This window comes from Mesorhizobium sp. M1004, assembly GCF_040318795.1.
In the GTDB taxonomy this organism is placed as follows: Bacteria; Pseudomonadota; Alphaproteobacteria; order Rhizobiales; family Rhizobiaceae; genus Mesorhizobium.
The window spans coordinates 1-57,143 of sequence record NZ_JAMYNB010000012.1; the positions used below are offsets into that span (position 1 = coordinate 1).

Below are 57,143 nucleotides of genomic sequence, written 5' to 3' on the forward strand. Positions count from 1 at the left end.
ACTTGTTTCCATGTTAACATGGAAACAAGTCGCCAACGCATCATAGACACATCGCATCAAATCACGATGGGAACATTTCGCCCGCGCCGCTGTCGCTGACAACTGAGGAGAGGCGCGCCCCCGAAATTTTTCATTCCTCTCCCTCTTCTTATTGGCAGGATAGCCTGTTTTGTGATACACACAAAACAGGCGGCGCGGCCCTGGTGGGCCTTAGCGCCCGCAAGCGGGCTTGAGAGATGGATGCAGACGCCCAGAATGCAGCGGTGAAGAGCGCGTCACGACGCTACGGCGAGGTGACCCACATCCGGTTTTCGGCTGACGAGCTGGCCAGCCTCAAAGCCATTGCGGAGCGGGACGACGTGACCGTCAGCGAGGTCGTCCGGCGTCTTGTGCGCGCCGAGGCCGGGCATCTGCCTATCGCGTCAGAGGAGTTGCGGCCGGCGATCGTGGACATGACCGATCAGCTGCGGCGCGTCGGTGTCAATTTCAATCAGGCCGTGCGCGCCATGAACGACGGCCGTATTGCCCATGATGAGGATCTTGAGCAGGCGCTGATCGCCGTGGGCGACCTCGTGCGGCAGTTTCGCGATGAACTGAAAACGATGACCGTCGAGTCTCGCAAGGCGAGGGAAGCCGGGCCATGAGCGGTCGTCTTGCTGGCTACGCGGCCGAAATCGAACGCTATCTGCGGGGCGAGTCCGGCATGAAGCGTGAGGAGCTGGACGACGACAAGTCCGCGACGGGCACCCGACGCGAGGCCAGCGAATTCCAGGCGATGAAGAGTCATGAGCGGACCGGTAGCAGCGGACGCCTCGGGCAAGGACAAGCCGGCTCGACGGCAGGTGGCAGCAGGAACGCCCCTCTTTCGTCGCCGGGAGGATTGCGGGCGGCCGGAAGCTCCGTATCCAGCGGTGCACCGAAGTCCGCTGCGGCGGCGAGTTCGCCCAGGGCCCCTAGCGCGCCGATCATGGTCTATGGCGCCACGCTCGCCGGTTTCCGGCCGGAAGAGGAGGAGGAAGACTGGAAGCGGCGCGGCGGCGGCGGCCGTGGCGCTGGCCGCTCTGGCGCTACAGGACGAGCGGCGCGGGCGGGCTATCAGGCGCGGGCCGTGGCGGCACGGGCAGGCTATGCGGCGGGTGCGCAGCCTGCTGTGTTTAAAGTCATGCCCAATCCTCCGTCGACCAGGGAAGCGGCCGCTCGGCTGCTCAATTACATCGGGAAGCGCGAGGACGAAAAAGGCGAGAAACACGACATCGAGATTTTTGACGAGGATGGACGGGTCCTTGCGACAAGCGGCGCACGAAAAGCGTTCCTGGAAATGTTTTGCGAGACGTTCGAACCGCCCTTGGAAAACACCAATTTTGTCGAAGTTCGTTTCGAGTTCGTCGGCGGGGTCACCGATGCCGCCTTGAGCGAGGCGCTGAACAAGGCCTTTGGAGCAAAACCGTTCATCTATGCGCAGGACGGGCAGACGGTGCACGTTTACGCGCACACCGATGAGCGGGCTGGACCGCTTGCGAGAGTCCTGGCCGGTGGTCGGGATAATTCGCGCAGCAAGGCGCTCGACAAGATCGAGGCGCGGTTGTCTGAAACCATGGGCGCGGCGGGGGTGGTCGCCAAGGCAGAGGTAATGGCGGCCGTCAGCCGTGAACCCAAAGCGAAATACTTTTTGCAAAAGTTCATCCGTACAAACAAAGACGTCCGCAATTCGGACGGCGAGCCAGTTCGCGGCGCGAAGAATTCCGGAAAGGCGGCGGCTTCAATCTACGAACAATGGCGCCCGCAGTTTTCGGGGCGTGAGCGCCGCAATGCCTATCACCTGCTTTTCTCGGCGAGAGCCGGCACCGATGCCAACGCGGTCATGGCCGCGGCGCGTGCCGTGCTTGAGGAGCGCGCGCCAGGATACAAGTTTGTCTTGGCGCATCACGAGGACACCAAGCACGTCCATATTCACGCGATGGTGCAGGCGCGCTCTGCCGACGGCGAGCGCCTGAAATTCTACAAGCCTGATCTCGCAGCCTGGCGCGAGACTTTTGCGGAAAAAGCACGCGAGAACGGCGTTGCGATGGTGGCGACGCGGCGCATGGATCATGCGATGACGCGGCCTTTCACGAAGGAGCATGCTGGAGCCTACAGCCGCGCCCAGAGCGATCCGCGCTATCAGGTCAGCGCCAGGACAATCGAGCGGGTGGAGGCCAAGCGGCAACGCCGCTTGGACGGGCAGTCCCTTGTCGTGAACGGCGATGCAATCGCTGCCGCATGGCAAAAGACTGTGACGACGATGCGGACCGCGGGCATAGTCGGTCCGGCTCTCACGGCAGCGGAGTCGATCGGCAACAATTTTCTGCGGTTCCGTCGCGACCGGACACGGGAGGGGCAGCCAGGTCCTGCTGCGGATCGCGGAGCTGATCAATCGGGGCAGAAGTCTTTCCTGTCCCATCCCGGTATGAGAGAATTGAATGCACTGATAGGAGATTTGGATATGGCGCAAACCCCCTTGGAAATGCGGCGTCAGATGGCCCGCGTTAGTCAGGCTCTCGACAACATGCGCGAGACGCTGCCGCCGGCACATCAAGGACAGTTCGAACAGTATCGTGAAGAGGTGAACGACAAGATGCACGACCGTCTGGCGCGGCTGCAATTCGAGCGGCAGCAGCAGCGTCGTGGTGGTGGCGCTGAGGAGCCAATCCCCGAGCGCGAAGCGCGAGGGCGAGACCTCCCAACGCGGGACGATCCCCGCCAGCCGGAGGAGCCGCGCACCGGCACCGAGCAGGAGAAGGTGAGAGCCAAGCAGAAGGACGCCAACAAACAGAAGGCACGGCAGTCGGAAGAGCAGGACCGTAAGACCCAGCGCTCGAATGATAACGATTACGAGCGCTGAGCAAATTTACGTGCCGGCCCTCTGAAGCGCGGAAGAGTGCAGGGAACCAAAATGTCGCCGAGGCTCGTTCGTGCGTCGGAGGTTCAGGATCAAGAGGCACGCATGTCATTGCGGGGCATGATATTGAAATGTGCTACCTGCCGCATCGCGGGTGGTCAGATGCTGGTCCCCTTTCCGGCGAGTCGAAGCATTGTCTCTCAAGGTCACCCGTTGGGAAATTCAGCACCTGTGCTTTGTCGGACAGTTGCTATTGGGATTTGGCCGCCGCAGCCGCTGCGAGCATCGCCTGTCCCACTTCAACAGCGCCTTGAGCAGTCAGCGTCTCCCCGGCGTTCTGAATGTCGCGCAGCTCTTTATTCTGACTGAGTTTGAATTTTCCAACCAGGCTGGTGATCTCGATCTCCAAGGCCACGATCGCTTTGGCCATCGTGTCAATGAAATCCTTCGGCGCGTCGCCCATCTTCCACGGGTCCGGCTGGTTGGCCTCGTGCATGTGAGTGAGCTTCGCGACGTTGCGGCGCACATAGCGCTCATCATCCCGGACAGTGATGCGACCATGGGCGTGGGCGACGGAATAGTTCCAGGTCGGCACCTGCTTATGGAATTCGTGTTTGCTTGGATACCAGTTCGGCGAGATGTAGGCGTCGGCCGCTCGGAAGACGACGAGGACCTCATCGCCATTGGCAACTTCCTCCCAGACAGGGTTTTTACGGGCGACATGGCAATTGAGGATGCCCTTGTCGCCCTTTGAGCGGTCGAGCTCGAAAGGGATATGGTTGGCGTCGAGGGAGCCATTGCTGTGGGTGATCAGGATACCAAACGGGTGTTTTTCGATAAGATCGAAGAGGGCGTTCTGATCGGGTACGGCGAAATGTGGAGGAACGTACAAAGGTGGATCTCCTATCGTGAAGCAGTTGTCAGTGGTCAGCGAGGTCTTGGCGAAACAGCCAGGGGCGACGTCGCTGCTTGTGAAGAGGGCGCCGTAACCCGCTGTCCACCGCGCTCAAGCACCGCCATCGAGAAGTGGGCGGGCACGTCAGATGCCGCGGCATACGAGTGGGGTTGATCTGTAACGAGGCGCGCACTCTCGCCTGCATTTAGAAGGATCTCTTGGCTGCCCACAGTGACCTTGAGCGAGCCTTGGGTAACCGAGACGAGTTCGCGCGTATCGGGACTGTGCGCATCGGCGGCAAACGCATCACCCGGCATAAGGACCCAGCTCCAGAGTTCGAACATCGTGCGTCCCGAGGTCGATGTGTGAAGCTGTGCCCGGCTGCCTTTGGCGCTCGTCCAAAGCGTCCTGGAAGTACTCCGTTCGATCGGGTGGTCGGGTGCTGTGGAAGGTTCGTCGTTCAGCAGATCGGCAACCGATAGCGAGAACGCCGCCGCCAGGCGGCAAAGGATGCCGATACTCGGGTTTGCCTTACCCTGCTCAAGCGCGACAACCGTCCCTTTCGACAGGCCAGTCAGTTTGGCCAGTCGATCAAGGGTCAGGTTTTGGTCGCGTCTCAGATCCTGGATCCGGATCGCAATCGCTTGGCCCAGCTCCTGCTCGGTCTCTAAAGGTGTGGGGGTGTCGGTCATTATATTGACTTGGCCTCGCGCTTCGCTTACGGTCAATATAATGACCGGCATGAAATTGCAACCGCGCTTTAAATTGAGGAATTGGCCAGTGCGCTTTGAAACGAAGGCAATCCATAGCGGTCGAGCTGTCGATCCGTCCACGGGCGCGGTTTCATTACCGCTTCATACCAGCACGACCTTCGAGCGAGGCGCCGACGGCTCGTTTCCGTTTGGGTTCGAGTACACGCGTGATGCGAATCCAACACGCAATGCATTCGAGTCGGCGATGGCCGCGCTCGAGGGCGGACACGAAGGAATAGCCTTTGCGTCGGGTATGGCTGCAATCGCTTCCGTCTTTGAGAGCCATCCCTCGACGGGACGGATCGTCCTTCCTGATGATATGTATTTTGGCATCCGCTCGCTGATGGACGAAACGGATATCGGCTCTCGCTTCGACTTCGCCGCGGTCGATATGCGGAATCTGGATGCGGTGCGCGATGCGGTCACCTCAAAGCGGACTGGCCTCGTGTGGGTCGAGACGCCGTCTAACCCGATGATCCGCGTTGTCGACATTTCGGCCATCTGCAAAATCGCGCACGAGGCCGGCGCCATCGCGGCGGTGGATAATACGTGGGCAACGCCCGTGCTTCAGCACCCGCTTGAACTTGGGGCGGACGCGGTCATGCACTCGGCAACAAAGTACATTGGCGGCCACTCGGATCTGATGGCGGGCGTCGTTGTTGTGCCGCATTCATCGCCTCTCGGACGGTCGCTACGGATGGTCCAAAAACACAAGGGCAGCGTCGCAGCGCCATTCGACTGTTGGCTGGCATTGCGGGGCCTGCAGACATTGCCGATCCGCATGCGCGCTCATTGTGAAGGCGCCCTGAAGGTTGCCGAGGCCTTGGCGTCTCACCCACGCGTCGAGAAGGTGCTCTTTCCAGGCCTGCAAGATGATCCGGGACACGATCTGGCTACGCGGCAGATGAGCGGTTACGGAGCGATGCTTTCCTTTATCGTCGAAGGTGGAACAGATGCCGCGATGGCGGTGGCTGCCCGCCTCAGCCTTGTTGTCCGTGCGACAAGCCTTGGAGGGACGCACTCTCTGATCGAGCATCGCGCATCCGTCGAGGGTGCGAAGTCCAAAGCGCCAGGCGGATTGCTGCGAATGTCCGTGGGGCTCGAGCACCCTCAGGACATCATTGACGACCTGATGCAGGCCCTGGGCGCAACTGTGTAAGCGAGGCCAGATAGCCCTCGTCTGGCGAAGGATCTGTGATGGGCCATAACCTAGGCCATCTTTGGCGAACACGGGCAGCGACAGCAGAGAATAGGCGGCGAGCCGCGGGGAAGGCCGCTATGAAACGCGCGCAAAGAAGCGGTCGCGGAACTGCAGATTTAGCTGGCTATGGCCCGGATGAGAACTCACACTCCCTTTCGCGCGGCTGGCAAGGTTTTTTGAGAAGGACGGACTCCTGCGCTGATAGGCCGGGCGCACAAGCAGTTTATGGCGTTTGCCTGCGGCGTGCGAGATGCGCAAGAAGGGCCGTCAAACCCATCGCGTTCAGGACCCGCTTCGCAGGGACACCGCCCTTGCGCGCCATCTCGACACCACAATGCATGTGGTCGAGCTCGCGGATCGAATGAGCGTCCGGATTGATGCTGAACATGCAGCCCTGATCGAGTGCCTTTTGATGCCAGCGCCAGTCGAGGTCGAGGCGCCAAGGATGTGCGTTGATTTCGACAGCGACGCCGTGTTTCGCACACGCTTTGAGGACTTTGTCGATGTCGAGATCATAACCGGGCCGGCGCAACAACTGGCGACCGGTCATGTGCCCGATGATTGTCGTCCGAGGATTTCCGATCGCCTCGATGATACGCTCCGTCTGTTCCTTCTTCGGCAACTTGAAGCGGCTGTGCACGCTCGCGACGACGAAATCGAACGTCTCCAAGATATCATTCGGGTAATCGAGCGTGCCATCTGCCAGGATGTCCGCCTCGATGCCCTTCAAAATGCGAAATTTTCCATTGTATGCGTTGTTCAGCCGGTCAGCTTCGCGGTGCTGTTCAGCAATCTCCTGCACCGAAAGGCCGCCGGTGTAGTGAGCGGACTGCGAATGATCGGCGACACCATAGTATTCGAATCCGCGCTTGTGCGTGGCTTCAGCCATTGCCTCAAGCGTTTCGGTTCCATCGGATGCGGTCGTGTGAGAATGCAGGATGCCATGCAGATCTTCATCCCGAACGAGAACGGGTAGCTTCCGCTTTGCGGCTCGCTCAATCTCGTCCCTGCCTTCGCGCAATTCCGGCTCGATAAACTGCAAGTCTAGAGCTTGGTAGATTTCTTCTTCTGTCGCTGACGCGATCAGTTTTCTCCCGCGATGAAGCCCGTCGGCGTTTAGGGTGAACCCCTTATTGGCCGCGAACGTCTTCAGTTGCTCGAGGTGGTCTGCCGAACCGGTTGCTTCGAGCAGGCTCGCCCCAAAGTGCTTCCTGTCAGTGACAACAAGCCTGAGGGTCGTATCCTCGGATCCAGTCGACTTTCTGCCCTGCGCTACCAGGGCGAAGTCGGAAACGAGCTCGCAACCGCGCCGAAAGTCACCTGCAATCTCGACGCGCGAAAACTCTGGATGCTCTTGCTTCACCGATATGACCGCATGTTCGAGAAGCGCGGCGGCCTTGTGCAGGTGAAGTTGTGTTTCGCCGCTTCGCACGATGGCGAGGTTCTGCAGGAGCTTTGTCTGAAGGGCTGCGCCGAGGCCTTTGACCGGGCGTATGCGGTCTTCTCTTGCTGCGGCCTCGAGCTGCGCCAGCGAGTTCACGCCGAGCGCCTGGTGAAGCTTCAGTATCTTATCGGGACGAAGCCCGGGTATGGCAAACAGCTCCATCACGCCCGCTGGAACATCCTCGCGCAGCTTCTCAAGACTTGGGTGCGTGCCGGTTTGGTAAAGCTTGGTCACGATGTCGGCGATCGCGTCACCGATCCCCGGGATCTTGGTGAGGGCGCCAGCCGCGATGATCCGATCAAGCGGCTGCGACAGCGCCGTCAGACTGTCTGCCGCGCGCAAGTAAGCCTTTATGCGATAAGGATTGTCGTCGCGCAGGGATGATCGTTGCGCGTATTCCCTCAAAAGACTGGCGACGGTCCTCGCATCGATTTTTGCCATGGCTTCAGCCAAACGAGGCCGATCTCCGCGGGTTCCAATCAGGCAAGGGCATGAGCGCCGCGTTGCCCTTTGAAACCCCGGCTTTTACTGCCTCTTCTCGGCTCGGACGCTACAGATTGGGCAAGGATTGGTCAGCGCGACCCCATCCCGCCAGAGCTTTGGAGGCTGCGCGTTTCTTTAATTCAGGAGCATCGCCCACATGGAAATGTGAGGGCGCATCTATTGTCTTCATCTCCGCCCACGTAATCGGTGCGGCGACAGGGGCGCCCGGACGTGATCTTGCGCTGTAGGGCATGATCGCGGTCGCCCCGCGCTGATTGCGTAGATAGTCAACAAAGATGCGACCCTTGCGGCGCGCCTTTGACAACACCGCCGTGAAATGGGTCGGATCGCTCTGGGCGACCGCTTGCGCCAGGCGAAACGCGAAGTCCTTCACCTCCGGCCACTCGGCGCCAGGGGTGAGGGGCGCGATGACGTGCACTCCTTTGCCCCCCGTCAGCATCGGGAAAGTCGTAAGCCCGAGCGATTTGAGGATAGCGCGGAACTGAAAGGCAGCGGCGCGGACGGCCTCAAAATCGAGCCCTTCATCGGGGTCGAGGTCGAACACGAGGCGGTCGGCCTTTTCGACATCCTCGATCCGAGCCCCCCATCCATGCAGCTCAATCGTTCCCATCTGGACGCAAGTCATCAGGCCGTCGGCATCGTCGACATAGAGATATGGTTCCTCGTGCCCGTCCTTCTCCGTGATGCCGACGTGGTGGACTTTGTCGCCGAAGCTGCCGGCGTCGTGTTTTTGGAAGAAGCATTTCTTCGCGCGGCCCTGTGGGCATCGAACCAGGCTGATCGGCCGGCTGCCAACCCAAGGGAGCATGATCGCCGCGACCGCTGCATAATAGTCGGCGAGCTGTCCCTTGGTGATGTTGGACTCCGGATAGATTACGCGGTCACGGTTGCTTATCGCGATGGCGGTTGTTGCAGTCGCGGCGAAATCGGCTGCATGGCGTTCCTTCTCGAGCACGACCGCGTCCGGCTTCTTGTCTTCGCGGAGACCAAGATAGCTCGGATGTCGTAACGTCCCTTCATTTGTCATTTCGGTGAAAGCAATCTCAGCGACCAGTTTCGGACGGAGCCAGTGTGCGCCGCGCACTTCGGCGCGTGGTGCGTCGACGGTCGCGGCCTTCTGCTCAAGCGGCGCCATGATCTTCAAGAGACGGAGAAGTTCAGCGGTATCAAAGCCGGTGCCGACTTTCCCGGCGTAACGCAGCTTGCCGCCGTCGTGAACGCCAAGGATCAAGGACCGAAAAGCTCGGACCTTGTCGGACGGCGTCCAGCCGACAATCACAAACTCCTGCCGCCTGATGCATTTGATCTTCAGCCAGCTTGCGCCGCGGGCTCCCACATAACTCGAGTCCGCGAGCTTTGAAATGACGCCCTCAAGACCGGCTGCGCAGAAGCGATCGAGCAACTCTTCTCCGCGACCGAGGATATGGTCGGAGTAGCGAAGGACGGGATTTTTCGCAGGCAAGGTCGCCTCCAGCTTCGCCTTGCGCTCAAGAAGAGGAAGCCTTGTCAGATCTTCGCCGTCGAGATGGAGCAGATCGAACGCATAAAAATCAATAGTCGCCGGGGCGCCCTTCAATGCAGTCTGAAGCGCCTGGAAGTTAGATCTTCCTTCCGCATCGATAACCACGGCCTCACCGTCAATCAGTGCTGAGCGCACCTTGAGCTTGCGAGCCTCGGAGAGGATCGAGGGAAAACGGCTTGACCAGTCCAGACCAGATCGTGTGTAGGCTCGCGCCTCGCCACCGCCGACGGCAACGAGAATACGATAGCCGTCGTATTTCATCTCATGGATCCAACGATCGCCGGCAGGGACCCTGTCCACGAGCGTTGCGAGCTGGAGCGGCCAGAAAGCAGGCGGCGCTAAAGTGACCTCGTCACGAGCGAGCGACTTCGCTGGACTAGCGCTCGACCCATTGATTGCCTTGCGCGACGTTGGCTTGACCACCCTGACCTAAACCATATCAGAGACGAATAGCGTTCCGCGTCCAACGCGCGACTACTTCTTTGGTTTCGTTGCCGGCCGTATTGACCTTTCGCGATCATTTGCCGACCCGCCTGCTTAGCGCCTCGGCCTGAGGCCCTGCTTCCTGGGTCCGGCCCTTCCACCTTCCCAATCTGGGCACACAGCTCACTGGCAATAATTAAGAGCAGGAACGTGCCCTCGAATGCCGCCGCAGCGTATCCGCTTTCTGCCATCGGCCTTAAAAGCCCGGTTGGGCCTCCACCGAGGGAGCCGACTTTCCCCAACTTTTCGCCAGCGGCGGATTCTTTGCCAGTCGCGCATTTGAAGCCTATGCTTTCGCATCGGTCGCCAGATCCTTCGGACGCAGCCGACAGTAAGAGGTACGTGCTCTTGCCCGTATGGGAGAGAGCCATGCCCCAATCCCTTCTTCGCAACCATGTATTGAAAACCCTCTCCTCAGAGGATTTCACGCGATTGCAGCCGTCACTGCATCACGTCAAACTAGGCATCAAAGCCCAGCTTGAAGTCTCATATCAGCCGATCGAGCGTGTATATTTTCCAGAGATGGCATCGCGTCGGTGGTCGCTACGATGACGGGGGGCGGCAAAGCGAGGTCGGCATCGTCGGCCATGACGGCATGACCGGAGTGGCCGTTATCCTCGGCCAGGACAGGTCTCCCAATGAAACCTATATCCAGGTCGCAGGTAATGGCTGGATTCTCTCGGTTGAAAACCTTCGCTCTGCGATTGCGGCAAGCCAATCCCTTCGCGAGTCACTGCTCCGCTATGCCCATGCGTTCCTTGTCCAGTCCTCCCGGACGGCACTGGTCAACGGCCATTCGAAAATCGAGGAGCGGTTGGCCCGCTGGCTGCTGATGGTCCAAGACCGCGTCGAAGGAAATAGGATCTACCTGACGCATGAATTTCTGGCGACCATGCTTGGCGCTCGGCGTCCCGGCGTTACCATCGCACTCCAAATGCTTGAATATCGGGGCCTGGTTCACGCCAAGCGCGGCGAGATCACGATTGTCGACCGCGTTGGAATGATACAACTCACACATGGTGCTTACGGTGAGGAGGAACAAAGTCACTTCGGCCTTGCCTCCGCCTGATTGTTCGGATTCAGACAGACCCTTGCAGGCTACGGAATTCCTGCCGTAAATCGCGTTGAGGGTTTTAGGGAGGTTTTCTCGATGACCAGGAGTTTTCACACCGTCACAGTTGAAAGCGCCGCTGAAGCCTACGTCCTCTCCCGAGGCAAGGCCCGTTTTCTCTCCATCGCGCAGGCAATCCGCGCCATCCGAACACTCATGCCGGCATGCCAGATTACCGACCGCGACCTGGAGGAGTTGGTGGCGGCAGCATCCATTATTCACGGCGTGCCCGTCGCGTTCGACTTAAAAACAGCCGTGGCCGCAGAACCACGGCTCCATTCATAGGGCCGGTGATGCCTGCGCTCGCGCAGACGCCTCCGCCACCTGATCGACAACATCGGCAGTCCGAGCATTTCGATATCCGAGGTTAGCCGGACCGTGAGGAGAATGCTTCCGCTCTGCGAACTCACGGATTGGGAACTTGGCGATGTCATTGCGCGAAGCGCGGTCGATGCGGGATTTGCGATTGAACTTGACGGGGTGGACCCCTGAAACGCCTGTCGAGGTCCAGTATCGTCGACGGTTCGCGCCGTGTGATCTTCTCGATTGAGACATGGTACTGCCCGAAGCGCGCGGCAATGTCCTCCGCGGCCGTGACGTGTGCGACAAGGTCACGGTAGACAATGACCTCTCCGCCGCATGGGAGTGCTAGCCTACCCATCGACTACATCTGGCAACGTATCTTCGACGATGCTCAGATTTCGATCGAAAGTCTCGGCGTCGGACGCGTTGGCGCGCAGAGAACGCACCTTGTTTAGAATGGCGGCAACCGCCGCTTCTTTGTCGGGCGCTATGCGCGTTGTCACCGCTTTGGCCGCCAAGGCGGAAAAATCTATGGCGGCATAGACCGGTACCGCTGCAGCGTCTGTTGCCTTCAACCGGTCTTTTACTGCGCGCCGGCCCGGCGGCGGAGCTATACGGCCTGCTTTTGCGGCAAATGTCGCGCCGCGCCGCAGGCGGGCCTGCAAGAGGCCTGAGCGATACGCGGGTGCTGTCGGCACAATCGTCGGGAGCACAGGAGATGGGAGCGCCGCAGAGGAGTCCGCGGCAGGGCTTTTCGTGCGCGAAGCGTCGGTAGAGGCGGGCAGGGGCATGAACGCGCGTTTGGCGAGCGGACCGTCGGCGAAATAGAAATTGCGCGTGCCGAGGATTGGCAGTTCGCCGCGCGGCAATATGATGACCTTGTTCTTGTCGAGCGTACGGATTTCGTCCGGCCGCATCAGGGGCCGCCGCACTTCCTTGCGGTGCTCCGAGCGCGTGTAATAAGTGTCAAACAATGTTGCCTTGGTGCGCGTCACGTCCTTTTGCACGTCCGACGTTTCGCCAAGCTGCTCGGAAACGTAGCGCAGATCGTCCGCATCCTGCGCACCAAAAAAAATCTGCACGCGAGCAGCGTTGATGAGCGTCTTGCGCCCTTCCTGGCGATAAATCTCGTCTACCGCCTTCAGCGACTGCACGAAAAACCACATGGAAACGCCGTTGCCGCCGAGCACGCTCGCCATTTCGGTCACGTTCTCGAGTTTGCCGAGGTTCTGGAACTCGTCGAGCAGCACAAGCACCGGATGCTCGTTCGGACGCGGCATGGTTTCCGACATGAAGTTCATCATCTGCGTAATCAGGACGTTGAACAACGGTCCAAGCGACGTAATCTGCTCACGCCGCACGTCGAGATAAAGAGAGATCCGGTCGCGCTTGAGCTTGCGAATATCGAACGTGCTGCGCGACGTGGCTCGCATCAGGCGCTCGTTGAGAAAGGGCGCCATGCCGGTGCGTACGCCAGCGTAGATTCCGGAAAACTGCCGCTCAGACATCTCGAAATATGGCAACAGGGTTTGCAGCGTGAAATGCGAGCATTCGCGGCGGCGTTCCTCGCGCAGCGAGCCGATGAACTCCAAGAGCGGCTGCTCGGCACCGTTCATGATCTCGAGGATTGTGGCAAAAGTCTTCTTCTCGTTCGGGATCGCCGGCGATTCCATGACGAAGGACGCAATGCCGGTAAAAAGGAGGCGGGCGTCGTTAACCCAATACGGGTCTGCATTTGAGGGCGGCCGCGGAAACAGCGCCGCAGCGATATTGCGAAGGTCGATGTCGCGCTGTGACGAATCCAGCGAGATGAAGTCCATCGGATTGTAGCATGCGGTATTGCCGTCCGGATCAGCCGGCGCGAAACGCACCACGCGGCTGATGGTGGAACGGTAGCCGGCGGTCGCCGCATAGGTCTCGCCGCGCAGGTCGAGAACCACGAGCGAATGCGGCCAGGTCAAGGCGTTCGGGATGATGAGAGACGTTCCTTTACCCGAGCGCGGCGGCCCTATGACGAAGCCGCCGACATCATCGCCATCAATCCACAATTTCTTACCGCCGATCAGCTTGCGCTGGGACAAACGGATCTTGCCTGAGCGCTGATCGCGGCGCGGCGACAAAATTTCGGCCAGCCTGCCGCCGGCTCGACCGACGAAGACGCCGCCCACTTTCGTCAGGCCGGTTTTTGATACGTCGCTCATGGTCATGAAGCGAGAGTCATTGCGCTTTCTCGGACGCATGAGAAACAAGCTGACCAGTGGCAAGAGAAACCCCAATGCTCCTGCCGCAACGGCGTATTGTATCCGGCCAAAATTCCTCGCCATCGTGTCCGCCCAAGCCTGACGAACGACCGGCAAGGGATTGGCGTTCAGCTGGTCGAACAGGACGTGGGAGCCCGTCTGGTACCAATCCGTCGCGGCATAGGCGACGGTGAAGACCAGGGCGCCCAGGGCCATCGCCATGAGCACCATGAAAATTGCTGTTGCGACTTTCTGCATGGAAGGGCCCCGCTAGATCGTCTCCGCCTTGGTGAACTTGATCTCGCTGATGCCACGCCGTCCGCCTTCGGTGCGGACCATCTGGACGACCACCGGAATGACTTCGCGCAGATAGTCGAGAATTTCGCTTCGTGCGAGGCCCGAGCTGCCCTGCATGACCATGAGCGCCAGGCGCTCGTAGGCGGACCGGGCGGAATTGGCATGAACGGTGGTAAGCGAACCCGGGTGGCCGGTGTTGATCGCCTGGAGGAACGCGAAGGTTTCAGCGCCGCGCAACTCGCCCAACAGCAGTCGGTCGGGCCGCATGCGAAGCGAGGCCTCGAGCAGCTGTTGGGCGGAGACTTTGGCAAGGCCCTGGTCGCCCTTTGAGGCTATCAGGGTGACGTTGTTGGGAGCCGGCAGCCGCAGTTCGCGGGTGTCTTCGATCGTGATGACCCGTTCATGGGCCGGGATCTCCTTCAGGAGCGCATTCAAAAACGTCGTCTTGCCGGTCGACGTACCGCCTGAAACGACGATGGAGACACGGTTGCGCACCGCATATTGCAGGAAGTCCATCGGCGACGTGTCATGGAGCATTTCGACAAGTCGCTTTTCTTCGGCCGACAGCGCCAGGCCGCTGCCCATCGCCGTGTTCTCGAAGGCGCCGAGATCTTTGTAGGCATCAAGGCTCATATCCATGATGACCTGCTTGCGGATTGAGATCGCCCCGCCTTCGGGGGCTGCCGGCGGCAAGATGCATTGGATGCGCTCGCCCGAGGGCAAAGCAGCCGACAGGACCGGCTTTTCTTCGTTGATGACCTGATTTGTCGCCGAGGCAACGCCAGTCGAGATGTTTCGGATCCAGCCGGGCGTGACCTCGCGCTTGACGACGTGCTCCATTTCCTTCGCGCCGAGGCGTTCGATGAACAATTCACCGGGCCTGTTGATTGCAATCTCGGACACCGCATCTTCGTTCAAATAGGACCATATCGGCTCCAAATGAGCCCGCAGGACCGGGGCTCTGGCCCATGGGTCGGGGAGGGGATGCACGGCATTCATTTCACCGGGCTCCCATAGCCGGGATAGAAATGATCCTTTGGCGTCTTGTAGAGAGGCGTCGGATCGATCGCCATCTTCGGTCGCCCACCCGCCTTCAGGCGCGCCACTTCTTCCTGGACGGGATCAGCATACAAATCCGAGAAATCGAGATCTCGCCGCACCAGCACGACAATCGATGTGCCCTGGTCGACGTAGACTGTTGGGCCGATGTTCTGCGTGTCGCGAAACGCCTCCTGCGCGAGTTGCTGCAAGGCGGTCGATGACTTATCGAAGGCGATGCTACGCGCGTCGCGCTGCGAGCCATTGCCACCATAAGTTACGGTCGTGGTCTCACCGGTCACGGCATCGATCGTCGACACCTGGCGCTGTTGTCCATTCTGGCTGCTATCGGAAAGCGAGGACAGATATTCAGAGACACCGCCAACGACGGAAAGCATGATCGCGTTGCCGTAGCGTTCAAGCCAGTGTGTATCGACACGGCCGCCCATGCCACCGCGGCCGAGCGCGTCTGCGCCGGGCGACTTGATATCGACGGAAACGCCGTCCGAGCGGATGACCCTGCTCCAGACGATGAAAACACGCTTTTGACCGCGCGCAAGCCCCGAGCGGTATTCTCCGGTCAGGCGCGAGCCCTTCGGAATGAGGATCCGCCTGCCGTCGAGCGAGAAGACATCCTCACGCACGACTGCGCGCACGGCGCCGGGAAGGTCGGTGTTGATCGCGGTTTCCAAATAGCCGCGAATGATCGTTCCCTCTGGGATCAACGCATCGGTGCGTCGAAAAACCCTGGCTTTGACGATGCCGGAGGAACTTGCCTCAGACTGCGCCAGGAATGCCTTGTTGGGGTCACTGTCGGCGCCGGGGACCGGGATGATCTGACCGTCGGGCGCGATTTCGACCTGTGCCGCCTGGGCGCCGGCATCCGTCGATCCGGTTTGATCGTTCGTCACCATCTGGCTCGACCGCAGGCGTTCCCACACCGCTTTTTCGCGCTCGGCGGCCTCCGCCTTACGACGAGCCTCGTCCTCAGCCGCCGCCTTGCGTCGGGCTTCTTCCGCCTCGGCCTTGCGGCGAGCCTCCTCGGCCGCCATTTGCGCCTCCAGCGCGCGTCGCTGCGCATCGAGATCCGCGCCCTCCTGCACGGTCTGATCGACATTATCGGCTTGTTGCGTGCCCTTTTGGTCGTCAGCCGGTGGCGGCACCACGATCTGGTCGATCGTGCCGTCGGCAGGTTGCGGCGGTTCGTTCAACGCCGGCGGGCGGAACTCGGGCGGGTTGAAGTTTTCCTCGCCATCGCTGCGAACATCGCGCGATACAGGCTCCCTGGGCCAGTTCAGCCATATCAGCGCGCCTACCAGCACCACGCCGAGGCTGACCAGGGCGATCCTGGTACCCACGCCCGCACCGCGGCGCGCGACCGTCGGGCTGCCGTCCAGCTGGTTATAATCGATCTGGGACATCAGCGCCCTCCGCTGGATCCGAACAGGGTAGAACCGCCTGTCAGTTTCGTTGGACCGTAGACTTGCTCGACGGGATCGATGGCGTTGGGTCGCGCCCGGTTGTAGAGGCAGAGCGTCTTGCCGTCGGCTCGCAAGGTGAATTGCCGTGCGACCTTGTCGATGACGGTGTATTTGCCCTGCGTGCGAACGTTGACCAGCGACTCCTGACGCTTGTCGTCGACAACGAAGATCGCCGGAATGTCGCCCTTGAACTCCAGAAACACCTTGGTACCGTCGTCGAATACGGTGCGCGGCTTCAGGCTGTCGTCGCCCTTGTAGGCGTAGTCGTAATTGAGATGGGCATAGTTCAGATCCTTCAAATCCGGATCGGCGGCGCTCTCCTTGGCCTGTGAGAGCAGGCGCGCGTTGATATCCTCGTCCGGGTATTTGAACCGGACCTGGAAGGATGCCCGGTCACGGCTATTGTCAGTCGCCTGCAGCAGCAGGGAATAGACGCGCCGGTTGGTGACCACGTTGACGTTGGTCCACGCATTGCGCTCCAGCGGCTTGACGAACAGAAATCGCGATCCGCGTTTGGGGATGATCGACCAGCCTTTCGTGTCGCCAGCCGACACGGTTTCGATGACTTCGGTCGGACTGAGTTCGACCATCGTCGAAATGCCAAGAGCCGCGCGCACCGACGTCACGTCGTCATTGTTGAAGGTGACATATCGGATGCGGCCGTCGCGTGCGGCCGCGCTGTGCATCGTGCCGAGCAGAAGGGCGGCCGACAGGGCGAGGCTCACGCGCCATCTCATTGCAGGCTCCCCGCGGCCGGCGCCGATTCCTGGTCGCGGCGGTAATCCGTAACCTGAAATCCCAACGGGTTGTCGAAACGCCATTCGTTCTTGAGCGGCGTTGAGGTGTAGCGGAATTTTATCACCGCCACCCAATTGTCGGCTGTGGACGAATTGTCCCGCCGCGTCGTCGTGGCAAAGCGCACCGAGGCTGTGTTGCGATTGAGCAGGGAAACCGACTTGATCTCGACCGAGACAGTGACATTGCGGCCAAAAATCTTGTCCAGCGATTGTGGGTTTGCTGGCGTATAAAGCCATGTCAAATCCTTGGACGCGGCGTCGGTCGAGTAGAGCTGTGCCAGGTCGTAATTCTGTTTCAGTTCACGCGAATCGTAGGTTTCGCGGGCCCGAATGTAGCGCACCAGATTGGCCGCCGTGACGGCCTCGTTCTGGGATAAATCTCCAGGCTTCAGCGCGCGCATGATCTCGAGGTAGCCCGTCGATTTGTCGACCTCGACAACATACGGTTCGAACTGCCGGAGCGGCAGGATCAGCACGAGCGCCAGCAGCGACAGCACCGCCACCAGTCCGGAAACGCCGCTGACGATCCAGGCCAATGTACGCGATCGACGCATTGACCTGTGCGTGTCGTCTTCCCAGGTCGCGCCCGCCCTGTAATAGCGCTTGTCGACGAGTTCGCTGCTGCTGTTAGCAGCTGTTTCCATTGGAATTGCCACTTTACTATTGCCTCGTTTTCGCGACGCATCTGATCCAGCACCGCGATCGGTGATCATTGTGTGCTCTAGGCCAGAGGCCTGGAGTTATCGCGCGCACCTTGCTGGATAGCGATCCGGATTGCGGCATCGGCCCTCGCTGCTCGCGAAGATCGAAAACTGTTTGTCGCGAGCTGCCGGGCGCCCCGAGCGGCGCGGCCTGCGGCCCATCGCGCGCCGGAGTAGCGCACGGCATTCCTGCCGAACGTCCCATATGAGTAGCGAGCGCCCATGGTGCTGAGATACCCGCCGCCATTCAGGATCGAAGCAATCGAGGGTATCTGCATGAGAACGTAGATACCGATGATCGTCACCAGCACCAAGGGCAGCACCAGCGACATTTTGCTGTCCATGGTCGCTCCGCCGGACGTGGCGGTGTTCAGCGCCGCATTAACGAGCGAGAAGTAGAAACCGAGAAAGCCGTAGATCAGGATTTGCTGGATCATCAGGAAGGTGGTCAGCGAAAGAAAGCCTTCGCTCATGCGCGAGGACCATCGGTAAAGCCAAAGGATGATCCATATCGGCGCCAAGGCCAGCGTGATGAACAACATCACTTTGGCGGCAATGATCGCGGCAATGGCAAGCGCTGCGAAGATGATGGCCGACAGCAGGACGAGCAGCGACAAGAGCGCACCAAAAATGTCATAAAAGGATCCGCTGTAGACCTGATTGGCGACGTCCTGGGCCCCTTGGTAGAGATTGTCGATCAGAGCTGGAATTGCCGCCTGGTCGCTAAGCTGATTGCCGGTGGCCCGCGACACAGCCCCGACGATCACCTTACCGACCTCGTCTGGAATGCTTTGCACGAGCTGATAGATCGTCGCGGAAAATGTGCCCCATCCGGTCAGCAGCAGATAGATGATGACGGCGCGGCCAAGGCGATAGGCCGCTTCGATTGGCGAAATCGACTCACGCCCGCTCAGGATCGAATAGCCCCACCACACGATATAGAGGGTAAGCATGAGGGTGAAGACGTTGCCCATCGCATTGCCCAACTGCATATAGACGGTGCGAACGAAGTCCTCTCCGATGTTGTCAATGCCACCGAGGATGCTTGCGGCGAGACCGTTCATGGATCCTCGTCAATGATGCTGGCGAACGGCGTTGAATTGATCGGCTTCAGCGCGCCGCATTCGTCGGCGTCGGCATACGCCAAAGGCCCGCACGGCGCTTTCAGTTCGCGATTTGCGCATCCAAGAAGCCCTGCGCCGAGCCCAATCACAACGCATATGCGCAGGACTCGCCTCGACAAGCGCTCAGCCCCCGCTCTTGCCGAATTCCGCGAACGGATTGACGGTGCGCGGTGTCATCATCTTCTGCACCTGGCTCTGGCGAAGAAGATCTCCCTTCAGCTTCTCATTCAGGGCCGCGACCGCGCCGTTCTGGACGCCGATCAGTTCGTTGACGGCGCGCGCGTTTTCCAGCTGCATTCGTGTGTTCTGGTCCACCGAACCCTTGACGTCCTGCGACTGCCCGATCTGCCCGCTCGCTGACTGCAAAGACTGTTGGCGCTGGGTAACGCCCTGCGAAGCCTGCGAGGTCAATGCGCTTAGCAGCGAGGCCACATTGACGCTGCCGCCATAGGCCGTGTTGACGGCGCTGGTCTCCTTGCCGGCAATCTGCTGGAGCTGCTTCACCAGCTGCAGCCCGTTGATTACGGCGCCGGCGATTTTCTGGATTTCGGGCGAAAGGCCACCAAACGAAAGAGCCCCGCCGTTCAGGATCGATCCGAACGACGGCGCCTGGGCAATCGACATGTTGCCGCCAAGACCCATCTGTCCGATCCCGAGCGAACCGTCACGACTGCCGCTGAGAGCCTGCAGGATCTCCTCGCTCTTTTTCAGAATGTCCTTGTTCGAATCCATGATGGAGTTGGTGTTGTCCGCATTCTTGCGGGCGACATCGAGATTGGCGCCATCAATGACGGCAATCTGTGCGTGGGCTGTGCTTGCCCAAAGCGCCAGACTGGCGGCAATCGCGAATTTCTTCATGTCAGCCTCCTATTGCTGTAGAGAATTGATCACGCTGGCAGCGCCGGCAGGATCACTGGTGATGATCATCGAGCGACTGTTGGCCGAGCTTGCTGCCGCGTTCTCAAGTGCGCATGGTAGCCACCGGCCGCGATGGATCCTCAACCGCTCCAATTCCGCAGGATCACAAGAGAACGGGTTTGGAGAGCCGCTCTTCGGCTGTTGCACCAGCTTGGACGACTGCGATGCCTGAACATTCTGCAAAGATAGAAGTTGGGCCAGCAACGTCGTAAAATCCCCCGCCTGGGCGAGGTACTGGTTGGTGACATCGGCGTTGATCCCACGAGCCGACGAGTTCAGCTCCCAGGCGTCCTTGTATTCGGTCACCTGGCCAACGTTGCCCGATAGCGCGTCGATTGCCGCTCCGTTGGCGCCCATCTGCGATGAGCTTGCATCGAGGCCGCCAGCCGCTTTCCTCACCATGCCCATGGCCGCGTCCTGGGCCGTGCCGCCTGCGCCATCGGCCGTTACGATCGAGAATGGCGGCGGCGCGGCGGCCGGAGCCTTGCCGCTCGACACATAGTCGTTGAAGTAGCTGTTCCAGCGGCCGACGCCGCCGGCCCATTGGTTCTGCTCGCCTGCGTTCGATCCGTTGTAGAAGGAGGCGAGACAGCTGTAGTTCGTCGCCCCGCATTGCTTCACGCCCATTCCGAGGTATTTGATGCCGCCTTCGACATTTTGCTCGTTCACGTCGCGGTCCAGTCCCATGGACTTGCCGGTGCCCTTGGTCAGCTGCATGACGCCTTTGACGCCGGTGTGGCTCCCGGCGCATGTGTCGAAGCGCGATTCCTGATAGGCGACGGAAAGCGCCAGCCCTTCGGGCACGCCGTACTTTTGCGCATAGTAGCGGATTAGCTTTGCGTTGCCGGCGTCGCGCTGCAACGCGTCGGCCGGCGACCGGCGAAACATCTGTGAGCGGTATTTGTTCGAATAGGTGCAGACGACGCTTTTCTTCCTGTCGGTTTCGTCCTTCTTGGCTTCATCCGACTTCTTGCTGTGCTGCTCGTCCTCCTGCCGTTTGTCGAGGTTTTGCCCGTCGATCACCGCGATCTGAGCGACAGCCACGCTCATGCTCTCTGCCGTCGCGAGAGCCACGGCCAGACAAGCGCTGCTAAGCCGCTTCGTCATGCTCGTTCTCCCATCCGCAGAAGTATGGCAGCCACATCTCCGGCTCGTCGCCGAAGATCTCCCGGAGCCGTGCGCATTCCTTGCTGTTGGCTTCGTTCGAGGACAAGACCTTGATGAGATCGGGCATCGCCGACAAATCGAGCTTGGCGACGATCGAGTCGCTGTCGTGCTTGACGAGGAAGGTGCGTGTTTCCTTGGCGGTGCGGCGCACGAACTCGAATTCCTTCGCCGTCAGCGAGAAGCGCTCCATGTAGGAGTCCTTGCTCGCCTTCGGGTTGGGGAAGAAAATGTTGGTCTTCGTTTGCTCGATCAGTGACGACGAGATGGAGCAATTGACGACGTCTTCCGCTGTTTGCGTGCCGAAGCCGACCACGCCGTTGCGGCGACGAATGGTCTTCAGCGTCTCGTTGATGAAAGCGGCGAAAACCTCGTCATCCAACAGCTTCCAGCCTTCATCCAGGAAGAGCATGATCGGCGAGCCGTCGATGACGTCCTCAAGACGATGAAAGATATAGAGCAACGCCGCCGAGCGCAGCTTTCGGTCGCCCAGGATCTTCGTCATGTCGAACCCGACAACGGGCTTCGAGAAATCGATGAGATCGACGGGATTGTTGAAAAGCCAGCCCTTGTCCTTTGGGTCGAGCCAGGGTTGTATCCGCGCCGCCAGATCGTTCATGCCAGGCATGAGCGAGCCCCGCAGCACTTCCGGCAGCAGGTCGAAGGTCCGCTGTTCGCGCGGGATCTTGTAGATCATGTCGACGGCGGTGTTGATGACGCGCATCTCAGCCACGTCCAGCGCGCCGCCTTCCGGCGTTAGAATGTAGAGGAGCAAATCTTCGAGGAAAGAACGGTTTTCTGCCGTGTCATCCAGCTGCAACGGCGCGAACCCCGTCGGCTGGGAAGGCTCCATCACCTCGTAGCGCCCGCCGAGCGCCCGCACGAAAATTTCAGCGCCGCGCATATAGTCGAAATAGATACATCGCGGCCGTGGCATGATGCGCATGGCCTGCGCCATCAGAAACGACAGCACCACGGTCTTGCCCGAGCCCGTTGGGCCGAAGACCGTGAAGTGCCCGACATCGTGAACGTGGAAATTGAAATAGTAGGCCGTCTGGCTGGTCGTTTCGAGCAAAGCGATGGGTCGTTTCCAATGCAGCCGCTCACGTTGGCCGGACGGGAAATTGTGTCCTGAGAAAAGACCGGCGAAGTTAAGTGACGAGATCAACGCACGTCGCGCGATGTAGCTGAAATTTCCCGGCAATTGCGCCCAGAAGGCCAGTTCCGTGTTCAGCGTCTCGCGAACCGGAACGATCGACATGCGCGATAGCTCCGCCGTGATGTCGGATAGTGCACGGTTGAGCCCAGTCAGGTCCGATCCCAATGCCATGACGCTCATGTGATGTTGCCCGAAGACCACTTCGCCGCCGGCCAGCTTGTCGGCGCCGTCGTGGACGGACTCCTCGACCGTCGTCCCCGCCTCGTCGGAACCCTCCACCTGGTTGGCGATGGTGTTGATCCTGCGCATCGCGGTTACCCGGTCTTCGATCGCGAAACTCTGCGTCAGGACAAACTCATGTGGCAGGCGCAAGAGACCGTCCAATGAGCCCGGTGCGGTGAACGGTGGGTATTCCTTGATCGACACCATGGCGCCGAGTTTGCCGGCATCCGGCCCGCGAAGTTCCAGCGCGGACTTGCCGAAAAACAGCTGTCGTGTCGCCAGCACATCGCCAAGGCTCATGCGCGGCAGAGGCATTTCCACGTCGACGCCGCCGGCGAGGATTTTCGCCAGAAATTCCGCCGGCTCGGAAAAGAAGCTGTCGCGGCGCTTCACGACGCCGAGAAGACGCGCACCATAAGCCGTGAAATCCTTGACGACTCCGTCGAGAACGTCATGCAGTTCGGCCATCGCCTCTTCGCGGGTTTCTTCGCCCGCGGTACTGATGCGGAACGCATTGAGCGCCTTGTCCACCCAGCCGACGCGACCGACCATCGGTCGGCGTATGACCGCCAGAGACGCCTCGTTGACGAAAAGGTTTTTCGCCCCAAGCTCATCCATGTAGCGGGCGTCGAGCTCGGCCACGAAAGGATTGTCAAAGTCGCCTTCGATCTCCGGCGTTACGTGGCGGCGGATGATCGTTGTGTAGACCGCAAAGCGAGAGGTCGAGAGATTGCGGAACGTCGTGTTGCGGTTGAACATGCGGCTGTTCAACTCGGCTTGGTCCATCGTCTGGAAGGGCAGGCCACTGAGCTGGACGACGCCGATCAGAAAGCCGCTCTTCGTCACGATCAGATTGTCATCGACATGGCGAAGGTAAGGGATGTGCATCGCCGCGGGTTTTTCACGCCGGCGCTCGCGGCCAAATTTCAGGTCGGCATCGAGGCTCATGGCGAATAGCTCCTCGCGCCCCAAAAAGTTAGGTTCGCCACCGCTCCGCGTTTGGAGACGCGCCGCTCGAAAATATGAAACATGTAGGGGTCGCGCTGGCACAGATATGCGCTGACCAGATGCACCACGCCGAACACGCCAAGGCCGAGCATGAAGCTGCTCGTGGCAATGAAGCCGATAACCGCCAGGATGCCATTCAGAGCGAAGACCTCATAGCGCACTCCCCATTTCATCGGGGGGCGTGTCAGTGGCAGGCTGACCGGCTCGACATAGACTTCCTCGTCATCCATTTCTCAGCTGCCTCCCGCGGTCGCACGAACCGCATCCACCAGCTGGGCAGCGCCGAAGATCAGAGCGATGCCAATGATGATGGAGAAAGCCATCATCCACGCGAGCCGGCCCGTCATGGCGAGGAAACCGAGAAAACAGACGGCGATGATGGCGAATGAACGCGCTATGTTGCCCTGCAGAACTCCGACGAACCACTCCAGCACATTTTCGACTGGCGCCGCCGACTGGGCATACGCAGCGGCTGGCGCGAGAGCTATTCCGACCGCTGAGGCCAAGGCCAGTTTCAGGGCAAATCTGCCCGCTTTCCTGTATTCCACCCTTGGCTCCTTTCAGTTGCCGAAGTCCATGACATGACCACCCTGCCAAGCGTCCTTGCTTGCTGGCGGAGCGGCCGCGAGCGTCTCGGATTTGGTCAGGGCGGACTTCTTCACCACACCGCCGAACTTCCAGCGGTTCAGTATTTTCACAATGTATTCCGCCGTCTCCGGATTCACCGGAATACCCTGGGCCTTGTAGACGCTGTTGGGCCCGGCGTTGTATGCTGCCAGCATCAGCAGCGGGTCCCCGAATTCGTCATAGAGTGACTTCAGATAGCGAAGGCCAGCCCGGACATTTGCCTGTGTATCGCAACGGTCGCTCACCCCCAGATCGGCCGCCGTGCCCGGCATCAGCTGCATGATTCCCAAGGCTCCGGCCTTTGACGGGCCCTGACTGGCGCCGAGATCGCTTTCGGCCCATGCAATTGTCTCGGCCAGATCGGCGTCGAACCCTTCGTCTTGCGCGATTGAACGCACAAGTTGGGAGACCTCGGCACGATTCCCGGTCTCACACGCCCCCGGCCTTTGCGCCCCGACCGCGGCAAGGGCTTGCGCCGGCGTTGCAAAGGCGACTGCGACGCGGTCTGATGCCCTGTCCTGCCCGTGCGCTTGCAACGGCATCGTGGCGCCAAAGAGGGTGACCAGAAGAGCGAATCGAGTGTTCATACTGTCGCCAAAATTTAACACTTTACTATGGCTACACGCAGCCCTAGTAAAGTGTCAACACGATATGCGCCGCAGGGACGAATTTCAATGAAACAGACTGCCCTTTGCACGGTCTTGCTGCTCCAAGGTGCCGTCGCTTATGCTGCCGGCGCCGATGCCCCAAGTGCCTTCGCGCAGCCGTCGGAGCGCTACCTGCTCCAGTTTGCCAAGCCGGGAGAGAAAGTGTTCGTCTATGAGCGCTACGATGCGAAAGGCGCGCTCTTTCAGCGCGATGCGGCGACCCTTGTCTCGCCGGTCAAGGTGCCCTCGGCGACCGAGCGCGTCATCAACGGCATGGCTTATCGACTGCGCGGCCTTGCAGCCTGTCCAAAACCAAAGATTACCTACAAGGCGCAGCAATGGGACTGCACGAAAGCCGCGCAGGACTATGAAGAGTCAATCTACAACGATCGTGCATCTGTCGTGCTTTGCAAAACGCTTGTGCTGCAAAGCAAGAAGGGTGAACCCGACGCCGTGTCGTGTTTCTCTCTCGTGGGTGCGGGCAACGCAAACGACCCGTACAACGTCGCCTACGACGATGACGAAATGGTTTTTTTCGACATGGCAGCGATCGGACGCAACAAGGACGGCAAGTCGCTGCGCCCCGATCTCGAGCATTCCGCCGACCTCGGTGGACAGTTCCAGGAATGAAACAGGCGAGCTTTGCAGTGCTGGCCGCATTCTCGGTATGCGCATCGGCGCAGGCGCAGGATGCATCCGAGTCTGCCGTGCCAACGCCCTTCGCGGTATCGAAATCGGCTCAACTGCTGACCGGAGATACCTGGCGTGACGGAGATCACCTTTTCCGCCTCTATGGCGTCCAGTCATGTCTTCGAGGCACATCAGCTGAAGAGCCAAATGGGAACAAAATCGATTGCGGGAACACCTCGCTGGCGCACCTTGCTGCGCTGTTCGATAGCGCGGCGGTTACATGCCAGCCAATCGGCTACGCCCTGGATAAGGCGGTTTTTGTCGTGTGCGGTGCGCAGCTGAATGGCGAAACAATCGACGTCGGCACAGCGCTCATAGCGACCGGATACGCGTTTGCCGCAACGACAGCAAAGGGCAAAGCCGTCAATGAGAACTACCTCGTCGCGGAAATCAACGCTAAGATGAAACGTGCGGGTTTGTGGGGCGCGACGTTTCAGCACCCTGTGCAGCTGCTGCTAAACAAGCGATCGGAGATACAACAATGAAGCACGACGATGATGCGCATAAATATTACTATCCCGTGGAAGGACGCACTGAAGGCGCCATCGGCGATGCTATCGCTCTCATCGCGATCATCTTGGTGCCGGCAGGACTCTATGCGGCCTGGAATACCGTGGCCTCATGGATTTCAGCGCTCTTCTCCTAGGACTGCAGTTTCGCGAAAGAACCGAGCAACGCGCGAAAATCGTCGACATCAACCTCGCACCATTCGTTCCCCAACAACCGCCGGAAATAAGTTGCCTTCATTTTCATCTCAACGACATCGGCCACCGGCGCAGCGGCCGCGCGCCGACGCGCGATAGCCTCTTCCGCCATGACCGAATCCAACCGCCGGCCGATCAGGGTCGCGTCCGGCCCTTCGGCCCTCGTCCATCGCTTGCCGAGACGTTCAACCATGGCGACTGCTTGACGATGCGCCGCGAGCAGATTCGCGACCCCATCGCCCTCTTCCATCACTCCGTTGTTACAGACCACTTGAATGGGCATCGACCGGCTCCATGCGCATGACAATTCGTAAATGATACCTGGGGAGGCGAGAAAAATAGGGATGGGTTCATCCCTCTGCTTCTCAGGCTCCCGAAGCCCTGGCTTCCCTACTTTTCGCTCATGCGGTCACACTCCGCCCCTGCCACCAGACAAAACGTTTCAGATTGTAAGCGAAATTGCCCACGCCGATTTTGACCTGCCGCGGGCGCGACCGGCCGATGGTGCGGATGAACAGTCCCATGCGGCCCTTCTGTTCGGCGAAAGGATAGCTCGACAAGGGCACGGGTTCCGAAACATGTCGGTTGCCGTGCTCGATGTTCTTCGGCATCGACCTGCCTCTTGGCTTCTTGCGATGCACGCGGCTGATGAAGCGCGCCCTGCGGCCGATCGGGGCAGTTCAGTGCCTTGGCCGTCGGTTTGCGAGGCATCTCCCACGCAACAACCGTGTTCAGCGTCTCCAGCGGGTCACCCGTCATTCGATCTTCTCCCGTGCCAGCCAAAATCGAGTTGATAAAAACGTTGATTGAGGACGAAGGCACGATAGGATACGAAGCCTAGCGAAACGGAACGAAACTAGAGCCTGTAACTTGTTGTTTAGGAACGGAAAGTTATTTCTCCCTCCGCCAAGAGACGGGAGTGATTTCAAAGAATTATTCAAACGACTAGCGGCAGCGGGTGCGGGTCGACTGTTGGGCGAAGACGGGTTTCCTGCAGGCCCATGGACGCCCGAGCTCCTTGCAGAGGCGATTTCACAGATTGATTCCAACCAGTTTGGGGTCGATCTGCGAACTGTGCAGCTATGGTTCCAAGAGAACGAGAAGGGAATTAGCACTGCCAACATTCGTTGGCTGGCGAGGATTTTTGGATGCGATGATCCGGTCGCAACTAGCGAATGGCAGATGGAGCTTAGTGCGGCGCAATCGCGGCTATCGGCCAAGAGACGAAAACGGAATAGAGCCGGAAGCAGCGTTGCCCAGGAGATTCCTGAAACGGCACTGACGGCGACCTTCGATTACGAGATCTGCCCGGCAGAGCTGACGCGGGATACTGACGCCAAGGGGCCGAGCCCGCGTTTTAGTTTGGCGAGGAAATCCGAGGCGTTTTTTAGTCGCGGATCTCCCCTGAACTTACCGGCGTCGGTGTTTGCCGGTGTCACCGCTCTTGGGTTTTTATCCTATCTTACGGGGATTCACAGCGTGACATATGGCAGGGCGGATGGCGTCGTCAAGCAGGTTGGGTTTCTTTGGACAGCGAATTGGACATTCGTTTTCATGGTATTTTTGCCACTGTTTTTTGCCTTCGTGACCGAGCTGGTGACCTTTTGGAAAGATGAAGGCCGCCCAAAGCTTGTAGCGCAGGGCGACAAGATGGAAAGCGACGAAGCCTGGGCGCGCAGCGTACAAGCTTCTTCGTATTCATATTGGGCGGTTTTTTTGATTTGTGTGGTGTTCGCCGGTCTTTTTCAGTGGATCGGCGTGTCTTTAATCCCGTTGCTCAAAGGTGGTGGCAACTATGCGACGGATTGGGGCTCACTAGCGATTGTGCGCCCTGAGGTTATATCAGTGCCGGAAGCGGTCGTTTTCACGGGGCTCGCTTACCTATACATGTGCCTCTGTTTTTATCTATTCTTCGTAGGCCTGATTTTGCTTTATACGGTGATCCATGATCTTCGGAGAATTGGAGAAGCAGCGAATGATCGGCTGGAGGTGGATTATCAACACGAGCTCCATGAAGCCAGCCTCAGGGTTATGCGTGCGATTTTTCGGTGTACTGTTTTGGGGCTTCTGATCGCCATAGTCATGAAGCTCCAGAGTGCTTACCTGACATCGCGTGGAGAGAATATTGTGGCTTGGTTGGTCGGCGATATGTCTTCAGCCTTTTATGGGCGCAATGATGTGAGCGTCGGGATCAACTACCGTAGGCCGACCCATTTCAGTAGCCTTCTTATCGCTATTTCGACCTGTGTTGTATTTCTGTACGGCTCTATCCGTTTAGGTGTCGAACGTCGGTTTTGTATGTCTTTGTGGAGGATGTCAGCGATCGTAGCGTTACTCGTGGCTGGCTACTTGCTGATCGATGCATTTGCTGGCTTTTCGATCCTTCTGGCCGTTGGAGTACTGTTCGCGATATACGGCCTGTTTGATCCAGGGTTGGGGCGATGGCAAGCGAGTAAGTTAGGAAACGATCAGAGTGTATCATAGTTGGCTTGATCATTGGGATGAGCGGCGGGCGCGACGCGGTGAGGAAGGGAAGAAACCAACGGATTTCGCCCTTGACGCGGAACGCGCCTTTCCAGGTGCGAAGAAAACAACAAGTATCGACGAATTCTGTGCCCTTGCGGACCAAGCCGTGGCTGATCCAGCCTTTTTCGATGACCCGAATGTGAGTAATCAGGGGTTTGAAAGGCTAGATGGGTGGCTAAAATTCCCATCGGACATTTCTACTGATATCGAACAGAACAATGTCGTCTCGGCGAAAATCACAGGAAGCGGGTCGTTCGACCAGGCCATGGTGATTTTTCACCATTGGAATGCAAGCTCCCGGAATCGTCAGATTGCCAACTTTTTCTCGCAGCTTGGCATCACGGTTGTCGAGATTGCTATGCCTTATCACTTCGAACGCAGCCGTCCCGGCTCCGTGCACGCCGACTATATGCTTAGCCCTAATCTCGGTCGAACGATCCAATCTGTAAGGCAGGCAGTGTTGGATGGGCGAAAACTCATACGTTGGTTGAAGATCGAAGGCTATCGAGAGATCTCGGTTCTCGGTATGAGCTTAGGCTCCTGGGTTGCGGGCGTGGTCGCGGCGCACGACTCGGCTGTGTCAAAAGCCTCGTTGTTTCTGACGGCGGGGAGTCTAGCGGATATGGTTTGGACGGGTCGCGCGACACGATTGATACGTGATAGCCTTGAGCCTGAGATTGAGCTGACCGATCTCAGAAGGGCCTGGGGTCCACTTAACTTGGAGAATTACGTGCATAGTTTGGCACGGCCTGATCTCGATCTTCATGTTGTGTTGGCTAAGAGAGACAAAGTGGTGTTGCCAGAGCTATCCGAGAGGTTCATGCACAGGCTGAACGACGCCGGAGCTAGGCCAAATATTTTGAAGTTAAACTGTGGTCACTATTCGCTCGCCATGCCGCCTTACATTTTATTGGCCGGTTTGAGCTTGAAGCGGTTTGTGTCGCGTGCTGACAAGTCGGCCCGGCGAGCATGAGTTTTGCTTTGGCCGGTGAGTTCATTCGCAGATTCCCTGGTAGGCATCACGACACGAAAGTGATGAATTTAGGGGGTCGCCCCCCTACCGGAACCGACCCTTGGAAGTGGCCGATAAAGGCACAGGCATGACACCGGCAATTGTCGAAAAGGCCACGACACCCTTCTTCTCTACTCGCGCCGGCAATCGCAGCGGGCTAGGTTGACGGCTTGTTCTCATATGGTTTCGATCCTCAAGGGAAAGCACTTCATCAGCAGCATTCCCGCAGGTGGCACAGTCATCCATGCCAAAGTCCCCTTATCATCCCCGTCGCTGCAACAGGCTAACACGATGACGGCAGCGGCCCGACAGCGCGGCGGGGGGCGCTAGTCGGCCGTCGGGCCTGGCCGGCAGGGGCGTAGGAGCGGCGCCGGCTGGAGCGAACTATAGGCCCTTTAGGAACACTCGTGGGGCGGCGAGGTGTCGGCTCTGCCAGGCGGGATCTTTTCGGAAAAGAGGAAGGTCGCTGGATCGAGTTTCAACGCCTTGGCGATCGCGGCAATCGTGTCCACGCTGATGTTGCCGCTCGCGCGCTCCAGTTTCGTGAATGTCGCCTCCGCCACACCGATGAGTTCGGCCATCTCATAGCGGTGCAAAGTACGTCGTTGTCGCTCAAAATCGATGATGTGCGCCAGCCGCTTGCGGATCGCATTGTCGTCCAACCCATGCACCCATTCCGGAACTTTTTTACCGCCGGCGAGCAGTCCCGCAACAGATACTTGCAAGCCGTTTGCCATGATCTGCAGCGTCGTCAATGTGACGTTATTTTTCTGACGCACAGTCTGAATGTAGGTTCGATAGGCCAGTTTTTCGCCATCGGGGGTCCGAAACAGTTCGGCCATGTGCATATGGGATAGGCCGCGTCTGGCTCTCTCCCGCTCAAGCGTCAGGGCAATGTTGGCGCGCAACGGGTTGTTGACCACGCCTCCATCGTCTCGTTTCATAAATCGATGTAGTCGCACAAACCTGCCTTTTCGAACTGTCCTTTTCCGCCCGGATCATCCATAGTAAACTGTCAAATCTGCAGCGAGGAGAAGGCTATGACCATACTCAAATTCCTACTGGTGGGTGCCGTCGCCATCGCGGGCGCCGCAGCTCTTCCATCCCAATCAAACGCGTCGGAATGGGGCTGTCAGGTCCTCCTATGTCTTTCCGGCGACTGGCAAGGCACCCCCTCGTGCCACCCGCCAATTTACAAGTTGATTGCGGCGATGGAAGCCCCGGGTTTTGATTGGCCGACCTGTCCGCGAGCCAACTCCAGCGCGGCGAGATTTGAGAAGTATGAGGATTGTCCGTCTGGCTGGCAAGCAGTTGGCAGCTCCGAATCAGATCGGCCGGGCTTAGGTCAAGAACGAAACATCTGCCGCATTGCGGCCGGCAGGCTCTCGTTGCCGGTCGTTGTCAAAAACGGCGGCCTCGGCTGGAATCGTGGGGAAGGATCACGACAGGTCCAAATCGAAATCGACGGTAAGGTGGTGACGGCAAAAATCCAGACCGCGGGGAACGATCGAGGGCATTCCATCGGTAATGGCCCCACCTACTACACCATCCCTCGACCGATGCGCGGAAAGCCCTGGTTCATCGAGTATGATGACGCGAACGGCGTGCGCCAGAAAAGCTGGTTCAATCTCAACATGCCATGAGCCGGCGATCACGCAGGACGAGGCACTAGGGCCACAATTTCAGGGAGTTTTGTAGTGTTCAAGGCGCTTCTCCTGTCCACTGTGATTATGAACACAGGCGCGGTGTTGGCGGCGGCTGGTCAGGGCGACAAGCCGCGACCAAGCGTGGACAATCCTATGTGGCCGGCTTCATTGAAATGGGACTGCAAGACCGTTGCCAAGATCGCGTGTGAGCGTGATGGCAGTTGCTCGGTGGCTGAGGACCACACTGGATTTGTGCTGAACTACGGCAGCAACGAGGCCGAGTTCACAGCTGGCAATGTCAGGATCAAGCGCCACTATAAACAGACCGTGCAGGCAAGCCCTTTGCAGCAGGAAGTTAAAGTCGAACTGGCCGACAATCGCGTTCTTTGGCTGACGGCCGTTGATGCCAGCCGCACTTATTCGGAAGCGTGGGTCGGCGCACTGAGCGAGTTGAAGGGTGGCGCGGTACTAATGGAATCGGAGGGAGTCTACTGCATGCCGCGCAACTGAGTGCGCCGAGAGGGCAGGGGAGCTAAGCCGATATGGTCTGGGCTCAAGTCGGGGCATTGCTTCGGCTCGGCTGCTAGCAATTGGGTTTTCGGTGAAGTCATCTGTGTCGAGGATCTCGTTCTGCGCAACGCGCATATGGCTGCCCGCGCCCGCGGGTCGCATCGATCGTAATCGGCCGCGGAGTGGACCGTTGGCGGCGCTTCAACTCTCGGCCGGCAGCATCTCGGCTATCATGGCGAGCGCTGCAGGGACTGGTTAGAGACGGTGCCTCAGTCGAGCGACATGATTGCTTGTCGAGCGACTGGCTGTAAGCCGCTTGGCGAGGATTGATCTTCCTGCTGGCTCTGTTGCTATCTTCGCGGTTTACACGAGGTAGCCCTATGTTTGGCGTTCATAACGTGGGTGCCTTAATGCAGTGAATGGTTCATTGACCCATGTGCCGTCGAGGTCGAACTTTGACGGAAGCTGGAGCGCTTTCTACAGCGATGTTGCAATGGGTCTTACGGCCTCGGCCGATCGGGCAAGAGCCCCCAGATAAGCTGGATTGGCCGACGTAGTACGGCGTCAATCCGCAGATCAGGCTCGGTCAACCCTCTTAAAAGACCGGCCGCGAGAGGTGCCGCTCGCTCGGAAACTGTGGAGATGACTGTCAGCTTCGCCAATCACTGGGTGTTTTGCCGAAAATTTCGCGAAAGCACTTCGAGAAATGCGACGACGAAACGAAGCCACAGGCGACTGCTATCTCCAGAAATGGCATGTTCGTTTGCTCGATCAGGCGTTTAGCCCTCTCAAGCCTCAGTCGCGCGTAATACCGCATTGGCGAGCAGGAAACGTAGCGTTCAAACAGCCTTTCGATCTGACGGCGCGAAAGTCCGACGCACTTTGCAATATCGTGGAGGGAAAGTGTGTCTTCGACGTGCTGCTCCATCAGGCGGATGACTTCGGCGACCTTCTTACTTAGACTGGCATACTGAGCGCCGGTCGACCATTGCCTGTCGGAACCTACTCGCCACTGGCCAGCAGTCGTTTGTCTGCAAACGGCTGATGCGCTGTCTACGCCGCAGCGATAGGAAATCAGCTCCATCGCCAGATCAAATGACGCGAGTTCACCTGCACAGGTCACCACGTCCCCATCTCGAACAAAGAGACTGTCGGTGACTTGAAGGCGACCAAAAGTCTCGCAAAGTGCGGTCAGCTTTTCCCAGTGGATTGTGCAGGCAGTGTCGTCGTCAAGAATGCCATTCTCGGCTAGCAGCCAAGTAGCAGTCCCGAGCGCCGCGATCGGAATTCGGTGCCGTCTGCTTAGGCGAAGGAGCTTTACAAGCGATACCGACGCTTGGCCTTCGACAGTATCGCCGGCGCAAACCAGAATCATGGCTGGCCTGTCGCCACTACGGAGGTCGGTCGCCACACTAGCAAACGTCCTGTGAGCTAGCACAGAAATGCCACTTGCGGATTCAACGAGCCCTCCGTCCGTGCTCGAAACTGCCCAACTAAAGAGGGTGCGCTCCGAGACAGAGTTAGCGGCTCTGAGCGGGTCAATGAAGGATGAAAGTGATAATTGCGAAAAGCCGGGTACGAGCAGTACGACAATCCGATAAAGGGCCGGGTCGTTAAGGGTACGGATGGCTTGCTCTCGGCTGTCCCAGCCAACCGCACCTAAGTTAGCGTTAGGCGAAAAAGGGATGTTCATCCAAAGGTCGCCATTCTGCGACAAGGCGCCCTTAGAGGCCTCCCTGCATGAACTTTTGGCGTCAGGCTTCTTGACATGAGTATTACCTGCTCTCAACTGCCCACACGATTAGAAACATCCAAGACAGCGGTAAACCGCAAAAATCCTGATTGTTGCACAACCCACGTTTATGCCAAGCTTCCTGGCGGCCCGCCCTTTCGTGCGAATAAGAGACGAAAGGTTGCTCGGATAGGCCGAGCCGATCCTCACGCAAGGAAGTCGAGCCATGGGAGAGTTTAGCGAAGCATTAGTCGCGTTGATGTAGCCAAGAAGAAGCATGCGATGGGGATCGCCGAGGGCGGACGTACGGGCGAGTCGGGTTCCTCGGGAGGTGGGGAATTGTCCGGTTAAAGCGGACGATCAAGAAGCTGGGAAAAAGGTACGACCGGCTGCACGTCTGCTTCGAGGCCGGTCCGACTGCCCCGAGACGAAGACACGGAAGGCGGTATCCAACCCGCGGACGAAAGTCAGATCAACTGATCGTCTCTGAGCTCCACCCCCGGCCCTGTGCAGCTCCAGCCAATCTGACTGCTTTGCACACTCTAAGCAGTTGTTCCCTCTCGCCTTCAGCCTTGACAGGCAACATGAGAGACTAGGGAGAGGAGCGAAGCCCGCAAATCGTTGCTGATGAACCGAAGAAGGTTCAGCAATCCGTCGATGCTCGCGGTAGGAGCCGGCCGGGATGTTATGCACTGCGTATTGCAATGATTCCGAATAGTGATTCCAAGGCTGGAGGGCACGACGAGGCTCTTGCCGCCCATTTGCCTGGCGCTTTAAAGCTGCGGTTCTTCTGGACCGCCGGCATAGTCGCTCGTGTAGCCGATTTGGGAGCGGCTTCGGTGCTTACAAGCGCGCTGACGCCAGCTGCGCGATCTGTGCGCCTATCTCATACCAAGCTTCCCGAGCGGGCATGAATGGGATTTCGACCAGGGCCGATGGCGGCAACGGCAGCTGCGCCTCGTTTTGTTCGCCAAGGATCAGCAAGGCGAGCTCACGGCCGAAGACCGTGCCTGGCGAGATGCCGCGACCATTGTAGCCGCTGAAGCCGACAACATTCCTGCCAAATCTGTGGAAGCGCGGCAGCGCATCCGACGTCATGCCGATCTGTCCGTACCACTCATGGTCGAAGGCAATATTGCCAAGCTGCGGATAGAGCTTCGTCAGTGCCCGTCTGGCCCACGCCTTGTGGATGGCCGTCCCGGTGTTACGCAACGCACCGACACTGCCGAAGACCAGCCGTCCCGACCTGTCCAGCCTGAAAGAAGACAGGATTGTCCTGGTGTCCCAAGCGCCCTCGCGTCCGGGCAGGACGGTTCGCAACAGATCGGCGCCGAGCGGCTGCGTTGCCAGATTGAAGTATGGCAGATGCACCTGCTCGGCACGCGTGCTTCGCCACGGCCCAGTGCCATACGCGTCCGTGGCGACCACTATCCACTCGGCATCGACGGCGCCGCCGGCGGTGCGGACAGTCCACCCATCACCTTTCCGGTCGGCGGCGACGACAGGACTGGATGTATGTATCGTCACGCCGGCTCGGAGACAGGCTTGGGCAAGGCCGCGCGCATAGGCGAGCGGCTGCAGCGTGCCGGCGCGCTCATCGAGCAAGGCGCCGCAATAGGCCGGCGTGCCCAGCCTTACTTTCGTTTGCTCGGCATCGAGAACACGCACCGGCGCCCCGCGCCTTTGCCACTGCGCCTCGCGCTCCTTGATCTCTTTCAGCCCTGCGGGACCGACAGCGCAGTGAAGCGTACCATTTCGCTCCAGCTCGCAGTCGCCATGCCTGTCGATGATATCCATCACCAATGCCGGGCCATCGCCGAGCAGCCCCAGCAGCCGTTCGCCATGGACAGGGCCAAGCGCGGTGATCAGATCGTCCGGCATCAGCCACAAGCCGGCATTGATCAGCCCGACATTGCGGCCGGCGCCGCCAAAGCCGATCTCACGGCTTTCCAGCAACACCACCCGGCGGCCCGCCTCGGCCAGATGAAGGGCGCACGACATCCCCGTATAGCCGCCACCGACGACAACCATGTCGGCCGATACCTCGCCGTCAAGTGCCGCCGTTGCCGGCGCCTGTGGTGCGGTCGCTTCCCATAGGCCATGGGAACGGGGGTTGTTCAGCATTGGTCGGCTCGTCCCCCAAGGCAGGCGCAAGCTGCGGAAATGCGCCGGATCGCTTCCCTCAGCTCCGCTTCGGATGTCGCGTAGGAAATACGGAAGAACGGCGACAGGCCGAAAGCCGCGCCCGGCACGACCGCGACATGAGCGTCTTCGAGCAGATGGTCGCAAAAGTCGGTATCGGTTTCGATCGGCTTGCCGGCAGGCGTCATCTTGCCGATCAGGCCGGCGCAACCGGCAAAGGTGTAGAAGGCACCTTCCGGCACGCGGCAGTCGATTCCTTCGATGGCGTTCAGCCCGGTGACGACGAGATCGCGGCGCTCCCGGAAACTTTCCGTTCTGGCCTTCAGGAAATCCTGCGGACCGGACAGAGCTTCGACCGCTGCCGCCTGGCTGACCGATGACGGGCAAGAGGTCGACTGGCTCTGCACCACCGCCATCGCCTTGATCAATTCGCGCGAGCCGCAGGCATAGCCGATCCGCCAGCCGGTCATGGCGTAGGCCTTCGAAACGCCGTTGACGGTCAGCGTCCGCGCCTTCAGGCGCGGCTCCAGCGCGACAGGCGTGGCGAAACGAAAATCGTCATAGACGATGTGCTCGTACATGTCGTCGACCAGCAAGCGGACATTCGGATGGCGCAGCAGAACCTCGATCAGCGGCCGATAGTCGGCCTCGCTGTAGGCCGCGCCCGACGGGTTGGAAGGCGAGTTCAGGATCAGCCATTTCGTTCTTGGCGTGATCGCCGCCTCGAGCTGGTTCGCGTTCAGCTTGAAGCCGGCTTGCGCGCTGCACGGGACGCAGACCGACTTTCCCTCGGCGATGGCGACGATGTCCAGATAGGACGTCCATGCCGGCGTCGGGATGATGACCTCGTCTCCCGCATCCAGCGTCGCCATCATCGCATTGAACAGAACCTGCTTGGCGCCGGTCGCCACCGTGATTTCGTCAGCGGCATAATCGAGGCCGTTCTCACGCTGGAATTTTTGCCGGATGGCCTGCTTGAGCTCAGGTGTGCCATCGAGCGCCGTGTATTTGGTGTCGCCGCGCTCGATGGCACGGCAGGCTGCCTGCTTCACGTTGTCGGGCGTGTCGAAATCCGGCTCGCCCGCCCCCAGGATGATCACCGGTGCGCCGGCGCGCTTCATCGCCTGGGCGCGGGCGCCGATCTTCAGGATCTGCGAAACCCCGATGGAAGATATTCGCGATGCCGGCACGAAGCCGGCCTCGTCGATCCGTGTGCTGACGTTCATTGCCTGATCCTCACTCGATATCGAAGGAGACGCCTTGGGCGAGCGGCAGCGCCTTGGAGTAGTTGATCGTGTTGGTGGCGCGGCGCATATAGGCCCTCCACGCATCGGAGCCGCTCTCGCGGCCGCCGCCGGTTTCTTTCTCGCCGCCGAACGCCCCGCCGATCTCGGCGCCCGAAGTGCCGATGTTGACATTGGCAATGCCGCAGTCCGAACCCTCGACACTGAGGAAGCGCTCCGATTCCTGCAGGTCGCGCGTGAAGATCGACGACGACAACCCGGCGCCCACCGCATTGTGCTCGTCGAGCACCGCGTCGAAGTCGGTATACTTCATCACATAGAGGATCGGCGCGAAGGTCTCCTCCGTCACCGGCGAGACTTGCCGGGGCATTTCGACCAAGGCCGGATGCACGTAATAGGCTTCCGCATGGCCGTTCTCGACCCGGCTGCCACCGGTCACCTTGCCGCCGTGAGCTGCGGCTTCCTTCAGCGCCTTCTGCATGGCGTCATAGGCCGCCTTGTCGATCAGCGGCCCGACCAGCGAGGATGTCTCCAGCGGGTTGCCGACAGAGACGCTCTCATAGGCCTTCTTCAGGCGCGGCAGCAAAGCATCATAGACGCTGTCATTGACGAACAGGCGGCGCAGTGTCGTGCAGCGCTGGCCGGCCGTGCCCATGGCGCCAAAGGCGATGGCGCGCAGCGCCATGTCGAGATCGGCACTCGGGCAGACAATGCCGGCATTGTTGCCGCCAAGCTCGAGAACGGCGCGGGCAAAGCGCTTGGCCAGACGCGGGCCGACATCGCGGCCCATGCGCGTCGAGCCGGTGGCAGAGACCAGCGGCACCTTCGGATGATCGACCAGGATCTCGCCGACCGCGCGGTCGCCGATCAGCACCGGCGCCAGACCCTCCGGCGCATCCGAACCAAAGCGCTTGACCGCCCGCTTGAAGATGGCCTCGCAGGCCAGCGCCGTCAGTGGTGTCTTCTCCGATGGTTTCCACACCACCGCATCGCCGCAGACCAGCGCAAGCGCTGCGTTCCACGACCACACCGCGACCGGGAAGTTGAAGGCCGAGATGACGCCGACGACGCCAAGCGGATGCCAGGTTTCCATCATGCGATGTCCGGGACGCTCGGTGGCGATGGTCAGGCCGTACAATTGCCGGGAGAGGCCGACGGCGAAATCGCAGATGTCGATCATCTCCTGCACTTCGCCGAGCCCTTCGGACGGGATTTTCCCCACCTCGATGGATACCAACCGGCCAAGCTCGGTCTTGTGGGCGCGCAATTCCTCGCCGAGCAGCCGCACCAGTTCGCCGCGCTTGGGGCCCGGCACCAGCCGCCACGACTGGAACGCCTTGTGCGCGGCATCGATCACCTTGGCCGCATCGGCCGGCGAGATCATCTTCAGCGCCGCGATCTGCTCACCCGTCACCGGGCTCTTCACGATCAGGTCGCCGCCCGTAAGCGCATCCCCCGGAACACCAAGCTTCGCAAGAAGTGCGGCCGTTTCCTTGCCTACATCGATCGATTTATGGGCAATGTTCATCCGACAAACTCCTGTTTTGATTTATCCGAAACACACCGAACCAAGGCGCCCTGGCGACGTCAGTTGCTTCAGGCCAGCGGCAAGGTCCTTGTGCTTTTTCTGCGTGTAGAGATCGTAGTAGGCTTGGTTCGTGCGGCCGACGCCGTGCTCGGCGCTGAAGCTCCCGCCAAACCGGTCGACGGCGATCGAATAGACCCAGTCGCGCAGGCGCCGTTCGAAGTCGCCATCGACGGCACCGGCCCGAGCTTCGTCGACCACCAGATTGAAATGCACGCCGCCGTCGCCGACATGGCCAAAATCGAAAATTGCGACATTGGCAAAATGACGGGGCAACTCGACCTTCATCCAGTCGCAGAACGCCAGCACGTCGGCCCTGCGGAACGACAGGTCGAAGGCCACGAGACGGCCCGCATGCTTGACGCCCTCCGACAAAGCGTGGCGCAGCGCCCACATCTCGTTCGCGGGGCCGACAAAGGCATCGGCGAGCGGCGCGCCGTCCGCTTCCCAGATCTCGGCCAGCACCGCCTCCAGCACGGCATCGAGCGACTGCTCGCCCTCGCGCGGGCCCCAACTACGGGAAATTTCGGCCAGGATGACATAGCCGGGAATGCCGCGATTCTCGAACGGATTGCGCAGCGACGGAACGTGGGCGATCGCTGCAGCGATCGCCTTCCCCGACATGCCTTCGAAGGCCGACAGGTATGATCCCAGACGTTCTTCTATCGCTCGCAGCAAGGGCATGACGGCAGTGCCTGTCCGCGGCACCAGATAGGCTGTTGAAACCTGGGTCGGCAGACGCTCCAGATTGAGCACGCATTCGGTGACAATGCCGAACGTGCCGGATGTTCCGATAAAAAGCTGCTTCCAGTCGACGCCCGTATTGTTCTTGCGCAGCCCCGACAGCAGATCGACCACGGTGCCAGCCTCGTCCGCAAGGACGACCTTCACGCCCAGCGTATTGCGGCGCACGTCGCCATATTTCAGAAACCGCGAGCCGCCGGTGTTGGTTGCCAGCATGCCGCCCACGCGCGGATCGGCGCCCAGGTCGATCGGGAAGAAGAGGCCGCCAGGCGCGAGCCGTTCGTTGATGTCCGACAGTCTGGTTCCAGCGTCGACGCGGATCGAGCGGTTGTCGATATCAAGATCGAAAATCGCTGTCATCCGGTCGAGGCTGAGCACGACCTGCGCTCCACTGGTATCCGGCGTTGAGCCGGAAACCAAGCCGGTGTTGCCCGACTGCGGGATGAGCGCGATATGCTCGCGAACGCAGTAGGCGACGCAAGCGGATATCTCCGCCGTGCCGCGAGGGCGCAGCACCAATGCGGCGCTACCCCGGTCATAGCGCGCGCCATTCTCATAGGCGGCCAAGCTGGCGCAATCCTGGACAACCCCGTCCGCGCCGAGGATTTCGACCAAAGCTGTCTTGTGCCGCTCGCCGATCATGTCGACTGTCTACTCCGCTGCCTGAAAAGCGCGCAGAGCGCGTCGGCAGTCGTCGATTGACGCCTGCTCGATGGCTGCATAGTGCTCGAATTCGTCGAGGACGCTGGCGCCAAGGGCGGCTTCGAAGCGCCGCTGATTGGGACTGGCGACGAAATCCTCAGCCGCCTCGTCGCCCAAATTGGACTGGAAGATGCCGGCGGCACTTACGGGGAGGAAATCCTCGTAGACGATCGGATCGAAACGGACAAAACCTTCCGCCACCAGCAGATCGATATCGTCGGCATAGGCACTGCCGACCTGACGCCCTCGCTCGGTCAGCGAATAGGTAAAATAGCCAAGGCCGTCGGCGCGGATGCCATCCCATGTGTCGGGAAACGACCGGAATGTCTGCGACAACGCCTCGACATAGTCAGCGGCATTCGATCCGTCCGCCGTCGGCCTGACAATCTTGCGGGTGGCGTCGAGCAAGCTGTCGTAGAGCGCCCGACCCTTGGGGGTCAGCGCCACACCGCGCTGCTCGATCTCGCCGAAGCGCGCCGTGTGCGAGCCGGTCGTCCAGGCGCCATCATCTGATTTGAACGAGACCGGCTCGTCCAACGCCTTGAACGATGTCTGCCTGAGCAAGATCGGGCATTGGCGGGTGGGCGGGCCTTCAACGACCGCCTTGGGTTCGATGCCGCGCGCCGGCATTCCCGCCTGCACCGCATCGATATCGAGCGTGCGCGGCGTCAGATGGTTGATGTGCGGGCCCTTGAAGGAGACCACGTCGGCGACAAGCCGATGCTGACGATGCAGCCTCTGATACATGTCAACGCTGACGCAAGCCTGATCGTGCCAGCGAAAGGTCTCGAGGATTTCGGCGACGAAACGATCCGCATCCGCTCGATACAGACCGCCCTGTTTCTCAGCCTTTTCGGTGAGTTCGGCGGCGCTGTCCGTGAAAATCCGACGTGCGGCAAGAATAGTCTCCACTTCCACCCGTAGAGCCTCGTCGCCGATCAGATCAATTCTGAGCAACGAGGTGAAGACGCGAAAAGGATTGCGGCTTAGCGCTTCGGCACCAACCGGACGAAACGCCGTCGAATGGACCGGCACGCCGGCCGTGCTGAGGTCGTAATAACCGACTGGATGCATGCCCATCACCGCGAACACGCGCCGCATCATCGAGAGTTCGGCCGGCGTTCCCAGGCGGATCGCGCCGTGCCGCTCTTCCGAGATGCGGTCGAGCGAATCCGTCGCATCGAGCCACTGGCGTAGTACTGGCATGGCATCCAGCACTCCGGCATTCACCTCGGCGACCAGTTCAATCAGCGTGCCGTAGGTGGGAACCTCGGCCCGGTACATGGCTGACATCGCCGCCGAAAAGGCAGAACGAATGTCATCGGATGCAACGAAAGCAGCATTTTGCACGGTGGGTCTCACTTTTGAGAAAACATGAGATCATTCCGGAACAGAGTGATATAGGAATTCCTCCGGCAAGGATTACGACGATGTCGACTAGGTTGATGCGAGATACGCATGATGTTGAGCAGAAAGTTGATGCCAGACCTGGTTGCAATCCAGGCGTTCGAATGCGCGGCAAGACACGCGAGCTTCACGCGTGCCGGCAGGGAGCTCAACCTTACCCAGAGCGCCGTCAGCCGTCAGGTCAAGGATCTGGAAGTCTATCTCGGCGCGCTGCTGTTCGAACGCATCCGGCAGCGCGTGGTGCTTTCCGACAATGGGCGGCGCTTCCTGCCGGAAGCGCGGAAGCTCCTGCAGCAAGCAGAAGAGACGATGCTGCGCGCAATGTCATGCGCCGACGCCAGATCGAGCCTGAGCATCGCCACCTTGCCGACATTCGGCAGCCGCTGGCTCAGTCCTCGCTTGCCTGATTTCCTGCGCCAGCACCCGGGCGTGGTCCTCAATGTCGGTTCGCGCTCGGCGCCTTTCGACTTCGAGGAAGAGAATTTCGAACTCGCCATCCACTACGGACAGCCGGTTTGGGCGCGCGCCACCTGCACCTATCTCTGCAGCGAGTCGATCCTGCCGGTGGCCGGCGGTGCGCTGCTGGCGTCAGGACCTAACCTGACGCCGGCCGGTTTTCTCAACGAGCCCCTGCTGCATCTGGCAACGCGCCCGAGGCTCTGGTCGCAATGGCTGGAGTTGGCCGGGCTACCCGGCGAGACCGCCTACAGAGGGCACCGCTTCGATCAATTCTCGATGATCATCAAAGCGGCGGTTGCCGGCATGGGTTATGCGCTGCTTCCACGTTACCTGATCGAGCAGGAATTGAAATCCGGCGAACTTCAGGTCGTTCTCGACCTGCCGATGGAAACGGAAAATTGCTATTACGCCGTGCTGCCAGAGGACAGTCCGCCCTCCTCAATTAGCCAGCATTTCGTCTCTTGGCTCATAAGTCAGATTGGACGCCAGGCTTGAGTTTGTGGAACCCTACCGTTCATCTTCCCGGTCGCATGTGCGCTGCGATCGAATGGGTTCAGCTCTAATAGAGCTAGCAGGCCACCGCTTTCCGGCATGGCAATATTTGCCCTGGATAACCGACATACTGAAGGGTTAAGAACGCCCTGGCGTGCATCATGCTTTCATGTATAGGAACCCGCGGGGTACATGCGATGGCTTGGCATTTCGATGTACCGCTAAAGTCGGCGCTGGCGTGACAGCCGTTGCGTACTCGCCCACTATGTCCTCAGGCGCGACCGGCTTACCAACGCCGTCTCTCGGAACGGCAATTTTCCCGCGTGCGCGGACGCCGAGCAGGCCAAGGACAACTGCCAAGGGGACTGCCACGATCGCCGCCCAGAACGCCAGTGACTTGACCCGGTGTGTAGCAGGCATCAGGCCGAAACCAATGTGTCGCGCATTCGACAAACACGACAGTAGGTGTCGGCCTGGCGTTTTCTCAGGAATGGCGACGGGGTTTAACAACGGGGCTGGGAGCCGATCATATGGCGATCGGCTGACGACGGAGCATGCTACAGGCTGGAAGTTGGACTGATATAAGTGCGTCAAATGGATACTTTAGCATGGCGTTCCTAAGACTCGATCCGATCGACCTGAAGATCCTCGACGCCATCCAGCGCGACGGGCGCATCACCAAGCTGGCGCTGGCCGAACAGGTCGGGCTGTCGCCGACGCCGTGCTGGATGCGGCTGCGCAAGCTGGAAAAGGCCGGCATCGTTGCGGGCTATCACGCCAAGATCGCCATGCGCGTCGTCGCGCCAGTCGCCACCGTGCTGATGGAGGTGACGCTGGCCTACCACCGCCAGGCCGATTTCGACCGCTTCGAACGCGTCATCCGCGACATTCCCGAGATCGTCGCCTGCTGGTCGGTGGGCGGCGGCGTCGACTATGTGCTGAAGGTGATGGCACGCGACATCGACGGGTATCAGCGGCTGGTCGACACCTTGCTTGAGCGCGAGATCGGCATCGACCGTTACTTCACCTTCGTTGTCACCAAGACAGTGAAAGACGAGACCGTCTTGCCCTTGGCCGACTTGCTGCCCGCGCAATCATAACGAACCATAGAGATATCCCCTTGTCGCGGCGTACAATACAGAGTCTCTCTCTCTACAGGCAGGCATTCAAACAGCTTCTCTGTCTGCCAATGGCGAATAGTCTTCCCGCATCAGTCCGGACCCGGAGGCCTCAACCATGTCCACGCACTTTGCCCGCACGAACCGCCATGACGCACTCGACCGCCTCCTCGACCGCCGGCTGCTGCGCGAGCTCGCCCATGTCGATGGACAGTGGACGGCGAGCGACACCGCCGAAAGCTTCGAAGTCTCCGATCCGGCCAGCGGCGCCACCGTCGCCTTCGTCGCCGCGCTTGATGCATGCCAGACGACAAAAGCGATCGATGCCGCCGCGCGCGCCTTCCTTGCCTGGCGGACACTGCTCCCGCAGGAGCGCTCGAAAATCCTGCGAAAATGGTTCGAGCTGATCATCGCCGCCAAAGACGACCTCGCTCTGCTGATGACCTTGGAACAGGGCAAGCCATTAAAGGAGTCGCTTGGCGAGATCGACTATGCCGCCTCCTTCGTCGAGTGGTATGCCGAGGAAGCAAAACGCCTCAACGCCGAGAGCGTCACCAGCCATCTGCCCGGGGCCGAGATGATGGTGCGGCGCGAGCCACTCGGCGTCGTCGGCATCGTCACGCCATGGAACTTTCCGTCGGCGATGCTGACCCCCAAAGGCGGCCGCGGCCCTTGCCGCGGGCTGCACCATCGTCGCGCACCCATCCTCGGAAACGCCGTTGTCGGCGCTTGCGCCGTTTGGACGAAAATCACCCCTCAAACAGGGTCCTCATTCCACGAAAAATCACAAGACGCCGCTTATGCGAAGTCGATATTGCCATTCTCGACTAGGCTTCGCGCTGTTGCTAGAAGGGCAACCATCGCGATGGACCTATCTCCGCTATGGCAAGTCCGTGCCCAATCCGCTCGACATCTTTAATGGCGACCGCACTGCGGTGCTTGGCGCATTTCACACAGGGTTGCAGCCTGCCGCGAAGCGCGTCTCGGTCGTGGGCTTTAGGCCGAGCTTGTCAGTGATCTCGAAATCGAGCGGGCGGTTTCTGTTTCGCCATCCTCTCTTTTTGGAATGTGAAATTGATGCCCGAGCAGTCCGCGTGCAGCCGCACGGTCTTGAGCTTTTTGCGATTCATTCCTAACCTGGAGTTGAATTGCCTGAAGGTCCCCATGTCGCCTCGAGCGGGCGCTTGCGAACCATGATCGGGATGTCATCTTAGGGACGATGTTGCCCATCCGCTTGGTTAGGCTGTCGAAAAGAAATTCTCGATCTCCCGATTACATACTTCCGGAGCCCGATATCATGACAAAATACCCAGACGTTGAACCAGGCCTTAAAGACGAAGTCCTTTGGTCCGACAGCCTGACCGCCTACGACAAGGAGCACTTCACGACCTACGTGAGGCTCCTGGATGCAGGCGCCGACGGTGCCAGCTATGAGGAGATGGCGCAGATCATCCTCGGCATCGATCCGGTGCATGAACCGGAGCGCGCGCGGAAAGCCGCGCGAAGCCATCTCGATCGGGCGAACTGGATGGTGACGACCGGTTACAAGGAATTGTTCGCCGGATGAGGGCGAACGGGCCGCGACACGCTCCGCTTGCCAGACATGACCACCGCGTCCGCGACAAGAGCGGTTTGAGGGTCGGGGCTGCGGGATTCGGTTCAAATTCGAAGGCCTAGGTTGGCTTGACCGCCGGAGCAGGCGGAGCTTTGATCCCCGACGGCGCGAGGACGGGCCGGCGGGTCCAAGAGATCTCGGCGCTTAGCGACCATTGGGAGAACTTCGACCGATCGCGGGTGCCAAGCCAACGCCGATCACGGCGGAAAACGCTGTGCCCACTTGCCGTATTCGTTAGGCAGATGCCGCCACTACGCACCGGTCCGCGCCAGCCCATGGGTCGTCAGTGGATATGGCTCGAATTCACTCGCCTGTGAGGTCAGCTCCGTTACGCGCTACCATAGTACAGTTGAGCCCCAGCCGTTGACGCACCACTATGCCGGATGTCAATCGGCCCGCAATCAATTGGGACCCTGAATCGGCTCGCACGGGCAGATCTTGTCGGGAATGTCGATGATCTGCTCGATACGCGGCAGATGCGCGGGCAGTGACCCACGGTTGGCGCGGCGCTTCCTGGCGCGAGCCTCGCGCTTGGCAGTATCGGCGGTGTCCTCCGCGGCGAAGCCTTTGGCCTCGACCTGCTCGGCCTCTTCCAGGCCCAGCAGCAGCTGCTCGACGGGCAGGCTCTCTGCCCTGCGGCCGAAGCGGTGGCGCTGCAGTTCCTTGATGATCTGGCGCAGCCGCTCGTTCTCGGCGCGCTCGCCGCGAGCATCGCCTGAAGCGCGATCGGATCGTTGGTCTGAGGCTCGGCCGGGTTGCTCACAAGTCCGATTCAATCATGCATTCCAATGCTTTGCCACCGCCTCTAGCCTCCCATGGAATCAACTTGCCGCGACCGGCGCGCGCGTCTCGCGGGCGTCATGCACGCGCCGCCAATCCAACCCTTCCAGGAGCGCCTGCAATTGCGCCGCCGACAACCTCACCACGCCATCGGTGATGGCAGGCCAGCAGAACTTCCCGTCCTCCAGACGCTTCGCCAGCAGGCACACGCCGGTACCGTCGAAGTACACCAACTTGACCCGGTCGGCGCGCTTGGCCCTGAAGACGTAGACCGTGCCAGAGAACGGATCGGCGCCCATTGTGTCGCGCACCAGCGCCGCCAAGCCCTCGGCCCCCTTGCGGAAGTCCACCGGCTTCGTCGCGACCATCACCTTGACCACACCCGTCGGCCCGATCACGACGGCGCCTTCAGCGCACGGATCACCGCCGCCACCGTCCTGGCGTCGGCGCCACGACCGACCCGCATGGCGACGCCGTCAATCTCCAGCTCAATCACGCCGGCTTCTCGCACGGCCTTCCGCTTCCGTGTCGATCTCGCGCGCTTCCCCGCAGGTTCGGGCTCCGATGCCGCGACCACTGCTGGAACAAACAACGGCTCCGGTGCCGGCGCATTCTCAAACGGCACCCGCGCGGACCGGCGCCAGGCGAACAACTGCTGCGGGGACAATGCATATCGCCGGGCCACCGCGCTCACGGTCTCGCCAGCATCGTAGCTTTCCGCCACGATCCGCGCCTTCTCCTCCGGCAACCATCCGCGCCGCCGTCCAGAACCCGTGAATATCTCAAGCCGTCGAACCGGCTCCTCGTCCCTGGACTTAAGCGTAAGCTCTGAAATCGTCATGTGTCGAAGCCCTCAAAGGCTCCGAGCATCGTCGCTCACGACAACGCGCGAAAGGTGCCAACGGGACAGCGCTTACCGTTCACATGCTGCGGGCGTTCGATTTCTGACTTCTGACTGCGATGGGGTCCTCGACCGGATCCATGGCGCCAGTCGGGCGGCGGCTCTATCGGGTGTCGCTGAGGTCAAATTGTATGTTGAACCCAAGACGCCGATCGTTCGGACAGGCGATTACCGAGACGTGATTGGCCATGTCGTCGCCGCTTCGCCCAGTCATGCTCTGACCCAGATGATACTTCGGCGTGCCGCCGAGGTAATTGGCTGGTCAGTGACCCCATTTCCAGAACTCGACGAACCGGACTAGCGTGCAGGGCCTTGCCTCGCCGCGCGAGCAGAGGTGACGCTGAGCAATACGTGATGCGCAGAAAATTCCTCGAACCCTACAATGTTACCCAATCAGAAAGTCGCGGTCCCGGGAGCATTCGCGCTGGTCGCGGATTATTTGGATGCTGCTTAGCAGATATCAGTAAGTATCGGTGACGTGGGCGTGGCCGAGGTAGGTGCTAAGCGCGAAGACATGGCGGCCGCGTCGCAATCATGGCGGAATTGCTCCGAAGAACGCACGGCAAAAGTGTGCCAAGGCTCATCTTCCTTTGCTTGAGGCTCCATCTTCTGAGCAACCTTTGCTTCCAGCTGCAGAGACCAAGGACTGGCCACTTCTCACACCACGCTCACACAGTTGAGGGGCCGGAAACACGTCCGGCCCCAAACCTGAAATCTCACGTCGTTCAGGCCGGCAGGGCGCCGGACTTCTTCGCCGTCCAGGTGGCGATGTAGTCCATCAGGCCCGGATTGAGGCAGTCGTAGGGCTCCAGCCCGATTGTCCTCAGCCTGCCGCGAATGCCGTCCATGCGGCTCGGATCGACACCCGATTCGATGATCGAGGACACGAAGGCGGTGAAGCCCGGCGGCGACCAGCCGTCTTCCTCGAAGCGCTCGGGATGGATGAAGGACAGGCCCTTGAACGGATGGTCGCGCTCGACCGGCCCGTGCATGTGGACCCCGCATTGGGTGCAGGCATGACGCTGGATCAGCGCCGAGGGGTCGACCACCTTGAGCTTGTCGCCATTCTCGGTGACGGTGACATCGCCGGTGCCGGCGACCGCCACCACCGAGAATACAGCACCTTCGGGCTTCCAGCATTTGGTGCAGCCGCAGGCGTGGTTGTGGGCGATTTGGCCCTTGACCTTCACCTTGACCGGCTTGCTGGTGCAGGCGCAGACCAGCGTGCCGCCGGCAAAGCTGGCGCTTTCCCTGGGCAGCCCATTGTCGATCTTCGGATGCAGTTTCTCCGCCATTTTTTCTCTCCTCCCATGTTTCACCACAAGGGTCGCCAGCCGGATGGCCGGCGGCGTGTGGCTGTCTTTAGTAAACCACGACACTGCGGATCGACTTGCCCTCATGCATGAGGTCGAATCCCTTGTTGATGTCCTCGAGCTTCAGCGTGTGGGTGATCATCGGGTCGATCTGGATCTTGCCGTCCATATACCAGTCGACGATCTTCGGCACGTCGGTGCGGCCGCGCGCGCCGCCGAAGGCGGTGCCCATCCAGCTGCGGCCGGTGACCAGCTGGAACGGCCTGGTCGAGATCTCCTGGCCGGCGCCGGCGACGCCGATGACGACCGACTTGCCCCAACCGCGATGCGAGGCTTCCAGCGCCTGGCGCATGACCTTGGTGTTGCCGGTGCAATCGAATGTATAGTCGGCGCCGCCGATCTGGTCGGCGCCGCGCTTGGTCATGTTGACGAGGTGGGGCACGATGTCGCCGTCGATCTCCTTCGGATTGACGAAATGCGTCATTCCGAATCGCTCGCCCCACTCCTTCTTGTCGTTGTTCAGATCGACACCGATGATCATGTCGGCGCCGGCAAGCTTCAGGCCCTGGATGACGTTGAGGCCGATGCCGCCGAGGCCGAAGACCACCGATGTCGCGCCTTGCTCGACCTTGGCGGTGTTGATGACCGCACCAATGCCGGTGGTGACGCCGCAGCCGATGTAGCAGATCTTGTCGAAGGGGGCGTCGGGGTTAACCTTGGCCACCGCGATCTCCGGCAGCACGGTGAAGTTGGAGAAGGTCGAGCAGCCCATGTAGTGGAAGATCTTGTCCTTGCCGATCGAGAAGCGCGACGAGCCGTCCGGCATCAACCCTTGCCCCTGGGTGGCGCGGATGGCGGTGCACAGATTGGTTTTTCTGGACAGGCAGGACGGGCACTGACGGCATTCGGGCGTATAGAGCGGGATGACATGGTCGCCCTTCTTGACCGAGGTGACACCCTTGCCGACATCGACCACCACGCCGGCGCCTTCATGGCCGAGAATGGCCGGAAACAGCCCTTCCGGATCGGCACCCGACAGTGTGAATTCGTCGGTATGGCAGATGCCGGTCGCCTTGATCTCGACCAGCACCTCACCATCGCGCGGACCATCGAGTTGCACGGTCATGATTTCGAGAGGCTTGCCGGCCTCCGTTGCCACTGCTGCGCGAACGTCCATCACCTGTTTCCCTTATTTTGATGGGCGGAATTTGCCGCCTCGCAAAGAGTTATGACTTCAGCCGGCTATTATGATGCCAATCGTGATCGGATTGGGCGGGTCAAAAGGTGCGGATCGGCGGTTTGCGCGATGAGATCCTCCGAAAGGTCCGGCTGCAAGGCCAGGACTTCGCGAATAGTTTTGCCGGAGGCCAAGACCTCCTTCGCAAGCTCTGCCGCCCGCTCGTAGCCTATCACAGGCGTCAGTGCCGTTGCGACGGCGGTACTGGCTTCGAGATGTTTGCGGCAAGCCTCGGCATTGGCAGTTATGCCCACGACGCACCTCGTGCGCAGAACATCGACGGCATTGGTCAGAAGCTCAAGCGAGTGCAGCATGTTATAGGCGATCACCGGCTCCATGACGTTCAACTGCAGCTGCCCCGCTTCGGAGGCGAGTGTGATCGTGAGATCGTAACCGATGATCTGGAAGGCGACCTGGTTGACCACCTCCGGCACTACAGGATTGACCTTTCCGGGCATGATCGATGAGCCGGGCTGAAGCGCTGGCAAATTGATTTCGTTCAGCCCCCCACGCGGGCCGCTGGAAAGCAGCCGCAGATCGTTGCATATCTTTGAGAGTTTCGTGGCCGTCCGCTTTAGCATTCCCGAGAAGAGCACGAAGGCGCCGGTATCCCAGCAGGCTTCGATCAGATTTCCGGCCGGGACGACGGGCAGGCCGGAAATCGCACGCAACTCCGCGACAGCTGCCGCCTGATAGTCGGGATTCGTATTGATGCCGGTGCCAATCGCGGTGCCACCGAGGTTGATTTCATGGAAGAAGGCGGAAATCTCACCGAGACGGGCTACATCTTCGCGTAGTGTCGTCGCGAAAGCCTGAAACTCTTGGCCCAGCGTCATCGGAACAGCGTCCTGCAACTGCGTTCGGCCAAGCTTGATCACGTCCGAAAAGTTCTCCGCCTTGGCCTCCAACTCGCCCGCGAGCTGCTCCAAAGCTCGCTGCAGCGCCCCCTGCGAAAGAAGGATCGCAAGACGGATCGCCGTCGGATAAACGTCGTTTGTCGACTGAGCGAAGTTGACGTCGTTATTGGGATGCAGTTGGTCGTATTGTCCGCGTGGCAGTCCCATGATCTCCAAGCCGCGGTTGGCGACGACCTCGTTGATGTTCATGTTGGTCGAGGTACCGGCGCCGCCCTGAAACACATCGAGCGGGAACTCGGCAAGATGTCTGCCCGCCGCAATTTCTGCACAGACTTGGCAGATGACATCGGCCTTTTGCTTGTCTAGATCGCCGAGCCCCGCGTTGGCGCGTGCCGCTGCCATTTTCACGTAGGCAAGCGATTTGATTAAGTTCGGAAAATGGCTGATCCTTAAGCCCGAAATTGGGAAGTTGGCGATCCCTCGCGCTGTCTGCGGACCGTAGTACGCGTCAGCGGGTATGCTCACAGGACCAAGCGGGTCTTTCTCAATGCGCTCGACTGGTGGAGCGTTCGTCACGATGATACCTCGTGTGTAAACCGCATTGTTGCAAGGACCGAGTCGTCCAACTGATGATAGGCCGAACGCGGGCCAACTCGGGCACTTCACCAGCCCGCAAAGGACGAGATCAAGTCGATCGGAACCTTGCCAGCGGCGACATCTTGAAGAGCTTGACCAATCATAGCGATGCCTTCGTCGGCTTCACTTTTACTCAATGTAAGTGGCGGTGTAAGTTCTAGGACGTTCGAATTCGAGCCGACATAATACATTACGAGCCCAAGCTGAAACGCTCTATAAACGGCAAGAGCCGTCTGGGTTTTGGCTGGAGTGCGACTCACGCGGTCGCCTACAAGTTCAATTCCAATGGCAAGTCCTTTGCCTCGCACATCACCGACCAACTCCCACTCGTCGCATTGCTTGACAAGTGACTCTAACATATGAGAGCCGACCTCTGCAGAATGCCTCACCAGCCCATCCCTTTCGATCGTCTCAAGTACCGCCAATGCCGCCGCCGCGCAGATAGGATTGCCGTGTAACGTCTGGTAGGAAAACGTTGGAGAGTGATTCATGATGGGCTCGGGGCCCACGATCGCAGACATCGGTAGGCCTCCGCCCAAGCCTTTACCAAAGACCACAATATCCGGCTCGATCCCGGAATGTTCGAAGGCGTGTAGAAGTCCGGTTCGAGCTAGGCCAAACTTGACTTCGTCGCAGACCAGAAGAATCCCGTGCCGACGACAAAACCGTTCGATCTCGATAAAGAAACCGACAGGCGGAACCAGCAATCCTCCATCGCCCTGTATCGGTTCAATAAAGAAGGCAGCAACTTCTTCCGGACGCACGTCCTTTGAAAATACCTCCTCCAAATAGGATAGCGTCGTGGCACTTGCAGCTGCCGGATCACCTGTCGCGTAGCTGTCCGGATAGGGCACCAACATCAGGCCGCTGAATTTCTCCACACCTTTGAGCGCTGGATGACCCGAAACGGCCATGGAGCCGCTGGTGCCGCCATGATAAGCGCCCTTGAATGCCAAGATTCGGCGGCGCCCGGTGGCTGCCACAACCATTCGAGCAACTGTTTCGTTGGCATCCGAGCCGGAGTGCCCCAACCATACGCGGCCGCGGCAGCGCTCGGGAACTAGCGATAAAAGCTTCTCTGCAAGAAGTACGCTGGGTTCGGTTGCGGAAGAGAGGTAACTTGCACCAGCTTGATCTGAAGCCGCCCGAATAATGGCGTCGCGAATAGAAGGATGAGCATGCCCCAAGCTGGCAGCGCCCCAAGATGCCGAAAAATCGAGAATCTGGCGACCATCATCCCCGCGCAAATACGATCCTTTTCCTCCGACAATTGCCTGAGGAAAGAACCGAAGCTGGGCCATGTTCGAGATTGAATTGCTTTCGCGTCGATATAGATCAATCACTGGTCGTCCTTTTCGAAACTGACCGCAGCCGCCCGGAGGCGGTCGCAATATCCTCGGAACCGCGTTTTGCTTCGGCACCTAAAACAGCATTTCTTCGAAGATCATCGTTACGTCGGCCGGTCGACGAACCAGTTCAACGAATTCCATCGGCTTGTGGTATCGGCGACCTTGCCAGAGCAGCGAATTATGGGAATCGCCCTCCCCAAGCTGCACGTCGGTGACGACGCCGATCAAGATACTGTGCGAAAACCCATCATGGGTATGGCTAAGTTTGCAATCGAGCGCCATTGGCGCGCCAACAAGGAGCGGCGCCCCGGTTTTGCCAGTGACCCAATATTTCTTCTCGAACCGATCTGGACCTTTTTGAGATTGAAATCGGCGCGCCACATTGGATAGCGCCGGAGATAGCAGATTTACGGCGAAGATGCCTCGCCGTAGAATCGTGTCGTGTGAACTGGCTGACTTGTTGATGCAAACCAGAACAGACGGCGGATCGAAGGATAAGCTACAAACCGCAGTGGCGATCAGACCGCTGGGAAGGCCATCTTCTTCAGTGGTGATGATATTGACCGCTCCGGCGAAACGGCCCATCGCCTCCCGAAAGGCATCGTTCCTATCCAAGTCTGTCCTCCGTAGCTGTGTAGCTGTGATCCGTATCTGAACTGATCGCAGAGCGACTTTTCAGAAGCCTGCACTTACCTGATCAAGCTTCAGCAGCGCCCGGGCGTATATCTCGCGCCCGATGTCGCCATTGATATAGGCATGCCGCGTGCAGGTCTCTATGTCGCGCCAGATCCGCTGGACCGGATTGCTGAGCATGAAAACCGATGCTCCGCCTATGTTCAGCAGCAGGTCTACGGCCTCGCGCACGCGTTTTTGCGCAACCGCTGCGTCAAGTCGGACGCGAGCTCGCTCGAGATCGGTCATGGTCGTACCGTCGCTGACGGAGCGATCGATATCGCTGGCCGCGCGGATTGTATGCAGCCGTGCGGAGTCGATAAGGCCACGAGCATCCGCCAGGTTTAGCTGGTAGCTTGGGGACTGCCTCGCATCCGTATACAAGGATGTCACGATGGGCTTGCCGCGCTCGAGGTTCTCCAACGTGAAGTCGAACGCTGCTTCCGCCATCCCGACGGCCGCAGAACATATGCCCAACGGAAGCGCGGTTATGAGCGGTGCCCGATAGAGCGGTTCGTCAGAGTGGTCCGAGCGACTGTAACCGGAAATCATTTCGCTGATGAGCATCGTCCGGTGTTCCGGCACGAAGATATCCTTGCCCACAAAGGTATTGCTCCCCGTGCCTGCCATTCCGGCGACATGCCATGTGTCTTCGATCTTCAGCTCGGACGTCGGGACCATTGCAAGCCGTACGTCGATCAGAGCCCCGCCGGCATCAAGGACAGGGGAGCCCACGAAGCTCCACTGCGCTTCGAAACACCCGGATGCCCAGGGCCATTTGCCCGTCAACATCCAGCCACCCTCAACCGCAGCGGCCTTGCCGGTCGGGGCCCATTGACCGATTATGACCGCGCGAGGATCCGAGCCGAAGACATCGTCGCGCGTCTTGTCAGGCATGAGCCCCATCAAATATGCGCTGCTATTGGCGACCATGGCGAGCCAACCAGCCGCGCTGTCGCCGCGGGCCAATTCCTCACAAATCTCGCAGTATGTCTGGATATCAATCTCGTGACCACCGCAGCGGCGCGGCACCAAACCCTGCAGGAATCCTCCGCTTCGCACGGCCGCTGCACTCTCCTGCGCAAGCCGTCTGTTTTTTGCCGATTCCTCAGCATTTGCTCGCAAAAGCGGGCGGAGTGCCCGTGCATTGCGCACCAGCTCGGCGCTAGTCAGTGTCAAATCCATCACTGGTTTCCTCCCTTGATCCTACAGGTCGCTGCACATTGATAATGTTGCTCAAAAGGGCTGAAGCCCATAGCGGCGTCAGTGCTTGCTCGGTTGCCGTCCGTACTTGTTGCATCCGGGCTGATTCCCAGCCTCCTTCAAACGGTGCGTATTCACGAGCGAGCACCGCGTAAGGCTGGCAGCAGGCCATCCGGCTTGACAAGCAACAAAAGGACTACCGCCAGAAGGACAATCGCGTCCCGGTATGGCGCGGTTCCAGTGCTGAGGAACGGTTCTGAACCGACCTCCAACGCCCCGAGCACAAACCCGCCTAGCACGGCTCCCCGCAAAGAGCCCAGTCCACCGATGATCGCAGCGATGAAGGCCTTCAGGACCGGAGTAAAGCCCATGAGCGGATCTACCGAGCCACGCTGCGCAATCCACAATACCGCGGCAATACCGGCAAGAAGGCCCGATATCGCGAACGACGTCGCAATGACTGTGTTTGCGCGCAAACCAAGCAAGCTGACCATGACGAAGTCTTCTGATGCGGCGCGCATCCCAACGCCCAAAGTGGTCTTGCGCAAGAAAATGTCGAGCCCGATCAGCGCTAGTGCCGTCAGCACGATGGATGTCAGCGGAACCATCCCGATTTGAAAGCTCCCGAAAGTAAGAGTTCCTGACATCCATTCCGGCAGAGCGACCGCTCTTCCGCGAGCGGAAACTCCGTTCTGAAAAAGAACCTTGCAAATGGTGCTCACGCCAAAGCTTGTAATCATGAGCGTCGTCACGGATGCAGACCGCATAGGACGGAAGGCTATTCGATCCATCAGCATCGCTGAGAGCGCCGCCCCAAGACAGGCCACGAGAAGAACTACAGGCAGCGGCAAGCCAAGCGAAAGCGATAGCACGATGAGGTACCCTGCAATCGTCATGAGTTCGCCATGCGCGAAATTGATGAGACCAACGATCGAAAAGACGATCGCCAGCCCTAATGCGAGGAGAGCGTATATTCCACCCAAGCTAAGAATATTGACTAGGTACTGGATGAATTCCATGACGACCTCCTAGATTGCCAAATACGCTTGCCGGACAAGGTCAGAGTTGGCGAGTTCAAATGCCGTACCGCTCAGAACAATTCGGCCGTTCGCTACCACGTAGCCCCGATCAGCCACCGACAGAGCCAACTCCACATTCTGTTCAACAAGCAGAATGGTAAGCCCTTCCTTGCGCAGGTCATCGATCAACTCATAGACCTTGTCGATCGTCTGGGGTGCTAGGCCCAACGAAGGCTCGTCAAGCAGCAGGAGGTTGGGGTGACTCATTAAGGATCGGGCGATCGCCAGCATCTGCTGTTCACCGCCTGACAGGCTCCCAGCCTTTTGATCGATGCGCTCGGCAAGGATGGGAAAGCGGGAGAGCATGCTATCGCGGCGAGCCCGAAGCTCCTCACCTTTCGCGAACGCCGCTCCCCCCAAATGCAGGTTTTCGCCTACTGTAAGATGAGCGAAAACGCGGCGGCCTTCGGGCGTTAGCGATATCCCCTTTCGGCTAATGACGTCAGCGGTCAGTCCGGTGAGTGGCTGTCCTTCCAGCAAGACCTGGCCCTCGGCAGTTGGGATAGAGCCGGCGATGCCGGCAAGAATCGAACTCTTGCCGGCGCCATTAGCGCCAATGAGCGTGACTATTTCTCCATTTCCAACGTTTAGATCGACGCCATGGACAGCCTCGACGGCGCCGTAGCGTATTTTCATTCCCTCGACACGAAGCATTGGCGTTCCTACCAGCTTAAGGATTGGGGATTTCATCCTTCGTTGGTCGATACAGCTTCACAAAGGTGGGCTTCCCGCCTTCGATGCGGATCATTGCAACGTCCCGCAGGGCAACTCGCTCAGTCCCAGCATACGTCACTTTTCCGAGAACGGTCTGCACATCTTCCAGACTAGCCAACGCGTCTCTGATCTTTGCCGGCTCGAGTGATCCCGCTTTGCGGGCTGCGGCGTCGAGCAATTGTGCCCATTCGTATCCCGCAGCCTCGTATGAGGTTTCCGCCTCATGTCCGGTCTCCTCCTTGAAGTGCTTGTTGAACGCTTCCATCCCGCTGCCTTGGGTTGGAAACCCGGCTGAGGACTGGACGACGCCATCGACCACCGAACCGAGCCCATATACCGTCGGAGTGCCGATGGCATCCGATTCGATGACCGGAATCTTTACACCAGCACCGCGCAATTGTTTGATGAAGGCTGGGAAGTCCGGCTCATACGCCGTCGTCATGATGACGTCAGGCTGCGGTGTTAAGCCCTTGATTTGAGAAACCACTGCAGAAAAATCTGGCTGCCCCATCGAGTAGGATGCTTCACCGACAACGCTGCCACCCTTTTTCTTAAACGTTTCGCCAAAATAGTCCGGGAATTTGGACGTATAGGCGGAGTCTGGCGACTTCAGCAGAAATGCCGTCTTATAGCCGGTCTCCGCGGCGTAGCTGGCCAGCGCAGCCGATTGAACCGTGTCGGACGGGTACGAAATAAACATATAGTCGCCGACAGCAGGTGTCAGGCTGGGCGAACCCGCCAGGTTAAGCATCGGAATGCCCGCTGCCTGTCCGATCTGGCCCGCTGCGATTGAAGGATCCGCATCGCCCGGGGTAATGAGAAACTGAACTCCGTCTTCGATCAATTTCTGGGCTGCGTTCACGGTGGCTGCTGTATCTGAGCGGGTGTCGATGACTTCGAGGGTGACTGTCGCCATGCCCCCGATACCGCCCTTGGCATTCAAATCCTTGATGCCCAACTTGAAGCCGGCCAGGCCAGGTTGATCATAAGGTGCCAGGGCTCCAGTCAGGGCCATCGCCGCACCGATCTTGTATTCAGCCGCGGACAAGTATCCCACGGTTGACGAGAGCGCGATCGCGGTGACACCAGCGAGCGCAGTTGCATGTCTTAGCTTGTTCATTTTTGAGTTCCCATGTGAGGTGTGAGCAATGCTTCGTTTTGCGAAGTCTTATCTAGTTACGGCTGCAACTCCTTTTTCCTTTTGTATCCATTCGATATCCATCATACCGAGCAAGTCAGAGATACGATCTCTAGGACGCGCTAGCCCCGATGACCTGCGCCGCCGAGCCTGGTTCGACCTGAGCTTTTTTCTCGCCCATCCTTTTGCTTCCAAGATAGGCCGAGATCACGGCAGGGTCGGTTCTGACGGCGTCGGCCGTGCCCACGGCGATGCGCTTGCCTCTGTCTATAACGACGATGGTGTCACTCAGCGACATGATGAGGTGCAGGTCGTGCTCAACAACGAGAATGCCTACGCCTGTGTCCTTACGCAGTGCGGCCAACCTGCCCATCAGCTCTTTGGTCTCCGCCGGATTCATCCCCGCCGCAGGCTCGTCAA

At 59.7% G+C, this 57,143-nt stretch carries 53 protein-coding genes and 2 pseudogenes (1 of these 55 running past the window's edge); 17 read left to right on the top strand and 38 right to left on the bottom strand.

Going from position 1 to position 57,143, the window contains the following annotated elements; genetic code table 11:
* Positions 1–236: 236 nt before the first annotated feature.
* Positions 237–644, top strand: coding sequence for a ribbon-helix-helix domain-containing protein (locus tag NKH54_RS23550; protein ID WP_353029038.1), 408 nt, complete (start codon positions 237–239; stop codon positions 642–644).
* Entirely contained in the window at positions 641–2,881 is a 2,241-nt protein-coding gene (locus NKH54_RS23555) for a relaxase/mobilization nuclease domain-containing protein (protein ID WP_353029039.1), read from the top strand. The genes NKH54_RS23550 and NKH54_RS23555 overlap by 4 nt, the downstream gene beginning before the upstream one ends.
* Before the next feature lie 247 nt (positions 2,882–3,128).
* On the opposite strand, the gene NKH54_RS23560 is transcribed toward NKH54_RS23555, so the two are convergent.
* Positions 3,129–3,770 carry an FMN-binding negative transcriptional regulator gene (locus NKH54_RS23560; RefSeq protein ID WP_353029040.1) on the bottom strand — a complete coding sequence of 214 codons (642 nt, stop codon included), beginning with the start codon at positions 3,768–3,770 and terminating at the stop codon, positions 3,129–3,131.
* 35 nt (positions 3,771–3,805) lie between these two features.
* Positions 3,806–4,465: a helix-turn-helix domain-containing protein gene (locus tag NKH54_RS23565; protein WP_352700093.1), complete on the bottom strand. Its 660-nt coding sequence runs from the start codon at positions 4,463–4,465 to the stop codon at positions 3,806–3,808.
* Between the two features lie 40 nt (positions 4,466–4,505).
* Here NKH54_RS23565 and NKH54_RS23570 point away from each other — a divergent pair, with 40 nt between their 5' ends.
* A complete protein-coding gene (locus tag NKH54_RS23570) occupies positions 4,506–5,684 on the top strand; it encodes a trans-sulfuration enzyme family protein (protein WP_353029041.1) in 1,179 nt (392 codons plus the stop codon).
* 265 nt (positions 5,685–5,949) lie between these two features.
* Here the strand turns inward: NKH54_RS23570 and NKH54_RS23575 are convergent, their stop codons facing one another.
* Both NKH54_RS23575 and ligD read right to left on the bottom strand, forming a co-directional pair.
* Positions 5,950–7,611 (bottom strand): DNA polymerase/3'-5' exonuclease PolX, encoded by a 1,662-nt coding sequence (locus NKH54_RS23575; RefSeq protein WP_353029042.1) that lies wholly within the window; start codon positions 7,609–7,611, stop codon positions 5,950–5,952.
* A gap of 109 nt (positions 7,612–7,720) precedes the next feature.
* Positions 7,721–9,619 (bottom strand): DNA ligase D, encoded by a 1,899-nt coding sequence (gene ligD / locus NKH54_RS23580; RefSeq protein WP_353029043.1) that lies wholly within the window; start codon positions 9,617–9,619, stop codon positions 7,721–7,723.
* A 538-nt stretch (positions 9,620–10,157) separates the two neighbouring features.
* On the opposite strand from ligD, the gene NKH54_RS23585 reads away from it, so the two are divergent.
* On the top strand, positions 10,158–10,748 hold the full coding sequence (locus tag NKH54_RS23585; RefSeq protein ID WP_353029044.1) for a Crp/Fnr family transcriptional regulator: 591 nt from the start codon (positions 10,158–10,160) through the stop codon (positions 10,746–10,748).
* A gap of 81 nt (positions 10,749–10,829) precedes the next feature.
* Complete coding sequence (locus NKH54_RS23590; protein ID WP_353011393.1) at positions 10,830–11,075, top strand: hypothetical protein; 246 nt, start codon at positions 10,830–10,832, stop codon at positions 11,073–11,075.
* 368 nt (positions 11,076–11,443) lie between these two features.
* On the opposite strand, the gene NKH54_RS23595 is transcribed toward NKH54_RS23590, so the two are convergent.
* The 12 genes from NKH54_RS23595 to NKH54_RS23650 all read right to left on the bottom strand — a co-directional run bounded on the left by NKH54_RS23595 (position 11,444) and on the right by NKH54_RS23650 (position 24,456).
* Positions 11,444–13,591, bottom strand: a complete 2,148-nt coding sequence (locus tag NKH54_RS23595; RefSeq protein WP_353029045.1) for a type IV secretory system conjugative DNA transfer family protein — start codon at positions 13,589–13,591, stop codon at positions 11,444–11,446.
* Between the two features lie 12 nt (positions 13,592–13,603).
* On the bottom strand, positions 13,604–14,629 hold the full coding sequence (virB11, locus tag NKH54_RS23600) for a P-type DNA transfer ATPase VirB11 (protein ID WP_353029046.1): 1,026 nt from the start codon (positions 14,627–14,629) through the stop codon (positions 13,604–13,606).
* Complete coding sequence (gene virB10 / locus NKH54_RS23605; protein WP_353029047.1) at positions 14,626–16,089, bottom strand: type IV secretion system protein VirB10; 1,464 nt, start codon at positions 16,087–16,089, stop codon at positions 14,626–14,628. Before virB10 ends, virB11 begins: the two co-directional genes overlap by 4 nt.
* Positions 16,089–16,874, bottom strand: coding sequence for a TrbG/VirB9 family P-type conjugative transfer protein (locus NKH54_RS23610; RefSeq protein ID WP_353029048.1), 786 nt, complete (start codon positions 16,872–16,874; stop codon positions 16,089–16,091). Before NKH54_RS23610 ends, virB10 begins: the two co-directional genes overlap by 1 nt.
* Positions 16,875–16,882: 8 nt before the next feature.
* Positions 16,883–17,659, bottom strand: a complete 777-nt coding sequence (locus NKH54_RS23615) for a VirB8 family type IV secretion system protein (RefSeq protein ID WP_352619180.1) — start codon at positions 17,657–17,659, stop codon at positions 16,883–16,885.
* Positions 17,660–17,667: 8 nt separating this feature from the next.
* Positions 17,668–18,711 carry a TrbL/VirB6 family protein gene (locus NKH54_RS23620; RefSeq protein WP_353029049.1) on the bottom strand — a complete coding sequence of 348 codons (1,044 nt, stop codon included), beginning with the start codon at positions 18,709–18,711 and terminating at the stop codon, positions 17,668–17,670.
* A 183-nt stretch (positions 18,712–18,894) separates the two neighbouring features.
* Complete coding sequence (locus NKH54_RS23625; RefSeq protein ID WP_023785080.1) at positions 18,895–19,629, bottom strand: type IV secretion system protein; 735 nt, start codon at positions 19,627–19,629, stop codon at positions 18,895–18,897.
* Positions 19,630–19,638: 9 nt separating this feature from the next.
* Positions 19,639–20,739: a transglycosylase SLT domain-containing protein gene (locus NKH54_RS23630; RefSeq protein ID WP_353029050.1), complete on the bottom strand. Its 1,101-nt coding sequence runs from the start codon at positions 20,737–20,739 to the stop codon at positions 19,639–19,641.
* Between the two features lie 40 nt (positions 20,740–20,779).
* Positions 20,780–23,182 (bottom strand): VirB4 family type IV secretion/conjugal transfer ATPase, encoded by a 2,403-nt coding sequence (locus NKH54_RS23635; protein ID WP_353029051.1) that lies wholly within the window; start codon positions 23,180–23,182, stop codon positions 20,780–20,782.
* On the bottom strand, positions 23,179–23,472 hold the full coding sequence (locus tag NKH54_RS23640; RefSeq protein WP_023720449.1) for a VirB3 family type IV secretion system protein: 294 nt from the start codon (positions 23,470–23,472) through the stop codon (positions 23,179–23,181). Before NKH54_RS23640 ends, NKH54_RS23635 begins: the two co-directional genes overlap by 4 nt.
* 3 nt (positions 23,473–23,475) lie before the next feature.
* Complete coding sequence (locus NKH54_RS23645) at positions 23,476–23,790, bottom strand: TrbC/VirB2 family type IV secretion system protein (protein WP_353029052.1); 315 nt, start codon at positions 23,788–23,790, stop codon at positions 23,476–23,478.
* Positions 23,791–23,802: 12 nt separating this feature from the next.
* On the bottom strand, positions 23,803–24,456 hold the full coding sequence (locus NKH54_RS23650; RefSeq protein WP_353029053.1) for a lytic transglycosylase domain-containing protein: 654 nt from the start codon (positions 24,454–24,456) through the stop codon (positions 23,803–23,805).
* A gap of 87 nt (positions 24,457–24,543) precedes the next feature.
* Here NKH54_RS23650 and NKH54_RS23655 point away from each other — a divergent pair, with 87 nt between their 5' ends.
* The 3 genes from NKH54_RS23655 to NKH54_RS23665 are packed head-to-tail and all read left to right on the top strand — an operon-like array spanning position 24,544 to position 25,852.
* Positions 24,544–25,146 carry a hypothetical protein gene (locus NKH54_RS23655; protein ID WP_352809871.1) on the top strand — a complete coding sequence of 201 codons (603 nt, stop codon included), beginning with the start codon at positions 24,544–24,546 and terminating at the stop codon, positions 25,144–25,146.
* Positions 25,143–25,691 carry a thermonuclease family protein gene (locus NKH54_RS23660; RefSeq protein ID WP_352809870.1) on the top strand — a complete coding sequence of 183 codons (549 nt, stop codon included), beginning with the start codon at positions 25,143–25,145 and terminating at the stop codon, positions 25,689–25,691. Before NKH54_RS23655 ends, NKH54_RS23660 begins: the two co-directional genes overlap by 4 nt.
* Complete coding sequence (locus tag NKH54_RS23665; RefSeq protein ID WP_353029054.1) at positions 25,688–25,852, top strand: hypothetical protein; 165 nt, start codon at positions 25,688–25,690, stop codon at positions 25,850–25,852. Before NKH54_RS23660 ends, NKH54_RS23665 begins: the two co-directional genes overlap by 4 nt.
* Here NKH54_RS23665 and NKH54_RS23670 read toward each other — a convergent pair.
* Complete coding sequence (locus NKH54_RS23670) at positions 25,849–26,193, bottom strand: hypothetical protein (protein WP_353029055.1); 345 nt, start codon at positions 26,191–26,193, stop codon at positions 25,849–25,851. The two genes, NKH54_RS23665 and NKH54_RS23670, sit on opposite strands and share 4 nt — an antisense overlap.
* A 118-nt stretch (positions 26,194–26,311) precedes the next feature.
* The gene (locus NKH54_RS23675; RefSeq protein WP_353029056.1) at positions 26,312–26,521 is read right to left on the bottom strand and encodes a hypothetical protein; all 210 of its coding nucleotides are present in this window, start codon (positions 26,519–26,521) and stop codon (positions 26,312–26,314) included.
* Positions 26,522–26,783: 262 nt separating this feature from the next.
* On the opposite strand from NKH54_RS23675, the gene NKH54_RS23680 reads away from it, so the two are divergent.
* Both NKH54_RS23680 and NKH54_RS23685 read left to right on the top strand, forming a co-directional pair.
* Entirely contained in the window at positions 26,784–28,394 is a 1,611-nt protein-coding gene (locus NKH54_RS23680; protein WP_353029180.1) for an RcgA family putative transporter, read from the top strand.
* Positions 28,384–29,409, top strand: a complete 1,026-nt coding sequence (locus NKH54_RS23685) for an RcgR family putative quorum lactone hydrolase (protein ID WP_353029057.1) — start codon at positions 28,384–28,386, stop codon at positions 29,407–29,409. Before NKH54_RS23680 ends, NKH54_RS23685 begins: the two co-directional genes overlap by 11 nt.
* Before the next feature lie 434 nt (positions 29,410–29,843).
* Here the strand turns inward: NKH54_RS23685 and NKH54_RS23690 are convergent, their stop codons facing one another.
* Positions 29,844–30,371, bottom strand: coding sequence for a helix-turn-helix domain-containing protein (locus NKH54_RS23690; RefSeq protein ID WP_353029058.1), 528 nt, complete (start codon positions 30,369–30,371; stop codon positions 29,844–29,846).
* Between the two features lie 117 nt (positions 30,372–30,488).
* Here NKH54_RS23690 and NKH54_RS23695 point away from each other — a divergent pair, with 117 nt between their 5' ends.
* A complete protein-coding gene (locus tag NKH54_RS23695; protein WP_353029059.1) occupies positions 30,489–31,091 on the top strand; it encodes a hypothetical protein in 603 nt (200 codons plus the stop codon).
* A gap of 54 nt (positions 31,092–31,145) precedes the next feature.
* The gene (locus NKH54_RS23700) at positions 31,146–31,604 is read left to right on the top strand and encodes a hypothetical protein (protein WP_353029060.1); all 459 of its coding nucleotides are present in this window, start codon (positions 31,146–31,148) and stop codon (positions 31,602–31,604) included.
* Positions 31,605–32,253: 649 nt separating this feature from the next.
* Here the strand turns inward: NKH54_RS23700 and NKH54_RS23705 are convergent.
* The 6 genes from NKH54_RS23705 to hglS all read right to left on the bottom strand — a co-directional run bounded on the left by NKH54_RS23705 (position 32,254) and on the right by hglS (position 41,103).
* Entirely contained in the window at positions 32,254–33,297 is a 1,044-nt protein-coding gene (locus NKH54_RS23705) for a GlxA family transcriptional regulator (RefSeq protein WP_353029061.1), read from the bottom strand.
* A gap of 882 nt (positions 33,298–34,179) precedes the next feature.
* The gene (locus NKH54_RS23710) at positions 34,180–35,460 is read right to left on the bottom strand and encodes an NAD(P)/FAD-dependent oxidoreductase (protein ID WP_353029062.1); all 1,281 of its coding nucleotides are present in this window, start codon (positions 35,458–35,460) and stop codon (positions 34,180–34,182) included.
* A complete protein-coding gene (locus tag NKH54_RS23715; protein WP_353029063.1) occupies positions 35,454–36,704 on the bottom strand; it encodes a pyridoxal phosphate-dependent aminotransferase in 1,251 nt (416 codons plus the stop codon). The genes NKH54_RS23710 and NKH54_RS23715 overlap by 7 nt, the downstream gene beginning before the upstream one ends.
* Positions 36,705–36,714: 10 nt before the next feature.
* On the bottom strand, positions 36,715–38,250 hold the full coding sequence (gene amaB / locus NKH54_RS23720; RefSeq protein ID WP_353029064.1) for an L-piperidine-6-carboxylate dehydrogenase: 1,536 nt from the start codon (positions 38,248–38,250) through the stop codon (positions 36,715–36,717).
* A gap of 21 nt (positions 38,251–38,271) precedes the next feature.
* Positions 38,272–39,693 (bottom strand): FAD-binding oxidoreductase, encoded by a 1,422-nt coding sequence (locus tag NKH54_RS23725; protein ID WP_353029065.1) that lies wholly within the window; start codon positions 39,691–39,693, stop codon positions 38,272–38,274.
* A gap of 9 nt (positions 39,694–39,702) precedes the next feature.
* Positions 39,703–41,103 carry a 2-oxoadipate dioxygenase/decarboxylase HglS gene (gene hglS, locus NKH54_RS23730; protein WP_353029066.1) on the bottom strand — a complete coding sequence of 467 codons (1,401 nt, stop codon included), beginning with the start codon at positions 41,101–41,103 and terminating at the stop codon, positions 39,703–39,705.
* Between the two features lie 108 nt (positions 41,104–41,211).
* On the opposite strand from hglS, the gene NKH54_RS23735 reads away from it, so the two are divergent.
* The 4 genes and pseudogenes from NKH54_RS23735 (at position 41,212) to NKH54_RS23750 (ending at position 44,796) form a co-directional block, all read left to right on the top strand.
* The gene (locus NKH54_RS23735; RefSeq protein WP_353029067.1) at positions 41,212–42,114 is read left to right on the top strand and encodes a LysR family transcriptional regulator; all 903 of its coding nucleotides are present in this window, start codon (positions 41,212–41,214) and stop codon (positions 42,112–42,114) included.
* A gap of 605 nt (positions 42,115–42,719) precedes the next feature.
* Positions 42,720–43,211, top strand: a complete 492-nt coding sequence (locus NKH54_RS23740) for an Lrp/AsnC family transcriptional regulator (RefSeq protein ID WP_353029068.1) — start codon at positions 42,720–42,722, stop codon at positions 43,209–43,211.
* A gap of 136 nt (positions 43,212–43,347) precedes the next feature.
* A pseudogene (locus NKH54_RS23745) lies at positions 43,348–43,973 on the top strand (aldehyde dehydrogenase family protein); the annotation flags it as partial.
* A 553-nt stretch (positions 43,974–44,526) separates the two neighbouring features.
* Positions 44,527–44,796, top strand: coding sequence for a DNA -binding domain-containing protein (locus tag NKH54_RS23750; RefSeq protein ID WP_353029069.1), 270 nt, complete (start codon positions 44,527–44,529; stop codon positions 44,794–44,796).
* Positions 44,797–45,269: 473 nt separating this feature from the next.
* Here the strand turns inward: NKH54_RS23750 and NKH54_RS23755 are convergent.
* The 3 genes and pseudogenes from NKH54_RS23755 to tnpA all read right to left on the bottom strand — a co-directional run.
* Positions 45,270–45,607, bottom strand: a pseudogene (locus NKH54_RS23755) (transposase domain-containing protein); the annotation flags it as partial.
* A gap of 58 nt (positions 45,608–45,665) precedes the next feature.
* Entirely contained in the window at positions 45,666–45,992 is a 327-nt protein-coding gene (tnpB, locus tag NKH54_RS23760; protein WP_502907569.1) for an IS66 family insertion sequence element accessory protein TnpB, read from the bottom strand.
* Between the two features lie 26 nt (positions 45,993–46,018).
* Positions 46,019–46,465: an IS66-like element accessory protein TnpA gene (gene tnpA / locus NKH54_RS23765; RefSeq protein WP_125007113.1), complete on the bottom strand. Its 447-nt coding sequence runs from the start codon at positions 46,463–46,465 to the stop codon at positions 46,019–46,021.
* Between tnpA and NKH54_RS23770 the strand changes: the two genes are divergently transcribed.
* The gene (locus tag NKH54_RS23770; RefSeq protein WP_502907566.1) at positions 46,464–46,826 is read left to right on the top strand and encodes a hypothetical protein; all 363 of its coding nucleotides are present in this window, start codon (positions 46,464–46,466) and stop codon (positions 46,824–46,826) included. The two genes, tnpA and NKH54_RS23770, sit on opposite strands and share 2 nt — an antisense overlap.
* 424 nt (positions 46,827–47,250) lie before the next feature.
* On the opposite strand, the gene gfa is transcribed toward NKH54_RS23770, so the two are convergent.
* The 10 genes from gfa to NKH54_RS23820 form a co-directional block, all read right to left on the bottom strand.
* Positions 47,251–47,820 (bottom strand): S-(hydroxymethyl)glutathione synthase, encoded by a 570-nt coding sequence (gene gfa / locus NKH54_RS23775; protein ID WP_352549792.1) that lies wholly within the window; start codon positions 47,818–47,820, stop codon positions 47,251–47,253.
* A 67-nt stretch (positions 47,821–47,887) separates the two neighbouring features.
* Positions 47,888–49,015, bottom strand: a complete 1,128-nt coding sequence (locus NKH54_RS23780; RefSeq protein WP_353029071.1) for an S-(hydroxymethyl)glutathione dehydrogenase/class III alcohol dehydrogenase — start codon at positions 49,013–49,015, stop codon at positions 47,888–47,890.
* Positions 49,016–49,083: 68 nt separating this feature from the next.
* Positions 49,084–50,508, bottom strand: coding sequence for an aspartate ammonia-lyase (locus tag NKH54_RS23785; RefSeq protein WP_353029072.1), 1,425 nt, complete (start codon positions 50,506–50,508; stop codon positions 49,084–49,086).
* Between the two features lie 86 nt (positions 50,509–50,594).
* A complete protein-coding gene (locus tag NKH54_RS23790) occupies positions 50,595–51,911 on the bottom strand; it encodes an aspartate aminotransferase family protein (RefSeq protein ID WP_353029073.1) in 1,317 nt (438 codons plus the stop codon).
* A gap of 78 nt (positions 51,912–51,989) precedes the next feature.
* Positions 51,990–52,532, bottom strand: coding sequence for a flavin reductase family protein (locus NKH54_RS23795; RefSeq protein WP_353029074.1), 543 nt, complete (start codon positions 52,530–52,532; stop codon positions 51,990–51,992).
* A gap of 60 nt (positions 52,533–52,592) precedes the next feature.
* Complete coding sequence (locus NKH54_RS23800; RefSeq protein WP_353029075.1) at positions 52,593–53,774, bottom strand: acyl-CoA dehydrogenase family protein; 1,182 nt, start codon at positions 53,772–53,774, stop codon at positions 52,593–52,595.
* A 152-nt stretch (positions 53,775–53,926) separates the two neighbouring features.
* Positions 53,927–54,811: a branched-chain amino acid ABC transporter permease gene (locus NKH54_RS23805; protein ID WP_353029076.1), complete on the bottom strand. Its 885-nt coding sequence runs from the start codon at positions 54,809–54,811 to the stop codon at positions 53,927–53,929.
* Positions 54,812–54,820: 9 nt separating this feature from the next.
* Positions 54,821–55,525: an ABC transporter ATP-binding protein gene (locus tag NKH54_RS23810; protein WP_353029077.1), complete on the bottom strand. Its 705-nt coding sequence runs from the start codon at positions 55,523–55,525 to the stop codon at positions 54,821–54,823.
* 16 nt (positions 55,526–55,541) lie between these two features.
* On the bottom strand, positions 55,542–56,705 hold the full coding sequence (locus NKH54_RS23815; RefSeq protein ID WP_353029078.1) for an ABC transporter substrate-binding protein: 1,164 nt from the start codon (positions 56,703–56,705) through the stop codon (positions 55,542–55,544).
* A 130-nt stretch (positions 56,706–56,835) separates the two neighbouring features.
* Positions 56,836–57,143: the 3' end of a branched-chain amino acid ABC transporter ATP-binding protein/permease gene (locus tag NKH54_RS23820; RefSeq protein WP_353029079.1), read on the bottom strand. It continues 1,558 nt past the right edge of the window; only the last 308 of its 1,866 coding nucleotides appear in the window; its start codon lies beyond the right edge, outside the window; the stop codon is at positions 56,836–56,838.

Bases quoted from the DNA above. Each gene is read 5' to 3' on its own strand.
- NKH54_RS23550 (WP_353029038.1), top strand. From the start codon at position 237: ATGGATGCAGACGCCCAGAATGCAGCGGTGAAGAGCGCGTCACGACGC.
- NKH54_RS23555 (WP_353029039.1), top strand. From the start codon at position 641: ATGAGCGGTCGTCTTGCTGGCTACGCGGCCGAAATCGAACGCTATCTG.
- NKH54_RS23565 (WP_352700093.1), bottom strand. From the start codon at position 4,465: ATGACCGACACCCCCACACCTTTAGAGACCGAGCAGGAGCTGGGCCAA.
- NKH54_RS23570 (WP_353029041.1), top strand. From the start codon at position 4,506: ATGACCGGCATGAAATTGCAACCGCGCTTTAAATTGAGGAATTGGCCA.
- NKH54_RS23575 (WP_353029042.1), bottom strand. From the start codon at position 7,611: ATGGCAAAAATCGATGCGAGGACCGTCGCCAGTCTTTTGAGGGAATAC.
- NKH54_RS23590 (WP_353011393.1), top strand. From the start codon at position 10,830: ATGACCAGGAGTTTTCACACCGTCACAGTTGAAAGCGCCGCTGAAGCC.
- NKH54_RS23595 (WP_353029045.1), bottom strand. From the start codon at position 13,591: ATGCAGAAAGTCGCAACAGCAATTTTCATGGTGCTCATGGCGATGGCC.
- virB11 (WP_353029046.1), bottom strand. From the start codon at position 14,629: ATGAATGCCGTGCATCCCCTCCCCGACCCATGGGCCAGAGCCCCGGTC.
- virB10 (WP_353029047.1), bottom strand. From the start codon at position 16,089: ATGTCCCAGATCGATTATAACCAGCTGGACGGCAGCCCGACGGTCGCG.
- NKH54_RS23615 (WP_352619180.1), bottom strand. From the start codon at position 17,659: ATGATCACCGATCGCGGTGCTGGATCAGATGCGTCGCGAAAACGAGGC.
- NKH54_RS23620 (WP_353029049.1), bottom strand. From the start codon at position 18,711: ATGAACGGTCTCGCCGCAAGCATCCTCGGTGGCATTGACAACATCGGA.
- NKH54_RS23625 (WP_023785080.1), bottom strand. From the start codon at position 19,629: ATGAAGAAATTCGCGATTGCCGCCAGTCTGGCGCTTTGGGCAAGCACA.
- NKH54_RS23630 (WP_353029050.1), bottom strand. From the start codon at position 20,739: ATGAGCGTGGCTGTCGCTCAGATCGCGGTGATCGACGGGCAAAACCTC.
- NKH54_RS23635 (WP_353029051.1), bottom strand. From the start codon at position 23,182: ATGAGCCTCGATGCCGACCTGAAATTTGGCCGCGAGCGCCGGCGTGAA.
- NKH54_RS23640 (WP_023720449.1), bottom strand. From the start codon at position 23,472: ATGGATGACGAGGAAGTCTATGTCGAGCCGGTCAGCCTGCCACTGACA.
- NKH54_RS23650 (WP_353029053.1), bottom strand. From the start codon at position 24,456: ATGAACACTCGATTCGCTCTTCTGGTCACCCTCTTTGGCGCCACGATG.
- NKH54_RS23655 (WP_352809871.1), top strand. From the start codon at position 24,544: ATGAAACAGACTGCCCTTTGCACGGTCTTGCTGCTCCAAGGTGCCGTC.
- NKH54_RS23660 (WP_352809870.1), top strand. From the start codon at position 25,143: ATGAAACAGGCGAGCTTTGCAGTGCTGGCCGCATTCTCGGTATGCGCA.
- NKH54_RS23665 (WP_353029054.1), top strand. From the start codon at position 25,688: ATGAAGCACGACGATGATGCGCATAAATATTACTATCCCGTGGAAGGA.
- NKH54_RS23670 (WP_353029055.1), bottom strand. From the start codon at position 26,193: ATGCCCATTCAAGTGGTCTGTAACAACGGAGTGATGGAAGAGGGCGAT.
- NKH54_RS23675 (WP_353029056.1), bottom strand. From the start codon at position 26,521: ATGCCGAAGAACATCGAGCACGGCAACCGACATGTTTCGGAACCCGTG.
- NKH54_RS23695 (WP_353029059.1), top strand. From the start codon at position 30,489: ATGACCATACTCAAATTCCTACTGGTGGGTGCCGTCGCCATCGCGGGC.
- NKH54_RS23705 (WP_353029061.1), bottom strand. From the start codon at position 33,297: ATGAACATCCCTTTTTCGCCTAACGCTAACTTAGGTGCGGTTGGCTGG.
- NKH54_RS23710 (WP_353029062.1), bottom strand. From the start codon at position 35,460: ATGCTGAACAACCCCCGTTCCCATGGCCTATGGGAAGCGACCGCACCA.
- NKH54_RS23715 (WP_353029063.1), bottom strand. From the start codon at position 36,704: ATGAACGTCAGCACACGGATCGACGAGGCCGGCTTCGTGCCGGCATCG.
- amaB (WP_353029064.1), bottom strand. From the start codon at position 38,250: ATGAACATTGCCCATAAATCGATCGATGTAGGCAAGGAAACGGCCGCA.
- NKH54_RS23725 (WP_353029065.1), bottom strand. From the start codon at position 39,693: ATGATCGGCGAGCGGCACAAGACAGCTTTGGTCGAAATCCTCGGCGCG.
- NKH54_RS23735 (WP_353029067.1), top strand. From the start codon at position 41,212: ATGATGTTGAGCAGAAAGTTGATGCCAGACCTGGTTGCAATCCAGGCG.
- NKH54_RS23740 (WP_353029068.1), top strand. From the start codon at position 42,720: ATGGCGTTCCTAAGACTCGATCCGATCGACCTGAAGATCCTCGACGCC.
- NKH54_RS23750 (WP_353029069.1), top strand. From the start codon at position 44,527: ATGACAAAATACCCAGACGTTGAACCAGGCCTTAAAGACGAAGTCCTT.
- tnpB (WP_502907569.1), bottom strand. From the start codon at position 45,992: ATGGTCGCGACGAAGCCGGTGGACTTCCGCAAGGGGGCCGAGGGCTTG.
- NKH54_RS23770 (WP_502907566.1), top strand. From the start codon at position 46,464: ATGTGTCGAAGCCCTCAAAGGCTCCGAGCATCGTCGCTCACGACAACG.
- tnpA (WP_125007113.1), bottom strand. From the start codon at position 46,465: ATGACGATTTCAGAGCTTACGCTTAAGTCCAGGGACGAGGAGCCGGTT.
- gfa (WP_352549792.1), bottom strand. From the start codon at position 47,820: ATGGCGGAGAAACTGCATCCGAAGATCGACAATGGGCTGCCCAGGGAA.
- NKH54_RS23780 (WP_353029071.1), bottom strand. From the start codon at position 49,015: ATGGACGTTCGCGCAGCAGTGGCAACGGAGGCCGGCAAGCCTCTCGAA.
- NKH54_RS23800 (WP_353029075.1), bottom strand. From the start codon at position 53,774: ATGGATTTGACACTGACTAGCGCCGAGCTGGTGCGCAATGCACGGGCA.
- NKH54_RS23805 (WP_353029076.1), bottom strand. From the start codon at position 54,811: ATGGAATTCATCCAGTACCTAGTCAATATTCTTAGCTTGGGTGGAATA.
- NKH54_RS23810 (WP_353029077.1), bottom strand. From the start codon at position 55,525: ATGCTTCGTGTCGAGGGAATGAAAATACGCTACGGCGCCGTCGAGGCT.
- NKH54_RS23815 (WP_353029078.1), bottom strand. From the start codon at position 56,705: ATGAACAAGCTAAGACATGCAACTGCGCTCGCTGGTGTCACCGCGATC.